Here is a 57671-nt window from a genome sequence, read left to right as displayed (position 1 = left end):
CGCGAAAAGGCCTTTTTGGTGCCGTTTGATGCATAGGCTGCATCCGTCAGTAGCCGACTCAGCAGTAGATGCAAACGCGGCGTGTGCTGACGGGAGATCTCCGTTCCCAGCGGTGTGGAAAATGCCCGGCCAATGGCGTTGAAGGACAGGTTGGCATCGTTACGCGCCAGCTTACCGCGTTCGGTATTACGCAGTTTGCGCAGCAGATGAAATGCCTGTGCGTCAGCCTTCCAGGCTTCGCTGCCCTTCACGGGCGGTGGCGGAAGGATTTTACTGCCGTCGGGATAGTCAGCGGGCGTCAGATAGCCGTTGATCCACCCCTTAATGTAGGGAGAGAAGCCGACATCGGCGTAGCCAATGTCGGAATAGTCCACCCGCCACAGGGCGGTGGGATCATCATCCGGGGCAATGGATTCCGCCCGGGCAGGCGGAAAATATCCGATTCCGGCTACCAGCAACGCTATCACGGCATATCTGATTCTTATCTGCGTCATATCTGTGTGTGCCTTTTGTGAGAGAAGGTGAGGCTTTCTTACTGCGGAACAAACAATCCCGACAGCCAGAAAATATTCAGCAAGATGCCAGTGATAATGACCGCAACAACCGGCGCGGCAATTTTCAGTATCGGGCGACCCAGGGCTTCGTTAAGGAAGTAGAGCGCGGTGGCGATACTAAAGCCGGTGTATCCCGCCATTTTGATAGCGGCAAAAATGGAACCGATCAGCAGTGCGAACTCCATCAGCATATTCATCGCATTGCGAATATTGTCTGAGGCATTGCGCACCGAAGGATAGCGTCCCAGCCATTTACCGATATAGCGCAACAGCAGGACTTCCAGCACGATAACCAGCGCACCCAGCGGGGCGGCAATCAGTGGTGACGGGGAGAGATAGCCAACCGCAAACACAAAGGTAAATCCTGCTACCGCGTACACGCCGGTAGCCAGAGCGGTGGTGGCGATAAGCGGAATAAAGCCCAGCCCGCGCATAAACTCGGCGAGTGCGGCCTGCTGACGCAGGGCCTGCGAGGTGGCTTCATCCAGCCCCGGTGCATAGGCTTTTGCCAGGGTATAAATAGACACTTCACTGCCGCCAAATATTTTCATACTGGCAACGGCCGAAATCAGCGCGCCGGTAATGGCAATCAGCGGCAGGTTTTTAATGATCCTCTGGGTGCGTTGCTCAAATATGGAGGAGGTATCGCTGGCGGATCCCCGATTCGGATCGCGTAAATCGCGCCAGATGGCAATCCCGAGCAGCATCACCATGCCCACAAATATCTCAATGGATTCCGGGTACAGCTGCGGGAAGTAACGCACCACAATGATGCGCGACATTAATACGACGAATGCGGCCAGCAGGCTCTGTTTCCAGCCAAACTGGTAGAAAAGGGCAACCAGCGGAAACAGGGCGAAGGCAGAAACAACCGGGTTACTCAGTTCACCCAGCGCGCCAATAATGTCGACGGGCAGCGAGGTCAGAGCATGATTAATGGGTTCAAGGCTGGTAAAGACCAGGATCCCCCATATGGCACCGAGGGCGAAAGCCAGCCAGATGTTAATCGCCATCACGCCAATAATGTCGGTCGGCAGAAAGAGCAGCCAGCTATTGAGCAGGCCCGTTGATAGCGTAAATGAGATACCCACCGAGGCGACAAAGCCAATGCTTAAGCCGAAGGCGATGCTGCCCGCCTCGCGTCGGTTCATATTCCCTTCAACCACCTGCGGCAATATGGGACGAATTCCATCGTGAAAGACGGCCGCTGAGCGATGGGATAAGAGCGCCGTCATCCCGGTTAGCAGAGAGACGAGGATCATTGCAATAGTGTGCTCCATGCGTTCCCCCTCAGGCCAAATGGCGAATCAGGAGTGGAATGGCGTGCTCCACATGCTCCACGGAGAGACCAAAGGCGACTCTGCCTTCCGCTACCCATTTCTCGATTTGCTCTTCCTTGGCCCGGACGCCCGGTCTGGCGATGGTGCAGCACTGATTAAAACCGATAATGGCAATCGCCAGAGAGAGCGCCGCACCGGCCCCGGTATTACAGGCGCCGATAAAATAGTCCAGTTCGCCGTTTTTGACCTTCGCCGCCGCATCCATGTCGTTCAGTATGTGTGTCTCAAACAGGCCCGGCGCCGCGTCTTCGATGGCGAGGCGGATCTGTTCACGTTGTAAACCTGCAATACCGATCTTTTTCATGGTGATGTCCTTATTATTTGAAAAAATGATGAGGGTTGTGCTGCAACATTTGAGTGATGGCGTCAGGTCCGATCCCGGCGGCGCGCATCATGGGAACAAAGGTCTTTAGCAGGTAATCAAATCCGGGTCCGCCATTGGCGTGCAGATGTGAGCGGCGGGTAATATCCATCGACAGCATCACGCGCCCGGTCAGGCTACGGCGTGCCAGCTCCGCGAGCATGGCCACGCGTTTTTCATCCGGGTAGTAGCTGTTTTTGCCGATGGTATCGAACTGCACATACGCCCCTCGTTCGATAATCCGCAGAACGGTCTCGAGGTTATCCCGCAGATCGCAATGGCCAATCACCACGCGGGTCAGGTCGACGCCGTGCTGCTGAAGCAAGTCCAGCTGCTCCAGCCCCATGGTGCTGAAGGAGGTATGGGTTGAGATGGGCCGCCCGGTTTCGTTATGGGCCAGCGCCGCTGCCGCGAAGACTTTGGCTTCAGAGGCGGTAATAACCCCTTCGCTGGAGCCAATTTCCGCAATCACGCCAGCTTTGAGCGTCGTCCCCTCGATGCCAAGGGTGATTTCATCGATCATCTCCCGCGCCAGTTCCTGCACGGAGCGCGTCGCGACATGCGGCGGGAAAAAGGCCTGCTGGTAATAGCCCGTGCAGGCGACGATGTTGATGCCCGTGTCCCGCATCAGATCCAGTAAAAATTGTGGATTTCGCCCCATATAACGATTGGTCATTTCGATGATATTGCGCACGCCCAGCTGTTTCAGGTTGAGCATTTCATCGCGGATCGCGGCGTACTGATCCAGGCGGCAATCAATATCGTCTTTGACGGCAGAGAGATCGATATGCAGATGTTCATGGGCGTAGGTATAGCCTGTCGGGTCCATCATCTGTTTTCCTTGCGATTCAGGAGGGGAAGAAAAGAGCGGCCATTTTGTGGTGCGGCCGCGCCGAAAAAGTCGCAGACGGTGGCCCCGACGTCAGACAGCGTGGGGCGAAGACCGATTTCGCCAGGCAACAGCCCGGGCTGCCAGACCAGCAGCGGGACTTTTTCACGGGTATGTTTGCTGTGACCGATGGTGGGATCGTTGCCGTGGTCGGCCATGACCACCAGGCAATCTTCCGGCTGCATCTCGGCCAGCAGCAGCGCCAGCTGTTGGTCAACCAGCTGGAGACGGTCGGCATAGCGAGCCACGTCCTCGGCATGGCCCGCGAGGTCGGTTTCCTGGATATTGGTGCAGATAAACAGGTTCTGATGGCGACCTAACTCTTCCAGTGTGATGGTCATGATCTTCTGGCTGTCGACCAGATTTTGCCAGCTGGTTCCGTGCGGATTGCTGACGATGTCCGCTACTTTTCCGATCAGCACCGTCGGGATGCCGACAGCATGAAGCCGTGCCGGGACCTGAACGCTGTCATCCACGCCATAGCCCATATGGACGACCTGGAAATCCTGCTGATAAACGCCCGAGCGTGGGGCGTTGATCCCGATATAGCGGCCTTCTTTCTCTTCGACCGCGGCAAAAATAGACTGCGTGCTGGCAAGGCGGCCGCCGAAGGCAATCACTCTGCCAACCTCAACCTGTTTACGCACCACCAGCCCGATGGCCCGGACCGTATCGAAGGAGACCTGATTCAGATTGCCGGTGATGTTATAGACCTGGCCTAAATCCGCTTCGAGGTTATCGCCGATAGCGACTGCGCCTTCGACCAGCAGCCAGGACAATCCCTCTCCCTGACGTTCGGTATGCCATCCCGCGTCCTGTAGCGCCTTTTCAACCCTGTCGATAACCTCATTAAACGGCATGCGTAAGGGGGAGCGGGGCAGGGTTCCCAAAATTTCCTGGTGCCCCATAAAGGTGTCCCCACCTTCGTGCTGTAGCGCGGCAACACCCCAGATGGCCGAAGGCGAGGGCAGCATAACGCCGGGTGCATAACCGAGCGCGTTGATCAGACCCAGCTTTTCCAGGGTGGGCAGGCGCAGCCCGGGCTGCTGTTCAAGGATATGCCCGCAGGTGTTTGCGCCTGTGTCCTGAGGCCGGACGCGGGGAACATCGGCCATTGCTCCTACGCCGAAACTGTCTATAACCAGTACCACAAATCGCGCCATTGCTATTCCTCCTGAATATTGCCAAGGCTGTCATAGCGAGCGACGATAGCCGCTTCGCCATGCTGAATACCGGTCACCAGCACGACATCGCTGCGGGTGACAAAAATTTGCGTTCTGAAGCAGAGAATGACTGCGCTACCAGGCGGATATTCCCCCTGAAGGGCCAGGTGGTAATCGATACTGGAATCATCCATTTTGCTCAGCAGCGCCTCCGTGGGGAGATCGCTACCCGGCGTAAAAATCAGCGCGTTTCTGGCATGACCGCGGCGATAGTAGCTGCCTCCGTAGCAGTAGCTCCGGCCTTTAAAGCTGTGGGAGATTTCCGTCAGCAGCAGCATGGCGATACGCTCAGGCTGATCGCCATATTGGTTCGCGGGGATAGTGCCCGTCAGGGCATGCCCCGGTTCCGTGTGGGTCACATCAAAGTCGGCCAGCAGCGGCAGGGACGTGCAGCTTGCCGCCGAAGGGGCATTGAGCTGCGCTATCTCAATACCCCGCTGCGCCAGGCTGTGGCGAGCGGTGACCAGGGTCTGCAAATTCTGCGTGGGCAGGGTTTGTGCCAGCGCGTCATTCCACAGCAGGCAGGGAAAATGGGTCAGGCCCGCCAGGCGAATGCCGGGCAGCTGGCGGAGCTGAGTGACCACCTCATCCAGCTCCGTCAGGGGAAAACCGCTCTCCTGGCCCGGATAAAGCGTATCGCCTTCGGCGTACACCTTGAGCATCACCGCTTGTACCCGACCCAGCCGTACGGCAGCGGCAGAGATTTCGCGGGCTTTTTCCTGCGAGAAGACGGTGATGATATCGGTGTTATGCGCAACGGCCGTTTCGACAAGCGAAGAGGGGATCTGCACCAGATGCCCCTGATGTGCCACATGCAGCCCGGCGCGGCGCATGACCCGGCTCTCTTTGTAATCCACCGCGACAATGCCCTGGTAACCCAGGGCCAGCAGTTTTTCCGCCAGCCAGGGGTTACGGCCGAACTGCTTGGTCATCAAATACAGGGTGATGCCGTACTGCTCTGCCACCGTGAGCAGGCGGCGACCGTTATCGAGCACCTGATCCACATCGATCACCCAGCTGTCAGGCGCGATTTTTTCCTGCTGCCAGAGGCGACGTGTTGCGCTAATCAGCGCGGGGTTTTGATGTTTTAATGCCTTGATAAACATTAGGTTGCCTCATTTCTTTTCCTTGAATTAAATATTCATTTTTATGAATATTTTGAATGCAACAAAGGGATGCAAAGACCGTCAGGTCGCTTCCTGCGCGGCCATCCAGAGCCCATACAGGTTGATTAATAAGTATCCCTCTTCATCAGGATGGAGGCTGACATCAAAGTCGTTCAGCAGGTGCCGGTGAGCCGCCTGAATCTGCTGCCAGTGGGGGGATTGTGCGGCTTCGGCCAGCAGGTCGGCGTCCAGTGGGGCAACGCGCTCGCCGCGACGGCTGCGCATCAGGGCGTTGGACATATGGGTGATCGCCATTGCGCCCTGCTCGCTGTAGACCGGAAGTTGCCATTTTTCATCGAGTTGCCTGACGACCTGTAACATACCTGCGCAAATATCCGGGTCGATGACGCCAGCATCACGGAGTAAATTCAGTCTTTCTTCCATAACGATTCCTTCCTTTGATTAATAACGGGGTTCCAGTTCACCGTGCGTCACGCGCTGTTGATGTGTCAGCAGGGCGGGTAAGTTAACGATCGTCTTCAGCAAGTGCTGCATGGTGTGATCGTCAGCGCGCGTCAGCACCACGGCCTCCGTCGCCTGCAGAAAACGCGCATCGCCGCTCAGTGGCCTGGCTTCCAGACCCAGCTGACTCAGCTCGGCCTGGGAGGCGACATTCCAGATAACGGCATCAATGCTGCCGTTTGCAATGTGATAAAGGCTGTCGTGGTAGGAGAGCTCGACGCGTTCGATATCACGCGTGCCAAAGAATGCTTCGGTCATAATTCTCTGGTCGGTCGAGCGATTATCCAGCCCCACTTTACGTACCGTTGCCGCCTGGCCTTTACGGCAAATAAGCTGATGTTCACCCACGTAGGTATGGGGACCGAGCTCAAGGACTTTACACAGGCCGCTTTGCTGCAGGTAACTCTCTGCGGCCAGCCGTGAGACGACGGCCATGTCGTAGATGCCGTTGAGCAGGCACTCCACGCGAATATCGGCCCCGCGCATATGGGCATAATAGAAGGGAAGCCCCTCAAACTGTGCCTTGAGCGCGCTTGCCAGTCCTTCATAAAGGCGGGTATAGGGCAATGGCATCGCGCAAACCACATTTCGAATATCGATATGCACCAGCAGGGCAGTATGATCCTTGCTTTCCAGGTAGCTCCCGTTGCGCCCGCAGCGTTGAAGGCGAATAGCGCCGGAAGATTCCAGCGTTTTTAACGCCGCCTGGGTGAGCCCTACTGAAAAACCGCACTCACTTGCCAGATCGCCAATGGTTTTCAGGCGGTTACCGATTTTTTCACCAATCAGATAACGCGCAAGAGCGGCGAGGGCCTGCCCCTCTTTTTTCATATAGGTACGGCTCATTGACTTCTGTTCCTGCTAATTATTCTTATGTTCATTAATTTGAAAATTTAACCTAAATACCCAGGGCAAAAAGCTAACCTCATCACAAAAAATGATTTTCAGAGGGTGTTTTTGTTTTGTCAACGGAATAGCAATGAAGATAAATTATTATTTCATTTATGTTGTTTTTTTGAGTATTGATTCAATTCCGACCAAAGTTGATGGCGTGAATAAATAACAGGATTATATTCACCTCGTCTATTCGTTAATCCGATAGAGACGCGGAGCTTTATGTTCAATAAAACTTATCATTTCTTTCTATTTAATAGAGTGGAGATTTAAAATGGAAAACAATTTTCCAGTCACGGGTGTGGATGGCAATTTCGCAGATTTTTTACGCGAACTTCTTGATTTTGAAAGTGGCCTTAGCGTCAATAATATTGAATTGTTCAGAAGTGGCTATAATAATCCCGAGGCGGTAAATTATGTCGTGACACATATCCGCGAAGCCGATGGGGTGCGCTACCCTACCTGGACGGGGGGTGTTTTGCAGTACAAGAAAATGTCTTACAAGGAGTACTTTACTGTCCTGGGGGTCGATGATATCTGGAGTGCCGATGAAGCGAACGGCGGAGCAACGAAAGAGACGCTGCTGAAAATGCAGTTCAAATCACTTAACTGGTTGAATTTTGTTGGTTATCAGGTAGGTGAGGCCGTGCTTTTTGAAGCCGGGTATTATATTCCACCGGCGGCAACGACGGCCAGTGGCGAAAAGACCTATAAATATTACGTCTGGACAGAATTAAGCTGGGCTGACGATCAGTATGAACAAGAGTATTTGATGGATGGGGCCACCACGCCGATTATTGTTACCCGGGCGAATACCTGGCTGGGGACCTTTACAGGTAAACACGGGGTGAACAGTCTTGAAGATCTCAGAACCGTAGACGGGCAAAATTTCGCTATCCGTGATGTTATGTGGCACAACGTGGATACCATCTATGGTCTGATTGATGCAAGCACTCAGTCGCTGAGCGATGTGTTTAAAAAATCCTTTCCCTGGAGCGGCGGCGGTGAAAGCGGCACGGTTGATGTCACTATGAGCGGTATTCTCGCCGCGGCCCACTTATCGGGTGCTCAGGGGACAACAAAACTTCTGCTGGATGGGACTATTACGAAGGATGAAAACGGAACGTCCAATACTTATTATATGAATTTGTTTGGTGGGGCGACCACGCTTATGGATACCCCGGCATATGACCGGATTATTGGTACAACGTATCCTGAGCGGTTAAGTTGCGGGATGAACGGCAGCGATTATGTTGATACCGGTGCTAACGGTGGGAATATTGTCGAAGTCAATATCCGCGATACCTCAAGGCTTATTGAAATGCACGGGCTGAATTTTTCCGGGCAGGCCGGAGAGAATGATACGATTGCGGTTAATGGTATCGATAATAATGCAGTTGTTACATTCGAAGCGATCGCATCGGATAATCAGTCAACGACCGTATCGGTGAAAGCCAACGGCGCTGAACGCTCGCAATGGCAGTTGTTTGGTATTTCTGAATCTGCGTTTAATACTGCCGTGGCACAGAGTAACATTGTGCAAGAGCGTCGATGGATGCTGGCGTGGAGCGGTGGTGTCACGGCTATTGATAACTTTTCCATTGTGAAAGACCGGTTCTATTCGGCGACCTCCCATAGCTTTGATAATTTATTAATGAATAAAGCGACTATCGATTCATCCGGTGGCGTGACATTAGATGTTATTGGCGCGGATGGCGGTTCTTATTTTGGCTATTTGCTAAAAGGCTATAAGGCGAGCGATTTTACGGATCGAAACTTCATTAATATCATCGGTTCTTTGTCGCAAATGCACTCAGGTTATGTCTTTGGCTGGGATAACGCGCCTCTGGGTACCCTGTTGACCTATTTTGACGTGAAGGTCGATAAGGTCTATCTCGGTACGCTGACGGGGGATCATACCTTCTCTGAGGCGACCTATAGCGCGAACGGGAACCAGACGACATTTACTTTCCCATCCGATGGTGGTGGTAACAAGAGTATCGTTTTTCCCAACAACAGTTGGGAAGAGATCAGGAATGCCGATGCGATCGTCGGTTTGAAGGGCAATATCAATGATGTCCGGGCCGCATAAGTCTTCTTTATGCTGAAAATAAAACGCCGGGGTTAACCCCCGGCGTTGTGTTATCAGGCCAGAACCAGATCACCCTGCGGATGGCAGGAGCAGGCCAGTACATAGCCCTGGGCGATCTCTTCTTCCGTGAGCGTCATGGTGCTGTCGACGCGATACTCCCCGGAAATCACCTGGGTTTTGCAGCAGCCGCAGACGCCGGCGCGACAGGCGGCGTTGACCGCGATTTTGTTGCTTTCCAGCGCTTCCAGCAGCGTCGTCCCGACCGGTGCCCGGAACTCGCGGGCGGGCTGCAGTTTAGTGAACTTCAGTCCGCCTTCAGACGGTGCTGCGACCGGGGTAAAGAACTTCTCTTTAAAGAAGTGCGTTACGCCCAGCGTTTTCACCTGCTGCTCAACCATCTCCATGTAAGGCGCCGGACCGCAGGTCATCACGGTACGCGAGGCGATATCCGGGACCGCCGCCAGGATCTCCGGCGTCAGACGACCGGCAATAAAGCCGTCGGTGGCGTTGTTTTCTGCCACCAGGGTCACCGGATACTCGCGCCACTCTTCGGCGAAAATGACATCCTCGGGTGAACGCACGTTAAAGATCACCTGCACGTCGGCCTGGGGACGGTTTTTCGCCAGCCAGCGGCGCATTGACATCACCGGCGTCACGCCGCAGCCCGCCGCCAGCAGCAGGAAGCGATCCGTCGGTTGGTTGTCGCAGGTAAAATCACCCTGCGCGTCGGAGAGCCACAGATAGTCGCCGCGTTTCACCTCGCGGGTAAGCCACTGTGAACCTTCGCCGCCCTCAATCTGACGGATGGTCAGCGTAATATATTCGCTGACCCCCGGCGTGGAAGAGAGGGTGTAGGCGCGCAGCGTCTGCGCCCCGTTACGGATGCTGACCAGCGCATACTGACCAGCCCGGTACGGGTAGTAATCGTGGCACAGCAGGGACAGCGTCCACACATCCGGCGTTTCCTGCTTAATGTGGTGAACCTGCATACGCCAGGGGCATTGCGCTGTCGGCATCGTCATCGTTTTCTCCTTATGCGCCCAGCATCTGCTGCATGTCTTGTTCAACGGTGGTGATCGGACGCAGGCCGAATTTTTCATTCAGAACCGCCAGCAGGTCCGGCGTCAGGAAGCCAGGTACCGTCGGGCCGGTGACGATATTGGTCACGCCCAGCGACAGCAGGGTCAGCAGGATCACAATGGCTTTCTGTTCAAACCAGGAGAGCACCAGCGACAGCGGCAGATCGTTAACGCCGCAGCCCAGTTTTTCTGCCAGGGTGACGGCCAGGATAATGGCGGAGTAGGCATCGTTACACTGACCGGCATCCACCAGGCGTGGCAGGCCTTCGATATCGCCGAAGTCCAGCTTGTTAAAGCGGTATTTACCGCAGGCCAGGGTCAGAATCAGGCAGTCGTTCGGTACGCTGGTGGCGAAATCGGTAAAGTAGTTACGCTCGCCGCGTGCGCCGTCGCAGCCGCCAATCAGGAAGATGTGGCGCAGTTTTTCACGGCTGACCAGATCGATCAGAGAGTCCGCAGCACCCAGCAGGGTTTCACGGCCAAAGCCAACGGTGATCAGGTGTTCGATCTCATCGTAAGGGAAGCCTGCCAGCTGTTGCGCCTGAGCAATCACCGGGGCGAAATCGTCGCCTTCAAGATGGCTAACGCCCGGCCAGCCCACGATGCTGCGGGTCCAGATACGGCTGTCGTAGGAGCCGACGGTCGGGTCGATAATGCAGTTGGAGGTCATGACGATAGGGCCAGGGAAGCGGGCGAACTCAACCTGCTGGTTCTGCCAGCCGCTGCCGTAGTTACCGACCAGATGCTTAAATTTACGCAGCTCCGGGTAACCGTGGGCCGGAAGCATCTCACCGTGGGTATAGACGTTAACGCCGGTCCCTTCGGTCTGCTGAAGCAGGTTATAGAGATCTTTCAGATCGTGGCCGGAAATCAGAATACATTTACCGGCAACGGCTTTCACATTGACCTGAGTTGGCGTCGGGTGTCCGTAGGCAGTGGTTTCGCCGGCATCCAGAATGCTCATTACTTTAAAGTTCATCTGGCCGATTTCCATTGAACACGCCAGCAGCGCGTCCATATCGGAAGGCCAGGTGCCAAGCCATGCCATGATTTTGTGGTACTGGGCATAAATTTCGTTGTCGTACTGGCCGAGAACGTGGGCATGCTCCATATAGGCCGCTGCGCCTTTCAGGCCGTACAGGCACAGCAGACGCAGGCCGAGGATATTTTCGCCAATCGTCTGCTTATCGCGGTTAGGCGTAAACTCAGCCGCCTGCTGAAGCAGAGCGGACATCTGGTCGCTGACCAGCATCAGGTCCGCCATCGGATTATCCACGCTGACGGTCGCATCCTGCAGGCGGCACTGCGCTTTCAGGGCTTCACGGTGAATGATCGCTTCGCGCGCGTAGCCAATAATGCGTTCAGAATCGAAGTTGACGTTGGTCAGCGTAGAGAAGAACGCACGTGGGGCGAAGCTGTCGGTCTGATGGTCGATAATACCGAACTCGCGGGCTTTAAGCGCCCAGGCAGACAGGCCCTGCAGCACGGCGATCAGCAGATCCTGCAAATCGGACGTTTCTGCCGTTTTACCACACATCCCCTGCGCGTAAGCGCAGCCGTCACCGGCCGGAGTACGGATTGTTTGCTCACATTGCACACAAAACATAGTCACACCTTTATTAAAGTTATATTTTAGATACATGTTTAAGAGTAAGCCGCAGACGCGAGGCTGAAAAGGGGTTTATACAACAACGTTAAGTGAATTTGATTTAGCGCAATTTTGGCGGTAGTGGACTACCGCCAGGGGAGTACCAGCAAGAGAAGTTATTGCGAATTAATCGCGTTTTTCCAGCAGGGTACGGTAAATCACGCCCCCCAGAATACCGCCAATAATCGGCATCACCCAGAACAGCCACAGCTGCTGCAGCGCCCAGCCGCCCTGGAAGATCGCTACTGCGGTGCTGCGGGCCGGGTTGACCGAGGTATTGGTGACCGGAATACTGATCAGATGAATCAGGGTCAGCGCCAGACCAATGGCGATTGGAGCAAAGCCCGCCGGAGCGTGTTTGTCCGTTGCGCCGTGGATCACCAGCAGGAAGCCGCAGGTCAGCACAATTTCAATGACGATGGCGGAGAGCATTGAGTATTGGCCCGGGGAGTGTTCGCCATAGCCGTTAGAGGCAAATCCGCTGGCCGCTGCGTCAAAGCCGCTTTTCCCGCTGGCAATAAGGTAAAGCACCGCCGCCGCAATAATACCGCCAACAACCTGCGCGATAATATATCCTGCCACTTCTTTCGTCGCAAAACGGCCACCGGCCCATAAGCCTAATGTGACCGCTGGATTAAAATGACCGCCGGAAATATGGCCCACCGCATACGCCATCGTCAGAACGGTTAAACCAAACGCTAAGGCCACGCCGGTAAAGCCGATACCCAGCTGCGGAAAAGCTGCCGCCAGGACCGCGCTGCCGCAGCCGCCAAACACCAGCCAGAATGTACCAAAGCACTCTGCCGCTAATTTTCTGAACATAATCCACCTCGAAAAATAAACCAGCCGACAACAGAATAACGCGCCGGAGAAATTTGTTATTGCAGGATGCGAATAACATAAATGTCTAACGGGCGATATTTTAGATAAGGGTATCGGTAAGTAACCAGCTGAAAATATCCACCTGGATTGACTTAGGGCAAAAATAAAGGCGATATTTTTATTCTTAAATAACCATAGTCTTTATTTTTTTGCCGTCACGTTATTGCAGAATAAAAAGAACAGCGGCTGTATTTTCAATATCTTATACCTGCATTGTGCTACCCATCTCGCTATACTCCAGGAAGGAAAAGTGAGCGACCTGGAGGAGTTATGCATCTTGAGCGCGTGGAGATCGTCGGTTTTCGTGGGATCAACCGACTGTCGCTGATGCTGGAACCGAACAACGTCCTGATTGGCGAGAACGCCTGGGGTAAATCGAGCCTGCTGGATGCCCTGACCCTGCTACTGTCGCCGGAGAAAGACCTTTATCACTTCGTGCATGATGATTTCTGGTTCCCGCCAGGCGATCTACAGAGCCGTGAACACCACCTGCATATTATTCTGACCTTCCGCGAATCCGAGCCGGGCCGTTACCGTATGCGCCGCTTCCGTCCGCTGAACGCGTGCTGGACGCCGTGCAGCGACGGCTGGCAGCGTATCTTCTACCGGCTGGAAGGGGAACTGACCGACGGCGACGGGGTGATGACCCTGCGTACCTTCCTTGACGGCGACGGCCAGCCGCTGGCGCTGGACAATATTGATGAACTTGCGCGGCATCTGGTGCGCCTGATGCCGGTCCTGCGCCTGCGCGATGCCCGCTTTATGCGCCGTATCCGCAACGGCGCGGTGCCCAACGTGCCTGATGTGGAGGTGACCGCTCGCCAGCTGGATGTGCTCTCCCGGGAGCTGGTCAGCCGACCGCAAAACCTGAGCGACGGGCAGATTCGCCAGGGGCTGTCGGCGATGGTCCAACTGCTGGAACACTATTTTGCCGAGCAGGGCACGGGGGAAACGCGTCATCGCCTGATGCGCCGCCGCTCCCATGACGAACAGCGTAGCTGGCGCTATCTGGATATCATCAACCGGATGATTGACCGTCCCGGCAGGCGGACGCACCGGGTGATCCTGCTGGGGGTTTTTGCGACCCTGCTGCGGGCGAAAGGCTCCGTGCGTCTCGATAAAGACGCACGCCCCTTGCTGCTGGTGGAAGATCCAGAAACTCGCCTGCACCCGATTATGCTCTCCGTCGCCTGGCATCTGCTGAATCTGCTGCCGCTGCAGCGGATCACCACCACCAACTCCGGCGAACTGCTGTCCCTCACGCCCGTTGGTCACGTCTGTCGACTGGTCAGGGAATCCTCCCGGGTTGCCGCCTGGCGTCTTGGGCCAGAAGGGATGAGCACCGAGGATAGCCGCCGCATTGCGTTTCATATCTGCTTTAACCGGCCCTCGTCGCTGTTTGCCCGCTGCTGGCTGCTGGTCGAGGGGGAAACCGAAACCTGGCTTATCAACGAGCTGGCCCGGCAGTGCGGACACCATTTTGCCGCGGAAGGGGTGAAAGTGATTGAGTTCGCCCAGTCCGGGCTGAAGCCGCTGGTTAAATTTGCCCGCCGGATGGGGATCGAGTGGCACGTGCTGGTGGATGGCGACGACGCCGGGAAAAAATATGCGGCGACCGTGCGTAGCCTGCTGAATGACGACAGGCAGCAGGAGCGCGAGCACCTGACGGCGCTTCCTGCCCTCGATATGGAACACTTCCTCTACCGGGAAGGGTTTGATGACGTCTATTTCCGCGTGGCGCAGCTGCCGCCGAAAGTGCCGATGAATACGCGGCGGATTATCGGCAAGGCGATCCAGCGTTCGTCCAAGCCGGATCTGGCAATCGAGGTGGCTGCGGAGGCGCGTCGTCGGGGCGTTGAGGCTATCCCGCCTCTGCTGCGGAAAATGTTTTCCCGCGTGCTCTGGCTGGCGCGGGGACGGGCGGACTGACAGGTTCAATAAAGCGGCAATAAGGCTGAATTTGCGGAACAATTCCGCTGTCTTCGGGTCTCACTTCCGCTAAAATCAGCGTTTGATAAGACGCGCTTATTGATCCGGGACTGTTATGACTCTGAAGGGAAAAGGTAAGAAGAAGTACTGGCTGCTGGCTGTACTGCTGGTGATTGCCGGTATCTGGCTATGGAACACGCTGAATAAGCCGGAGCCAAGCTACCAGACGCTGATCGTCCGTAAAGGCGATCTGCTGCAAAGCGTGCTGGCGACCGGTAAGCTCGATGCCCTGCGCAAGGTTGACGTTGGGGCGCAGGTCAGCGGGCAGCTGAAAACGCTGTCGGTCAATATTGGCGACAAGGTGAAGAAAGATCAGCTGCTGGGGGTGATTGACCCCGAGCAGGCGGAAAACCAGATCCGCGAGGTGGAAGCGACGCTGATGGAGCTTCGCGCCCAGCGCAAACAGGCCGAGGCGGAAAGAAAGCTGGCGCAGGTGACCCTGGCGCGTCAGCAACAGCTGGCGAAAACCCAGGTGGTTTCCCGTCAGGATCTGGATAAAGCGGCGACGGAGCTGACGGTGAAAGAGGCGCAGCTCGGCACCATTGATGCCCAGATTAAACGTAATGCGGCCACCCTGGACACGGCTAAAATCAATCTCGATTACACCCGCATAGTGGCCCCGATGGCCGGTGAAGTGACGCAAATCACCACCCTGCAGGGCCAGACGGTGATCGCGGCCCAGCAGGCGCCAAATATTCTGACGCTGGCGGATATGGGCACCATGCTGGTCAAAGCCCAGGTTTCCGAAGCCGATGTGATCCATTTGAAGCCGGGGCTTGAGGCCTGGTTTACCGTGCTCGGCGATCCGCAAACCCGCTATGAGGGCAAGCTGAAAGATATTCTGCCGACGCCGGAAAAGGTCAATGACGCCATTTTCTACTACGCCCGTTTTGAAGTCCCTAACCCGCAGGGCGTGCTGAGACTGGATATGACCGCGCAGGTCCATATTCAGCTCTCCGGCGTGAAGGGCGTGCTGAAGATCCCGCTGGCGGCGCTGGGCGAATCTCTCGGCGACCGCCGCTATAAGATTAAGGTGCTGCGCAATGGCGAGGTGCGCGAGCGTGAAGTCTCCATTGGCGCCCGTAACGACATCGATGTGGAAGTGCTGAAAGGGCTGGAAGAGGGTGAAGAAGTGATCACCGGCGAAAACCTGCCCGGAGCGGCGCAATGACGGCACTGCTTGAGCTAACGGATATCCGCCGCAGTTATCCGTCAGGCGACGGCGAAGTCGAGGTGCTGAAGGGCGTTTCACTCAGCATTGAGGCGGGTGAAATGGTGGCGATTGTCGGCGCATCCGGCTCCGGTAAATCGACGCTGATGAATATCCTTGGCTGCCTCGATAAACCCACCAGCGGTGTTTATCGGGTGGCGGGCACCGACGTCCGTACCCTCGACGGCGATGCCCTGGCACGTCTGCGCCGCGAACACTTCGGCTTTATCTTCCAGCGGTATCATCTGCTGTCGCATTTAAGCGCGGCCCAGAATGTGGAAGTCCCGGCGGTGTATGCCGGGGCTGAACGCAAGGCGCGTCTGGCGCGGGCGCACGATCTGCTGCGCCGTCTCGGACTGGCAGAGCGCGGCGACTATCAGCCCTCCCAGCTTTCCGGCGGTCAGCAGCAGCGGGTCAGTATCGCCCGCGCCCTGATGAACGGCGGACAGGTGATCCTGGCGGATGAGCCGACGGGAGCGCTGGACAGCCGGTCCGGCGAAGAGGTGATGGCGATCCTGCATCAGCTTCGCGACCAGGGGCATACGGTGATTATCGTCACCCACGATCCGCAGATCGCGGCTCAGGCGGAACGTATTATTGAGATCCGCGACGGGGAGCTTATCAGCAATCCGCCGCCGTCTGCGGTCCGTGCTTCGGCCCCGAAGGAGATAAGCACAGCGCCTGCCTCCGGCTGGCGGCAGTTCAGCAACGGTTTTCGCGAGGCGCTGACCATGGCCTGGCTGGCAATGGCCGCCAATAAAATGCGCACGCTGCTGACCATGCTGGGGATTATTATCGGGATCGCCTCGGTGGTCTCTATCGTGGTGGTCGGGGACGCGGCCAAACAGCTGGTGCTGGCGGATATCCGCGCCATCGGCACCAATACGATTGATATCTACCCGGGGAAAGATTTCGGCGATGACGACCCGCAGTATCAGCAGGCGCTGAAGTATGACGATCTGCTCTCTTTGCAGAAACAGCCCTGGGTGAGCTCTGCCACGCCGACCGTGTCGCAAAGTCTGCGCCTGCGCTACGGCAATATTGACGTCGCCGCCAGCGCCAGCGGGGTGAGCGGACAGTACTTTAATGTCTACGGTATGACCTTCAGCGAAGGCGTCACCTTCAACGACGAGCAGCTCAATGGCCGGGCGCAGGTGGTGGTGCTCGACAGCAATTCGAAGCGTCAGCTGTTCCCGGATAAAAAACAGGTGGTGGGCGAGGTGATCCTGGTCGGTAATATGCCGGCAACGGTGATTGGCGTTGCCGACGAGAAGCAGTCTATGTTCGGCAGCAGCAAAACCCTGCGCGTCTGGCTGCCTTATACCACCATGTCGGGGCGGATTATGGGCCAGTCGTGGCTTAACTCCATCACCGTAAGGGTGAAGGAGGGCTATGAGAGCGCCGTCGCTGAGGAGCAGCTGACTCGACTGTTGACGTTGCGCCACGGCAAGAAGGACTTTTTCACCTGGAATATGGACGGCGTCTTGAAAACGGCGGAAAAGACCACACGTACTCTTCAGATGTTCCTGACGCTGGTGGCGGTGATTTCGCTGCTGGTTGGCGGTATCGGGGTGATGAACATCATGCTGGTCTCGGTGACCGAGCGCACCCGCGAGATCGGTATTCGTATGGCGGTGGGTGCCCGCGCCAGCGATGTGCTGCAGCAGTTTTTAATTGAGGCGGTGCTGGTGTGTCTGGTAGGAGGGGCGCTTGGGGTCGGATTATCGCTGATGATTGCGTTCACCCTGCAGCTCTTTTTACCCAACTGGGAAATTGGTTTTTCGCCGCTGGCGCTGATGACGGCGTTTCTGTGCTCGTCGCTGACCGGCGTACTGTTTGGCTGGCTACCGGCGCGGAGCGCGGCAAGGCTGGATCCGGTTGAGGCGCTATCCCGGGAATAGGGCTAAAAAAATGCCCGTCATCGGGACGGGCATTTTGCGTGAGTGATGTACACTGAGAAACAGGATGCCCTATGCAACCGCTTCGGCTTCAACCTCTAACGGTACGATCACGCTGGCGTGGTTACCTTTAGGGCCCTGGTGTACGTCGAACCGGACGGCCTGCCCGGCTTTCAGCGTTCTGTAACCATCCATCTGGATGGTGGAGTAATGGGCGAAAATATCCTCGCCTCCGCCTTCCGGGCAGATAAAACCAAACCCTTTGGCGTTATTGAACCACTTAACAGTACCCATTTCCATGCTTCGACATCCTTAGTAGCTCTTATCTGATTAAGATGGAATGAACCGGTGGTGGAATTGGTGGGTGGTCAAAACCTCGCCAACTCTCGCCTGTACAATTTAGAGAAAACGGGCATTCCGTCAAGCGGTGGGCGGGGGTTCTGGGGGGACAATGGTTCAAAAATTTGAAGCAGTTAACGCTATTACACGGATTGTGAGCTGTCTCGCGTATGCCAATAATAGATGATAGTTATCGACGTTATGAGGTAGATTCAATATATGTATGGACTCAGACCTGCGGTGGGCATTAGCCCGTCGGTAACTGCAACTGATGATGATGACTGACAATGGGTAAGACCAGAGATTGGCTGGATTTCGACCAGCTGGCCGGTGATAAACTGCGCGAAGCGCTACGGCCGCCATCGATGTATAAGGTCATGTTAATGAACGATGATTACACGCCGATGGAATTTGTTATTGACGTGCTACAAAAGTTCTTTTCTTATGATGTAGAACGTGCAACGCAACTGATGCTTGCCGTTCACTATCAGGGCAAGGCGATTTGCGGCGTTTTTACCGCCGAAGTCGCTGAAACCAAAGTCGCGATGGTGAACGAGTATGCAAGGGAGAACGAGCATCCGTTGCTGTGTACGCTGGAACAAGCCTGAATAAGGCATAAAATTGAGGGGGTGCCCAATGCTCAACCAGGAACTGGAACTCAGTTTAAACATGGCTTTCGCCAGAGCGCGTGAGCACCGACATGAGTTTATGACCGTCGAGCACTTGTTACTGGCTCTGCTCAGTAACCCATCGGCCCGGGAAGCACTGGAAGCGTGCTCCGTGGATCTGGTGGCGCTGCGACAGGAACTCGAGGCATTCATCGAACAAACCACACCGGTTCTGCCCATGAGTGAAGAGGAGCGTGATACTCAACCGACGCTCAGCTTCCAGCGTGTGCTGCAGCGCGCGGTGTTTCACGTCCAGTCCTCCGGTCGCAGCGAAGTGACCGGTGCCAACGTGCTGGTCGCTATCTTTAGCGAACAGGAATCCCAGGCGGCCTATCTGCTGCGTAAGCATGAAATCAGCCGACTCGACGTGGTGAACTTCATCTCTCACGGAACGCGCAAGGATGAACCGGGTCAGTCTCCTGACGCGGGTAATCCGGCCAGCAACACCAATGAAGAGCAGGCAGGCGGGGAGGATCGTATGGAAAACTTCACCACCAACCTTAACCAGCTTGCGCGCGTGGGCGGTATCGATCCGCTGATTGGTCGTGATAAAGAGCTTGAGCGCGCCATTCAGGTGCTGTGCCGTCGGCGCAAAAACAATCCGCTGCTGGTGGGCGAATCCGGCGTGGGTAAAACCGCGATTGCGGAAGGTCTGGCCTGGCGCATCGTGCAGGGTGACGTGCCGGAAGTGATGGCCGACTGCACCATCTACTCGCTCGATATTGGCTCGCTGCTGGCCGGCACCAAGTACCGTGGCGACTTTGAGAAACGCTTTAAGGCGCTGCTCAAACAGCTGGAGCAGGACACCAACAGCATCCTGTTTATTGATGAAATCCACACCATTATCGGTGCCGGTGCGGCATCGGGTGGTCAGGTTGACGCCGCAAACCTGATTAAGCCGCTGCTTTCCAGCGGTAAAATCCGGGTAATGGGGTCGACGACCTACCAGGAATTCAGCAATATTTTTGAAAAAGATCGTGCGCTGGCGCGTCGCTTCCAGAAAATTGATATCACCGAGCCTTCCGTGGAAGAGACGGTGCAGATTATCAACGGCCTGAAGCCAAAGTATGAAGCGCATCATGACGTGCGTTACACGGCGAAAGCGGTGCGTGCGGCGGTCGAACTGGCGGTGAAATATATCAACGACCGCCATCTGCCGGATAAAGCGATCGACGTTATCGACGAAGCGGGTGCCCGTGCGCGTCTGATGCCGGTGAGCAAGCGTAAGAAAACGGTCAACGTGGCGGATATCGAATCCGTGGTGGCGCGTATTGCGCGTATCCCGGAGAAGAGCGTGTCGCAAAGCGATCGCGACACCCTGAAAAACCTCAGCGACCGCCTGAAAATGCTGGTCTTCGGTCAGGATAAAGCCATTGAGGCCTTAACCGAAGCGATCAAGATGAGCCGTGCTGGCCTTGGCAATGACCATAAACCGGTCGGGTCCTTCCTGTTTGCCGGGCCGACCGGCGTCGGGAAAACCGAAGTCACGGTCCAGCTGTCGAAGGCGCTGGGGATCGAGCTGCTGCGCTTTGATATGTCCGAGTATATGGAGCGTCACACGGTCAGTCGTCTGATCGGTGCACCTCCGGGCTACGTCGGCTTCGATCAGGGCGGTCTGCTGACCGATGCGGTAATCAAGCATCCGCACGCGGTTCTGCTGCTGGATGAAATCGAGAAGGCGCACCCGGATGTCTTTAACCTGCTGCTGCAGGTGATGGATAACGGCACCCTGACCGATAACAACGGCCGTAAAGCCGACTTCCGTAACGTGGTGCTGGTGATGACGACCAACGCCGGGGTGCGTGAAACCGAACGTAAATCCATCGGCCTGATCCACCAGGATAACAGCACCGATGCGATGGAAGAGATCAAAAAGATCTTTACGCCGGAGTTCCGCAACCGTCTGGACAACATCATCTGGTTCGATCACCTGTCAACCGAGGTCATTCATCAGGTTGTCGACAAGTTTATTGTCGAACTGCAGGTGCAGCTGGATCAGAAAGGCGTCTCGCTGGAAGTCTCTCAGGAAGCCCGCGACTGGCTGGCAGAGAAAGGCTATGACCGGGCTATGGGCGCACGTCCAATGTCGCGTGTGATTCAGGACAACCTGAAAAAACCGCTGGCCAACGAACTGCTGTTTGGCTCTCTGGTCGATGGCGGGCAGGTGACCATCGAACTGAATGCAGAGAAAAACGGCCTGGTCTACGACTTCCAGAGCGCGCAGAAGCATAAGCCGGAAGCGGCGCACTAACGCTTTATTTGCTTGTCAGCCGTAAGTGAAGGCCGGGATTTATTCCCGGCCTTCGTCTTTTCTGTTTCATCACTCCCTTCTTTCTCGCCTTCGGGCCCGAGCCAGACTTGCTATGCAAGCCGCACTTTGATGATTTTTCTGAAAAAAAAGTGTACTATCATCTTGATTTACATAAAATGATAATAATTCTCATTATAATTCTTGTTATTATTTGGATGTTAATCGATGAAATACACTTCTCGGGTTATACACAACGGATTGTCTCTTAAGCTTCCTCACGCGTGGTTTGCCATTATCTCTGCACTTCCTCTCGCGGTTAACGCTGCGGACGCCGACAGCTTTGACGATGAGGACGCTATTGAATTACAGGACAGCTACGTGCGTCCTGACTATGTTGAAATTGAGCGATTACGTGACACCAAAGAAATTATCGTCATTTCAAAAGAGGAAATTCAGCAGCGCGGAAATCGCACCATCTCCGATGTCCTTAAATCGGTACCCGGAATCAGCGTTGATACCACGGGGCAGGGTGATATTGATATTCGCGGCCAGGGTTCCGAAACCGCACAGCGCAATCTACAGGTCTTTTTAGATGGCGCTTCCATTACCACAATTTCTAATCATCCGTATTCCACTAACTACGATGTGGTCCCCGTCGAACAGATTGAACGTATCGAGATCATTCCCGGCGGCGGCAGCGTGCTCTACGGCTCAGGTACCGCAGGGGGGATCATTAATATCACCACCAATCTTCGCGGGCTGAAGGATCCTAAGAGCTCTGTTTTAGCCGAATGGAGTTCGGATGGACATCGACTGGGTGCCAATATTGGCAGCAAAATTGGGGAAAACCTGGCTTTTCTCGGCACGGCGACCAAACTGGATCGCGATCTGTATTACAACAACACCTGGCGTAATTCTGAATACTATTCGGCCGGGCTGCGCTGGGATCCGCTGCCTAATCAAAGCATTCTGATGAGAGCAAGCCATCTGACAGAAGATTCGCAGTATATCAAGACGCTGACCGCCAGTAAGATCAAGCAGTACGGCAAAGACTATGTACCGCCGGATAAGACCGTCACCGTGGGTATCGATGCCAACGGCGAACTGATCAAAGATACCATCAGCGGTTATTTAAGCGGGAGCAGAGAGCTGGATAGCTATAATGTAAGCTATCAAAATAATCTCACCGAACGCTTACAATTTATCAGCGATATTTTCTATACCGATGGTTTTTATACCAATAATGCTAACTGGGAACAGCGTGTCGACCAACAGACTCAGGGTGCCAGACTTAAGCTGGATATGGGCTACTGGAATGACAGCAATATTCTCTTTGGGTTTGATTACTCAAAGCAGGAGGCATCCATCGCGTATATCGGTAGCTATAAGCGAGATGGCAGCGGTAAATACTATGGTGTCTCCCATTACTTTAGCTATAAAAAAGATGTCAAAGCGCTGTATGCACTCAATAGCGTGAAATGGGATAAATACATCTTCACCCAGGGGCTACGGCGCGAGCAGACCCAGTGGTCTTTCGATAAAGGGGGAACGGTAACCGGTGCGGGCACCTCAAACCGCTGGAATACCGCTGCGGAACTCTCTGCGGCATATCTTTACCGCGATACGGGGCGCGTCTACGCGCGCTATGAGCGCGGCTACACCCTGCCGGATGGTCTGCAAATCAGCGATCAGCAGGTTATCAATGGTGAGAAACGCTATTTAATTACCCTTGCCGAAGATGAAATCTACGATATGTATGAGTTAGGCCTGCGTGACAAAGTGGGCTTTTCAACGGTTAATGCCACGCTCTGGATGACGAATACGGATAATCAACTTAATCGTATCTACTTACAGAGTGTGAATGACGCTTATACCATGAACCTGCTGAAAACCCGACGCTGGGGAGCCGATCTCTCTTTCCAACAGAAATTTGGCAAGTTCACTCTGGAAGAGTCTTATGCCTGGCTAAAAGGGCGCTCGGATTATAATGACCAGGGGCGTAAATTCTTAATTGAGCATGGCAAGACAACCATTGATTACACCAAAAGTGGACTTATGAAAGTTCCCGAGCACTCGTTGTCAATTAAAGGGACTTACGACTTTACCGACAGTTTGTCGGCGGATGTGAAATATAGCTATTACGGCTCTTATAACAATTTTCTGGCGGATGCGAAAAAAGAGGATGAGGGCATCGTCGAATCTCGCGATATCGTTGATATCAGCGTCAGATATTCGCCGATCAAACATATTGAACTGTATGGTGGCGTCACCAACGTCTTCAATAAAGAGTACTACGACTATGTGACCGCAGGTTTTGGCTCGCTGATTCCAGGCAACGAGCGCGCCTTCTTTGCCGGTATTAAAGCAACCTATTAATACTCATTGCGACAGAAGGAAAAGTGCGTGACGCCAACAATATCACTTAACTGGAATGCCTCCTTTACGGTGTCTGCGGCGATCCATGCGGCAATTATCGGACTGATTGCCATGCATTCGCTGGTCAGTGTCAGGCCGACGGGGGGCATAGAGAACATGACGATCGTTGAGCTGGGTGGCCCTTCGGGCGTCAGCGGTGGACTGGGTGAGGTTCAGAAGGAAGGCCGCCAGGGCAATGCCGGAAACGGCGGCGACGGGGCGAAAAAGCGGGGCACAGCACGACCGGTGGAAAAGAAAGCGCAGCCGAAGCCGGAAGTTAAGCCCAGCCCAAAAACCCTACAGCCTGCACCACCTCCAGAAAAAGAACCTGTCCGGGCTTCAGCCAGGACCGCTGACAAGCGGGGTAAAAACGATAACATCGACGCCGGTCTGGGCGGTATTGCCGGCGCCAGCGGTACGGCAAACGGCAGTGCAAAGACGGAAGGATCGGGGGTCGGTCGGAATACGGGCGATCTTTCCGGTAACGGCCAGTTTACCGCCAACGGTGACGGCACCTATACGGCACAGGGCGCAGCCGGGATCAGTTATAAAATCGTAACGGATGCCACGACCAAATATCCGCAGGAAGCGCGTTCTATTGGCTTTAACAAAATCGTAAAAGTGAAAGTGCGGTTTTTGGTTGGGCTTGACGGTGCCGTTGAGGCGGTTGAAATTCTGAACCCGGATATTCCCAATCTTGGTTTCAGAGAAGCGGCAATGACGGCGATTAAAGCGATGCGCTTTCAGCCGATCTGGTACCAGGGCAATAACATTAAGGTGTATTTCAGGAAAACCATCGTTTTTCAGCCTTAGCGATCAAGCCTGTCGATAGCGAAAGGCCGGGAAAACCCGGCCTTTTTAATATGGGGACACGCTCTAAGCGTGAAAGCGATCAGCGACTACGGAAGACAATGCGGCCTTTGCTCAGGTCGTACGGGGTCAGCTCAACAGTCACTTTGTCGCCCGTCAGAATGCGGATATAGTTTTTACGCATTTTGCCGGAGATATGCGCGGTTACCACGTGTCCGTTTTCCAGCTCTACGCGGAACATGGTATTAGGCAGCGTATCAAGAACGGTACCCTGCATTTCAATATTGTCTTCTTTGGCCATCTAATCCTCTGGGGTATCACTACCATAATTTTTGAACCGGCAAGATAATGCCCAAGTTCGTCTTGTAAGTAAAGATTTGCGCGTCTAAAACGCAGCAAAACAGCTTTGGCGCATGGCTCCGGCCGCACGATAACGTAAACGTTCAGGGAAGGGGCGAGATAAACGAAGGGCGTTACCTGATTCGACCTGTTCCTTAAGGGCGACGGGGCAATATGCCTAACCTGCTTAGCGGCGTGATTATAACACCCTGACAAAAAATGTGCCGAAAACATTCATTGTCCGGGCATAAATAAGGTTCTTGGGATCCAGCAATGGGGTGATATCCGCGTGACGCGCAGTTCATCCAGCCTTTCCAGATAGGTTCGACGCGGGATCTCAATTGCGCCTAAGGATGCAGTATGGCTGTTCAGGACCTGGCAATCGATAAGACGGCCGCCCTGCTGCATAAAGTCGGCGCAAAAGACCATTAGCGCCGTTTTCGAGGCGTTCTCTGCGCGGCTGAACATCGACTCACCGCAGAACAGAGCGCCCTGACAGACGCCGTACATGCCGCCGACCAGCTCTTCATCGCGCCATACCTCAATCGAGTGCGCATGCCCCAGCTCATACAGACGGTGATAGGCCATCGCAATATCGCGGGTGATCCAGGTTCCTTCATCGCGGTCATCCGCGCAGCCTTCCAGCACGCGTTCGAAGGCGTGGTTCAGCGTAACCCGGTAGGGCGATGAGTTATGAAAGCGCTTCATGCTGCGGCTGACGTGAAAGTGCTCCGGCCACAGTACGGCGCGTGGATCGGGCGACCACCAGAGTATCGGGTCACCGGGTGAAAACCAGGGGAAAATACCGTGCTGATAGGCCATCAGCAGGCGCGCCGGACTGAGATCGCCGCCCAGCGCCAGCAGGCCGTTGGGCTCGCGCAATGCGCCTTCCGGGGAAGGGAAGGCGATAGAGTGACGAGAAAGCTGTACCAGACGCATACGACGGCAACTCCACTATGCACTGCACCGGCAGGTTATTGTTTAAGGGCAGTCTACAGACGTTGCTTAAACTGGTAATAACGCCCCTGTCGGCTCAGCAATTCTGCGTGATTACCATGCTCAATTATTTGCCCGTTGTCCATCACTATTATTTGGTCGAAACGCGACAGTCCGCGCAGGCGATGGGTCACCATCAGCACCGTTTTGCCCCTGGTGACTTCTGCCAGTAAATCAAGGATCTGGCTTTCGGTTCCGGCATCGAGTCCTTCGGTGGGTTCATCGAGCAGCATCATTGGCGCATCGTGCAGCAGCGCACGGGCGATGGCCAGCCGTCGCAGTTCCCCGCCGGAGAGCTGGCGGCCGCCTTCGCCGAGCCAGCTGTTCAGCCCGCCGTCTTCCAGCAGCTTTTCCAGCCCGGTGCGTTCCAGCACGGCAGTCAGCGCGTCGTCTGCTGCATCGGGTGCCGCCAGCAGCAGGTTATCGCGCAGGGTCGCGCTGAACAGGTGCACGCGCTGGGAGACTACGCTGACGCTGGCGCGCAGGGCGGTCTCATTGATTGCCGTAAGAGGGCGGTCGTTAAACAGGATTTCGCCCTGCTGCGGGTCCCAGGCACGGGTCAGCAGCTGAAGCAGCGTAGATTTTCCGCAGCCGGTGCGGCCCAGGATCGCGACATGTTCCCCGGCGGCCACCGTCAGGCTAACGTCACGCAGGGCGGCCTGGGGCTGCTGAGGGTAGGCAAAGGTCACCCCGTTCAGCGTCAGAGCGACTTCACTCAACGGCCGCGCATCGCTCTGGGCAAAAGTGACTTCCGGCGTTTGACCGGTGAGCTCGGTAATACGGGCGGCGGAGGCGATCACCTGGCCGAGATGCTGGAAAGCACCGGTCACCGGGGCCATCGCTTCAAAGGCGGCCAGCGCACAGAAGACAAACAGGGCGATAAGCGCTCCCGGCTGGCTATTGCCGCCGACGCCACCGGCTGCCATCCACAGCATCACCACGACCGCGATGCCGCCGATCAGCAGCATCATCGCCTGAGAAAGGGCGGTCAGCTCTGACTGGCGACGCTGAGCGTCGTGCCAGCTGAGTTCGGTATTTTCCATCTGCTCACGATAGCGATCGCTGGCACCGGTCAGGGAGAGCTCTGCCTGGCCCTGTAGCCAGCTGGTCAGCTGCTGGCGATACTGGCCGCGCAGCTGAGTCAGGTTTTCACCCACCGGCTTACCGGCGCGGTAAAACAGCGGCGGCAGGGCGAACAGGGTCAGTAGCATAATGCCGCCCAGGGTCAGGGCCAGCGTGACATCGAGGAACGTCAGGCCGAAGGTCACCACCAGAATGACCACGAACGCGCCCACCAGCGGGGAGAGTACCCGCAGATAGAGGTGATCGAGGGTATCGACATCCGCCACCACGCGATTAAGCAGCTCGCCCTGACGAAAACGCGCCAGCCCGGCAGGAGAGAGGGGCAGCAGCTTACTAAAAGTGAACACGCGCAAATGCTGCAGCACGCGGAACGTCGCATCGTGGCTCACCAGCCGCTCGAAATAACGCCCGGCGGTGCGGGTAATGGCCGCGCCGCGCACGCCCGCAGCGGGCAGCATATAGTTAAACGTGTAGGCACCGGCGAACCCCACAACCGCCGAGGCGGAGAGGAACCAGCCGGACAGCGTCAGCAGGCCGATACTGGCCAGCAGAGTGATAATCGCCAGCACTACGCCGAGGGACAGCATCCATTTATGCCGTTTATACAGCGCCAGATAAGGTAGCAGCGTGCGCATTTAAATCTCCTCCTGACGGTGGGCCAACAGCCCGGCAAAAGTGCCTTCGGCGGCGGCGAGGGTGGCGTAATCACCCTGTTCCACGAGTTGTCCGTTATGCATGACCCAGATAGCGTCCCAGGCTTCCAGTCCTTCCAGCTGATGGGTGACCATCAGGGTGGTCTGGCGCGTGGAGGCGACGTCCAGCGCCTGCATCACCCGCCGCTCGCTGTGTGCGTCGAGGCTGGCACCGGGCTCATCCAGCAGCAGAAGCTGACACGGATTAAGCAGGGCGCGGGCGACCGCCACACGCTGGGCCTGGCCGACGGAAAGACGGTTGGCCTGCTCGCCAGTCGGGGTATCAACGCCCTGCGGAAGCAGATCGATAAATTCACTGACCCAGGCCCGGTCGAGAGCCGACTGTAGTTCCGCCTCGCTGGCGTCCGGGCGGGCCAGCAGGACGTTTTCCCGCAGGGTGGTCGCAGGCAGCTGCGGATTCTGACCGACCCAGCCGAGCAGGCGACGCCAGCTGTCCGGGTTCAGATCGCGAAGCTCAATGCCGTTAATCAGCAGGGAGCCGTCGTAGGCGAGGAAACCGGCCAGGGCGTTAAGCAGGGAGCTTTTTCCCGAGCCGCTCTGCCCGACCAGCACCACCCGCTGTCCGGCATCAAGGGTGAAATTCAGCGGACCGGCAAGCGGTTTGCCCTCCGGCGACTTCACCACCAAATCGCGCGCGGTAAGGGTAATCGGCTGTCCGGACTTAAGCTCTTTTTCTCCACGCTCCGGCCAGGCCAGCGGGGTTTCCATAAAGGTTTTCAGGCTGTCAGCCGCGCCAACGGCCTGGGCTTTGGCGTGGTAGAACGTGCCCAGATCGCGCAGCGGCAGGAAAAACTCCGGCGCCAGGATCAGGGCCAGGAAACCGGCAAATAGCGTGACGCCAGCGCCATAGTGGCCAAAATTCAACTGACCCAGGTAGGAGAAGCCAAAATAGACGGCGACGATGGCGATCGACAGGGAGGCAAAAAACTCGAGCACGCCGGAAGAGAGGAACGCCAGCTTCAGAACGTCCATGGTCCGGTGACGGAAATCCTGCGACGCCCGGCGGATATTCTCGGTTTCCGCTTCGCCGCGGCCAAACACGCGCAGGGTTTCCATGCCGCGCAGGCGGTCGAGGAAATGCCCGCTCAGACGCGCCAGCGCCTGGAAATTGCGGCGGTTGGCATCCGCAGCGCCCATTCCGACCAGCGCCATAAACAGCGGGATCAGCGGGGCAGTGCAGAGCAGGATCAGCGCGGCAACCCAGTTAATGGGGAAAATGGTGATAATAATCAGCAGTGGAATACAGGTCGCCAGGGTCATCTGCGGTAAATAACGGGCGTAGTAATCGTGCATATCGTCGATCTGCTCAAGGATCAGCGTCGCCCAGCTTCCGGCGGGTTTGCCCTGAATCCAGGCGGGACCCGCCTGCTGGAGGCGATCGAGTACCTGGCGTCGGATCGCATAGCGAATATGCTGCCCGGCATGAAAACCGACTCGTTCCCGCAGCCAGACCATCCAGGCGCGGAGGATAAATACCAGCACCAGCAACACAAAGGGCAGCAGCAGCGCCTCGCGAGGGACCTTTTCCATAATCATCAGCTGAAGAATATGGGCGAGGATCCAGGCTTGTCCGAGGATGAGCAGGCCGCTTATCAGCCCCAGCAGACGTGAGAGCGTCAGCCAGCGACGGGATATAACGCTTTGCTGTTTTAACCAGCGGGTTAACTCTTGTTGACGGGTTTTGTCCATTGCGCGCTTAGCAGGTGAGTTATCGGAATTTTTTGCACGGCAATGTTACAACGGGGAGATAAGAAAGGCGACTTATCGTCGCCTTTCTTTACCTTTGTTACTGACTTGTAAAGATTATTTACTTGCAGGCTTCTGCCAGACCGTCAAGGTAACGTTCCGCATCCAGCGCCGCCATACAGCCGGTTCCGGCGGAGGTAATGGCCTGACGATAGATATGGTCCATCACATCGCCCGCGGCGAATACGCCCGGGATGCTGGTCTGGGTGGCGTTGCCGTGGATACCGGACTGCACCTTGATATAGCCGTTTTCCAGCTCAAGCTGGCCGTCAAAGATCGCCGTATTCGGGCTGTGGCCGATGGCAACAAACAGGCCCGCAACGTCCAGAGATTCGACGTTATCCGTGTTCTGGGTGTCGCGCAGGCGCAGGCCGCTGACGCCCATCTGATCGCCGGTCACTTCTTCCAGTGTGCGATGGGTATGCAGCACGATATTGCCGGAGGCGACTTTATCCATCAGACGCTTGATCAGAATTTTTTCAGCGCGGAAGGTGTCACGGCGGTGGATCAGGTGCACTTCCGAGGCGATATTCGCCAGGTACAGCGCTTCCTCAACGGCGGTATTGCCGCCGCCGATCACCGCCACTTTCTGGTTGCGATAGAAAAAGCCGTCACAGGTCGCGCAGGCGGAAACGCCGCGACCCTTAAAGGCCTCTTCGGACGGCAGACCCAGGTAACGTGCCGATGCGCCGGTGGCGATAATCAGCGCGTCACAGGTGTATTCACCGCTGTCGCCGGTCAGGCGGAACGGACGATTCTGCAGATCGACGCTGTGGATATGGTCGAAAAGGATTTCGGTCTCGAACTTGGCCGCGTGCTCGTGCATACGCTCCATCAGCAGCGGACCGGTCAGGTCGTGCGGGTCGCCCGGCCAGTTTTCCACTTCGGTGGTGGTGGTCAGCTGACCGCCTTTTTCCATGCCGGTGATCAGCACCGGGTGCAGGTTAGCGCGAGCGGCGTAGACCGCAGCGGTGTACCCCGCAGGTCCGGAACCAAGGATTAGCAGCTTACTGTGTTTGACCGTGCCCATGCGATCCTCATTATTGTTGGCAGACGTTGGGCGGGATTGTAGGGAATTTGTGACCGTAAAAAAAGGGTGCAGCGATTTTGTTAACGATGTGTGTAATAGATAAAGGCGATGGATTGCCGGGTTTATCGCCTGTCGTCATAAATCATTCTTCTGAAAATCGCTCGATTATAAGACGATCACATGACGAACAACCGGTGCCTCTCGGGAAAATTTGGCATCTTGTACTAAAAAACGATGTTTTGCTTTGACAATCCCCTGTGCTTTTGCGAAAACATTCGAGGAAGAAAAAAGCAGTATTTCGAGTGTGGCGAATTGCCATGCCCGCAAATGCCATTTTTACCGGGCTACTGAAATGTACGCATGTCGTGGACAGACGCCATGCGTAGTGTTGGTAGCGGCCTTCTGGCAACGGTCTTCTCACCACACACCCTGTAATACGCGCTGCCGAATTCTAATTATTAAGCTGCACGTTAATCTCGGGGGTAGGCTCTGAACAGTGAAGTGCGCAGAGTCAAGACAGGAGTAGGGAAGGAATACAGAGAGACAATAATAATGGTAGATAGTAAAAAGCGCCCAGGCAAAGATCTCGACCGCATCGATCGTAACATTCTTAATGAGCTGCAAAAGGATGGGCGTATTTCCAACGTCGAGCTTTCTAAAAGAGTGGGACTTTCGCCAACGCCGTGCCTGGAACGTGTGCGTCGGCTGGAAAGACAGGGTTTTATTCAGGGCTATACCGCGCTGCTGAACCCGCATTATCTGGATGCATCACTTCTGGTATTTGTTGAGATAACTCTGAATCGTGGCGCACCGGACGTGTTTGAACAGTTCAATACCGCGGTACAAAAACTTGAAGAAATTCAGGAGTGCCACCTGGTATCGGGCGATTTCGACTACCTGTTGAAGACCCGCGTGCCGGATATGTCGGCCTATCGTAAGCTGCTGGGTGAAACCCTGCTGCGTCTTCCGGGCGTGAACGACACCCGTACCTATGTGGTAATGGAAGAAGTCAAACAGAGTAATCGTCTGGTTATTAAGACGCGCTAACACGGAACAGGTGCAAAATCGGCATAGTTTGATACACTCCTGTTAATCCATACAGCAACAGTGCCGGGGAGACCCGGCGCTGTTGTCCGTTTTAGCAAAACAGCTTGTATCGAATCCTTCAGTTTGCCGCGTCGGCTGAAAGAGAAAGCGTACAAGGCCTGGAGAGCCTGTTTTGAGCCAGGAATACACCGAAGACAAAGAAGTCACATTAAGTAAGTTAAGCAGCGGGCGCCGACTTCTCGAAGCGTTACTGCTTCTTTGCTCCCTTTTCGCTATCTGGCTGATGGCGGCACTGATCAGTTTCAATCCATCCGATCCCAGCTGGTCGCAGACCGCGTGGCATGAGCCTATCCATAATTTAGGCGGCATCCCCGGAGCCTGGCTGGCGGACACCCTGCTATTTATCTTTGGCGTGATGGCCTACACCCTGCCCGTGATTATCATCGGCGGATGCTGGTTCACATGGCGTCACCGCGCCAGCGAAGATTATATTGATTACTTTGCCGTCTCTCTGCGCCTGATTGGCGTGCTGGCGCTGATCCTCACCTCCTGCGGTCTGGCTGCGATCAACGCCGATGATATCTGGTACTTCGCCTCAGGCGGCGTGATCGGCAGCCTGCTGAGCACCACGCTTCAGCCGCTGTTACACAGCAGCGGCGGGACGCTTGCCCTCTTGTGCCTGTGGGCCGCAGGGTTGACGCTGTTTACCGGCTGGTCCTGGGTGACCATCGCCGAGAAACTGGGCAGCCTGATCCTCAATATTCTGACCTTCGCCTCTAACCGCACCCGTCGTGACGATAGCTGGGTAGACGACGAAGAGTATGAAGACGACGCCCAGGAAGAGGCCCCGCGCCGCGAATCTCGTCGCGCCCGCATTATGCGTGGTGCCCTTGCGCGCCGGAAACGCGTTTCGGAGAAGTTCACCAATCCAATGGGACGGCAGACCGATGCCGCGCTCTTCTCAGGTCAACGCATGGACGGTTCGCAGGATGACGTCCAGTATCGCGCCAACGGTCAGGATGCCGATGCCGACGATGTGCTGTTCTCCGGCCATCGCGCCACGACCGGGCAGGGCGACTGGGATGAATACGATCCGCTGTTAAGCGGTTATTCCGTGACGGAACCCGTCGCAGCCGCTGCGGCAGCAACCACTGCGACGCAGGCCTGGGCTGCACCTGTAGAGCCTGTTATGCAGACACCTCCGCCAGTCGGCGCTGAACAGGCTATGCCATTGCAGGACGTCGAATGGCAGACTCAGGAGACGGTGCAAACCCCGCCAACAACGATCGCGCCGTCGCCGGAAAGCTGGTCAGCACCGGAACCTGCGCCTGAACAGCAGATGCCATGGTCTGAAGATGAAGCCGCGTATTCAGCTCCGCCGGAAACGCAGGCCGTGCCTGAAGAACCTCAGCACCCGCTGACGCATGCCGATATCCACGAGGTCGCGCCGGTGGAAGAGGTGAAGCCGACGCGTCCGCCGCTGTACTATTTTGAAGAAGTGGAAGAAAAACGCGCCCGCGAGCGCGAATTGCTGGCCACCTGGTATCAGCCAACGCCGGAGCCAGTTCAGGAAACGCCTGTGCGTACCGCGCCCGCTGCGCCAGCGTTTCCGACCGCGGATGCCGCGCCGGCTGTGCCTGATGCCCAGAGCGTGCAGCAGGTTGTCAGCGGTGCCGCCGCGACGGCGGCTGCCGCAGGCCCGCTCTTCAGCCTGGCTGCGGGTGCAGCCCGTACTCAGGTAAAAGAAGGGATTGGTCCACAGCTGCCGCGTCCAAACCGCGTGCGGGTTCCGACCCGGCGCGAGCTGGCTTCGGCTTCCTTCGGCATTAAGCTGCCGTCTCAGCGGATGGCCGAAGAACGCGCCCGTGAAGAACTGCAGGATATCGATGATGATGCCCTGCAGCAGGATGAACTGGCCCGCCAGTTCGCCGCCACGCAGCAGCAGCGCTACGGCGAAGAGTACGAACCTGAGCCGGAAGTCTATGCGCCGCAGGATGACGATGAAGCCGCTGAGGCCGAACTGGCCCGCCAGTTTTCCGCCACGCAGCAGCAGCGTTATGCCGGTGAGCAGCCTCAGGGGGCACATGCCTGGTCGGCAGATGACTTTGCATTTTCTCCGACGAAAACCCTGGTTGACGATGGCCCGAGCGAGCCGCTGTTTACCCTGAGCCCTGAGCCGGAACCTGCGCCTGTACAGCCGCAGCAGCAGATGCATCACCAGCCATACGCTGCCCAGCAGCCGGTACAGCAGCCTTATGTACAGCCGCAGCAGCCAGCCGCCGCACCGGTTCATGCACAGCCAGCGCCACAGCCGCAGGAGAGCCTGATCCACCCGCTGCTGATGCGCAACGGGGACAGCCGTCCGCTGCAGAAGCCGACTACGCCGCTGCCGTCGCTGGATCTGCTGACCCAGCCGCCGACGGAAGTCGAGCCGGTAGATACCTTCGCGCTGGAACAGATGGCGCGCCTGGTTGAGGCGCGTCTGGCAGATTTCCGTATTAAGGCCGACGTGGTGAACTACTCGCCGGGTCCGGTCATTACCCGCTTCGAGCTGAATCTGGCACCGGGCGTGAAGGCCGCACGTATTTCGAACCTCTCCCGCGATCTGGCCCGTTCTCTGTCAACGGTGGCGGTACGCGTGGTGGAAGTGATCCCGGGTAAACCCTATGTCGGGCTGGAGCTGCCGAATAAGAAACGCCAGACCGTCTACCTGCGTGAGGTGCTGAACTGCGCTAAATTCCGCGACAACCCGTCGCCGCTGACGGTGGTACTGGGTAAAGATATCGCGGGCGATCCGGTCGTTGCCGATCTGGCCAAGATGCCGCACCTGCTGGTTGCGGGTACCACCGGTTCCGGTAAGTCGGTTGGGGTCAACGCCATGATCCTCAGCATGCTCTATAAAGCGACGCCGGATGAGGTGCGCTTTATTATGATCGACCCGAAAATGCTGGAACTGTCGGTCTACGAAGGCATCCCACATCTGCTGACCGAAGTGGTTACCGATATGAAAGACGCCGCCAACGCCCTGCGCTGGAGCGTTAATGAGATGGAACGTCGCTATAAGCTGATGTCAGCCCTTGGCGTGCGTAATCTTGCTGGCTACAACGACAAAATCGCCGAGGCGGCTCGGATGGGTCGACCAATCCCCGATCCGTACTGGAAGCCGGGCGACAGCATGGATGCGACCCATCCGGTGCTGGAGAAACTGCCGTATATCGTGGTGATGGTGGACGAGTTCGCTGACCTGATGATGACCGTCGGCAAGAAAGTAGAAGAGCTGATTGCTCGCCTGGCGCAGAAAGCGCGTGCCGCGGGTATTCACCTGGTGCTGGCGACCCAGCGTCCGTCTGTGGATGTGATTACCGGTCTGATCAAGGCCAATATTCCGACCCGTATCGCCTTTACCGTATCGAGCAAAATCGACTCCCGTACCATCCTCGATCAGGGCGGCGCGGAATCGCTGCTGGGGATGGGGGACATGCTCTACTCCGGGCCGAACTCCTCCTCTGCGCCGGTCCGTGTGCACGGTGCCTTTGTCCGGGATGAAGAAGTTCACGCGGTGGTGCAGGACTGGAAAGCCCGTGGTCGTCCGCAGTATGTGGATGGCATTACGTCCGACAGCGAAAGCGAAGGCGGAGCAGCGGGTCTCGACAGCGGTGAAGAGCTGGATCCGCTGTTCGATCAGGCCGTGAATTTCGTCACCGAAAAACGCAAGGCCTCTATCTCCGGCGTTCAGCGCCAGTTCCGTATCGGCTATAACCGTGCGGCGCGTATTATTGAGCAGATGGAAGCCCAGGGCATCGTCAGCGAGCCGGGGCATAACGGCAACCGTGAGGTGCTGGCACCGCCGCCGTTTGAGTGATCCCTGTCGATTGCAAAGATGGGTAAATAAATAAAAATTCAGTCTTTTCTCCTGCCACTGACCGGCCGTGACGCTTAGAGTCAGTGACAGGAGCGCTCCCGCGTCGGGGGTGAGGCATCGAAAGGATAAAAAATGAAAAAAATCGTTATTGCCTGCGCATTATTGACCGGCATGGTGACTACCGGCGTCCGGGCCGATGCGGCCGGAGATCTGAAAAGTCGTCTCGATAAAGTCGGCAGCTTCCACGCCAGCTTTACCCAGAAAGTGACCGACGGCAGCGGCGCAGCGGTTCAGGAAGGCCAGGGCGAACTGTGGGTGAAACGTCCTAATCTGTTTAACTGGCATATGACTCAGCCCGACGAAAGCGTGCTGGTATCCGATGGCAAAACGCTGTGGTTCTACAACCCGTTTGTCGAGCAGGTTAGCGCCAGCTGGCTGAAAGACGCGACTGGCAATACGCCGTTTATGCTGATTGCCCGCAATCAGGCCAGCGACTGGCAGCAGTATAATATCAAGCAGACCGGCGATGATTTTGTGCTGACGCCAAAAACCAGCAGCGGCAACCTGAAGCAGTTCACCATTAACGTTGGCCGTGATGGCACTATCCATCAGTTCAGCGCGGTAGAGCAGGATCAGCAGCGCAGCAGCTATCAGCTGAAGTCGCAGAGCAACGGCGCGGTTGACCCGGCGAAATTTACCTTTACGCCGCCGCAGGGTGTGACGGTGGACGATCAACGTAAGTAAGAGGCGTGCGTGAGCAATCTTTCGCTCGATTTTTCCGATAACGCGTTTCAACCTCTGGCCGCCCGTATGCGGCCAGAAAATTTAGCGCAGTATATCGGCCAGCAGCATCTGCTGGCCGCCGGTAAGCCGCTGCCCCGGGCCATTGAGGCCGGGCATCTCCATTCGATGATCCTCTGGGGACCGCCGGGCACCGGCAAAACGACTCTCGCGGAAGTGATTGCTCGCTATGCCAGCGCCGACGTAGAGCGTATCTCCGCCGTAACCTCCGGTGTGAAAGATATTCGTGAGGCCATCGAGCGGGCGAGACAGAGCCGCAATGCGGGCCGTCGCACCATCCTGTTTGTCGACGAAGTCCACCGTTTCAATAAGAGCCAGCAGGATGCCTTTCTGCCGCATATTGAAGACGGCACCATTACCTTTATCGGCGCGACCACGGAAAACCCCTCCTTTGAGCTGAACTCCGCGCTGCTATCCCGCGCCCGCGTCTATCTGCTTAAGTCGCTGACCACGCAGGATATCGAGCAGGTGCTGACCCAGGCGATGACCGACAGTGCGCGTGGCTACGGCGGCCAGGATATTGTTCTGCCGGATGAGACCCGCAAAGCGATTGCCGGGCTGGTTAACGGCGATGCGCGCCGGGCGTTAAATACCCTGGAAATGATGGCCGATATGGCCGAGGTGGATGCCTCCGGGAAGCGGGTGCTGCAAGAGTCGCTGCTGACGGAGATCGCCGGGGAGCGTAGCGCGCGCTTTGATAATAAAGGCGACCGTTTTTACGATCTGATCTCGGCCCTGCACAAGTCGGTGCGCGGTAGTGCGCCCGATGCGGCGTTGTACTGGTACGCGCGTATTATCAGCGCCGGTGGCGATCCGCTGTACGTGGCGCGTCGCTGCCTGGCGATTGCCTCTGAAGATGTCGGCAATGCCGACCCGCGCGCGATGCAGGTGGCAATCTCGGCCTGGGACTGCTTTACCCGCGTCGGGCCATCCGAAGGCGAGCGGGCCATCGCCCAGGCGATTGTCTATCTGGCCTGTGCGCCGAAAAGCAACGCCGTGTATACCGCCTTTAAGGCCGCGCTGGCCGATGCCCGCGAGCGCCCGGATTTCGATGTCCCTGAACATCTGCGCAATGCCCCGACCCGGCTGATGAAAGATCTCGGCTACGGCGAGGAGTATCGCTACGCCCACAACGAGCCGAATGCCTACGCCGCCGGAGAGGACTACTTCCCACCGGAAATGGCACAAACGCGCTACTATCACCCGACAACCCGGGGTCTTGAAGCGAAGATTGGCGAAAAGCTCGCCTGGCTCGCTGAACAGGACAATAAAAGCCCCACAAAACGCTACCGCTAGTGCGGGCGTTGGGGTAAGGTTAGAAACCGTATAGGCGACCGCAGGCTGCGGTCGTTCTCTTTTCTTTAATTCAATTCGATAAGCACAGGATAAGCATGCTCGATCCCAATCTGCTGCGTACCGAGCCAGACGCAGTCGCAGAAAAACTGGCACGCCGGGGCTTTAAGCTGGATGTAGATAAACTGCGCGCTCTTGAAGAGCGTCGTAAAGTTCTGCAGGTTAATACTGAAAATCTGCAGGCAGAGCGTAACTCGCGATCGAAATCCATTGGCCAGGCGAAGGCGCGCGGGGAAGATATCGAGCCACTTCGTCTGGAAGTTAACAAACTGGGTGAAGAGCTGGACGCGGCGAAAGCCGAGCTGGACGTGCTGCAGGATGAGATTCGCCAGATTTCGCTGGCAATCCCGAACGTTCCTGACGACAGCGTCCCGGTCGGCCGCGACGAAAACGACAACGTTGAAGTCAGCCGCTGGGGCACGCCGCGCACCTTCGATTTCGACGTACGCGATCACGTCACCCTGGGCGAAATGCACAGCGGGCTGGACTTCGCTGCTGCGGTCAAGCTGACCGGCTCGCGCTTCGTGGTGATGAAAGGGCAGATTGCCCGCATGCACCGCGCTCTGGCGCAGTTTATGCTGGATCTGCACACCGGCGAGCATGGCTATGGCGAGCACTATGTGCCTTACCTGGTCAACCATGACACGCTCTACGGTACGGGCCAGCTGCCGAAATTCGCCGGTGACCTGTTCCATACCCGTCCGCTGGAAGAAGAAGCTGACAGCAGCAACTATGCGCTGATCCCGACGGCGGAAGTGCCGCTGACCAACCTGGTCCGCGACGCGATCGTCGACGAAGACGATCTGCCGCTCAAAATGACCGCCCATACGCCGTGCTTCCGTTCTGAAGCGGGTTCCTATGGTCGCGATACTCGCGGTCTGATCCGTACTCACCAGTTCGACAAAGTTGAGATGGTGCAGGTTGTTCGCCCGGAAGATTCCATGGCGGCGCTGGAAGAGATGACCGGCCATGCAGAGAAGGTTCTGCAGCTGCTGGGTCTGCCGTACCGTAAGGTCGCGCTTTGCACCGGCGATATGGGCTTTAGCGCCTGTAAAACCTACGATCTTGAAGTGTGGATCCCGGCGCAGGACACCTATCGTGAAATCTCCTCCTGCTCGAACGTGGGTGATTTCCAGGCTCGCCGTATGCAGGCGCGCTGCCGCAGCAAATCGGACAAGAAAATCCGTCTGGTGCACACCCTGAACGGTTCCGGCCTGGCGGTCGGTCGTACGCTGGTGGCGGTGCTGGAAAACTACCAGCAGGCCGATGGTCGTATCGAAGTGCCGCAGGTGCTGCGTCCGTATATGAACGGTCTTGAGTTTATTGGCTAAAGGGCAATTTGCGCTTTTTACCTGTAGCTCCCATCAACGCCAGACCTTGCGGTCTGGCGTTGTTTTTTTAGCGCTTTTCTCCATGAAATATTTCAACTGAATTAACGCCGCCATTTTCTTTATAATTCAATAAAAACAATGGAATAGATAATAAGTTTATTCCATAACCTCATCGCTGGATAAGAAAGATCAATCGTCGTCTATGAAACCGCTTCCCGCCTGATTTTTGGTGGATTGACTTTGCATACAGCGGTGGCATGATGCGCACGAAATCTGAACTTCCTCACGGTTTATTATCCATGTCGATCTATACCCGGCCAGTGCTGCTTCTGCTCTGTGGCCTGCTTTTGTTGACCCTGGCGATCGCGGTGCTGAACACGCTGGTCCCTCTGTGGCTTGCCCATGACAACATGCCAACCTGGCAGGTTGGGGTGGTCAGCTCATCTTATTTCACCGGTAATCTGGTGGGTACACTGCTGGCCGGTCGACTGATTAAGCGCATGGGTTTTAACCGCAGCTACTATATTGCGACGCTGATTTTCGCCGTGGGCTGCGTGGGCCTTGGCGTGATGGCAGGCTTCTGGAGCTGGCTGGGCTGGCGTTTTATCGCCGGTGTGGGCTGCGCCATGATTTGGGTGGTGGTAGAAAGTGCCCTGATGTGCAGCGGCACCTCCCGCAGCCGTGGCCGCCTGCTGGCCGCCTATATGATGATTTACTACGTCGGGACCGTGCTGGGCCAGCTGGTCGTCAGTAAATTCCCGACTGAAATGGTGCAGATCCTGCCGTGGATTATTGCGCTGGTGCTGTCTGCCATTCTGCCGCTGTTGTTTACCCGCGTGCTCGCACAGCATACGGAGCATGAAGAAACCACCAATATGTGGTCAATGCTGCGCTTCCGCCAGGCTCGTCTGGGCATCAACGGCTGCATTATCTCCGGGATCGTGCTGGGATCGCTTTATGGCTTAATGCCGCTGTATCTGAATCATCAGGGCGTCAGCAATGCCGGGATCGGTTTCTGGATGGCGGTCATGGTCAGCGCAGGTATTGTGGGGCAGTGGCCGATTGGCCGACTGTCTGAGCGCTACGGACGTCTTCTGGTTCTGCGGGTGCAGGTCTTTGTGGTGATCCTCGGCTGCCTGGCGATGCTCAGTCAGGCGGCGATGGCACCGGCGCTGTTTATTCTCGGGGCGGCGGGCTTTACGCTCTATCCGGTGGCGATGGCCTGGGCCTGTGAAAAAGTGGAACAGCATCAGCTGGTGCCGATGAACCAGGCGCTGCTGCTGAGCTACACCGTGGGCAGCCTGCTTGGACCAACGTTGACGGCGATGCTGATGCAGAATTTCTCCGACAACCTGCTGTTTATCATGATTGCCGGTGTCTCTTTTGTGTATCTGCTGATGCTGCTGCGCAAAGCCGGACATCATCCGACGCCGGTGGCGCATGCCTGAACAACATCCCGCGTGTTTTAGCACGCGGGTTTCATCTTTACTCGTCTGCTATCGGCTGGAGTTTTTCAGGCACGCTGTATTGCTTTCCGTCATAGCGTAGGCGGTAGCTGGCGCTGGATTTCGTCTCTGTTGACTGGCAATTCTGAACATCTCCCCGGAAAACCGAGTCGATATGCTTTTCATTCACAATGATATCCCGGTAGCCAAAGCTTGCGGTTTCACTCAGCGACAGGGTGCGCGCAGCCTCAGAAAAATTGCCAGCACAGGATCCATCCCACTCTCCACCCGTTTCGGCGGCAACGACGCCCTTTAGCACCGGGCGCAGGCTATTGTTATCTATGACGTACAGCGAGAGCACTTTCTCGCTGAAGGGATTGACCCGCGAGCTACCGGATTTATCGATCCGTAGACCAAATGCCAGCTGGTCTGCAGCGACTTTCCAGCGTGCGGTGTCTAATGAGATGCGACTGATATACATCGCATCATCATCCATGCGGTTTGGCAGGCGTAGCCGCTGTTTTACCTGCAACGTGGCGGAATCGAGAACCAGCAGTTCAAGGTCACCGGTGGAGTAGCCTTCGGCATCCGCCTGGGTGGTCATCAGCGGGACTGCCGCGAGCGTCAGTTCGGGACGGGCGGGCCACAACTTGCACAGCACGCTCTGCGGCGTACCGGCTGCCAGGGTGACAGTCGCATCAGCGACCCGGATGCTGTCATCCGTGATGCTGGCCGCATCGGACCAGGCCTGGGTAACAATTCTTTTGCTATCGCAGGCCTGCTCAGAGGCATGCGCCCAGCCGCTTGCGAGCACGAGCAGGGCGATACAGGTGATACGCATTATTCCCTCCCTGGTTTTATTTGTTTAGTACATTACTTTGTGACCGTACTGCTCAAGGATCCCCTTCACCCGCTCCATGGTCTCTTTCTTCGGTGGGTGCACGCCATCCAGCTTGTACTCTTCACCCATCGCCACCCATTTGTGCTTACCCAGCTCGTGATAGGGCAGCAGCTCAATTTTTTCGACGTTACCCATATCGCGGGTAAACTCGCCGAGGCGATGCGCAGAATCGTCATCGTCAGACCAGCCTGGCACCACAACGTAGCGGATCCATACCTTGATGTCTTTCTTCGACAGGTAGCGGGCAAACTCCAGGGTGCGATGGTTTGAGACGCCGACCAGATGCTGGTGGATCTCATCGTTCATCTGTTTTAGATCCAGCATCACCAGATCCGTCACTTCCAGCAGTTCGTCCACCACCGGATCGTAGCGGCGTACAAAGCCGTTAGTGTCGAGGCAGGTGTGAATACCTTCGGTTCGACAGGCGCGGAACCAGTCGCGGACAAACTCGGCCTGCAGCATGGCTTCGCCGCCGGAGGCCGTGACGCCGCCGCCGGATGCATTCATAAAGTGGCGATAGGTTACGACGTCGCTCATGAGCTCGGCAACGGTGATCTCTTTGCCGCTGTGGGTATCCCAGGTATCGCGGTTGTGGCAATAGAGGCAGCGCATCAGGCAGCCCTGGAAGAAGGTAATAAAGCGGATCCCAGGACCATCAACGGTGCCACAGGATTCAAAGGAGTGGATGCGACCAATTACTGACATTGCGGTGGATTCTCCAGATATGGCCCGTCCGGGGCCTGTATTGATGCACAGCTCAATCCGGCTGTGTTAAATCTGTTTTGGCAGATATCCATAGTATAGATAACCGACAAAGCAGACTGGAGAGGGGTTAGTAAAAAGGCCCCACTGATGTGGAGCCTTTATTATACGCTGTTTACCGCGTGATTTCAGTCAAACCCGATTACATGGTCTGAGTGAAGGTACGGGTGATAACGTCCTGCTGCTGTTCTTTAGTCAGGGAGTTAAAGCGTACTGCGTAACCGGAAACACGGATGGTCAGCTGCGGATATTTCTCCGGGTTTTCCATCGCGTCGAGCAGCATTTCACGGTTCATCACGTTCACGTTGAGGTGCTGACCGCCTTCGATGGAAGACTCGTGATGGAAGTAACCGTCCATCAGGCCTGCCAGGTTGGTTTTACGCACTTCGTCGTCTTTACCCAGCGCGTTAGGAACGATAGAGAAGGTATAAGAGATACCATCTTTCGCGTAAGCAAACGGCAGTTTAGCGACGGAGGTCAGAGAGGCAACAGCACCTTTCTGGTCACGACCGTGCATCGGGTTAGCACCTGGTCCGAACGGTGCGCCAGCGCGACGGCCATCCGGGGTGTTACCGGTTTTCTTACCGTACACCACGTTAGAGGTGATGGTCAGAACAGACTGGGTCGGGATAGCGTTGCGGTAGGTAGTCAGTTTCTGAATTTTCTTCATGAAACGTTCAACCAGGTCAACAGCCATGTCATCTACGCGTGAATCGTTGTTACCGAACTGCGGGTATTCACCTTCGATTGCGAAGTCGGTAGCCAGGCCATCTTCGTCGCGAATCGGTTTCACTTTTGCGTATTTGATAGCGGACAGGGAGTCAGCCGCAACGGACAGACCTGCGATACCACATGCCATGGTGCGAACAACGTCACGGTCGTGCAGCGCCATCAGAGAGGCTTCGTAGCTGTACTTGTCGTGCATGAAGTGAATCACGTTCAGCGCGGTGACATACTGTTTTGCCAGCCAGTCCATGAAGTGATCCATACGGTCCATCACTTCGTCGAAGTTCAGAACGTCGCCTTTGATAGGATCGGTTTTCGGACCAACCTGGATTTTCAGTTTTTCATCAACGCCGCCGTTGATTGCGTACAGCATGGTTTTCGCCAGGTTTGCACGCGCACCGAAGAACTGCATTTGCTTACCAACAACCATCGGGCTTACGCAGCAGGCAATCGCGTAGTCGTCGTTGTTGAAGTCAGGACGCATCAGGTCATCATTCTCATACTGCAGAGAAGAGGTATCGATGGAGACTTTGGCAGCGAATTTTTTGAAGTTCAGCGGCAGTTTTTCAGACCACAGAATGGTGATGTTCGGTTCCGGAGACGGGCCCATGGTGTACAGGGTGTTCAGGAAACGGAAGCTGCTTTTGCTGACCAGAGTACGGCCATCAACGCCCATACCGGCGATGGATTCAGTTGCCCAGATCGGGTCACCAGAGAACAGCTCATCGTACTCAGGAGTACGCAGGAAGCGAACCATACGCAGTTTCATGACCAGGTGGTCAATCATTTCCTGTGCGTCCTGCTCGGTGATTTTACCGGCTTTCAGGTCACGTTCGATGTAGGCATCCAGGAAGGTGGATACGCGACCGAAGGACATTGCTGCGCCGTTCTGAGATTTAACCGCGGCCAGGTAGCCGAAGTAGGTCCACTGCACAGCTTCCTGAGCGTTGGTTGCCGGACCAGAGATATCGCAGCCGTATTTTGCCGCCATTTCTTTGATCTGACCCAGAGCGCGGTGCTGGTCAGCGATTTCTTCACGCAGACGGATAGTCGCTTCCAGGTTTACGCCATTTTCCATGTCGGACTGCAGGGACAGGAACTGGGCATATTTGTCTTTCAGCAGGTAGTCGATACCGTACAGTGCAACACGACGGTAGTCACCGATGATACGGCCACGGCCGTAGGCATCCGGCAGACCGGTCAGCACGCCAGATTTACGGCAGTTCAGGATGTCTTTGGTATAAACATCGAAAACGCCCTGGTTGTGGGTTTTACGGTAGTCGGTGAAGATTTTTTTCAGGGCCGGGTCCAGCTCGCGATCGTACGCTTTGCAGGAACCTTCAACCATTTTGATACCGCCGAACGGGATAATCGCACGTTTCAGCGGAGCTTCGGTCTGCAGACCCACGATTTTTTCGAGGGCTTTGTTGATGTAGCCCGCGTCGTGAGAGGTGATGGTAGAGGCAACGGAGGTATCAAAATCAACCGGCGCATGAGTGCGGTTTTCCAGTTTGATGCCTTCCATAACGCTATCCCACAGCTTGGTGGTTGCATCAGTTGCACCTGCCAGGAAGGATTCGTCACCTTCATACGGGGTGTAGTTTTTCTGGATGAAGTCACGTACGTTAACTTCGTTCTGCCAGTCACCTTTGGCAAAACCTTCCCAGGCTGCTGCTAATTTTTCGTTAAGTTCGGACATGTAACACCTACCTTCTTAAGTGGATTTTTTATTTACTGCCTGAGACTGCCATCAATGATGGTCGTCGCCACGCAGGTAAATGACCCAGTATGTCAACCCGACTAACAAACCTCCGCCGATGATGTTACCAATGGTAACCGGAATCAGGTTGTCGGTGATAAAATTCATCACTGTCAGGTGAGAGAAATTGTCCGGAGACGAACCGACTGCGGTCCAGAATTCCGGGGTGGCAAAGTTGCGGATTACGATACCCAGCGGGATCATAAACATGTTCGCAATGCTGTGCTCAAAGCCGCTGGCGACAAACATCGCAACCGGCAACACCATAATAAGCGCTTTGTCCATCAGGCTACGGCCGGAATAACTCATCCAGACGGCCAGACAAACCAACAAGTTCGCCAGGATACCGAGCGCGACGGCTTCGATAAAAGTATGGTGCATTTTATGGTCGGCGGTTTGCAGGACATTCATGCCCCAGGCTCCGTCGGCGACCCTATACTGGCCGGCAAGCCAGATAAGCAGTACGAAGAGCAGTGCGCCCACCAGGTTACCGATGTAAACATTCAACCAGTTCTTCGTCAGCTGCATCCAGCTGATGCGACCGCTCGCTTTGGCGACAACGATCAGCACGGTTGAAGTAAACAGGTCAGCCCCACAGATGATGCAGAGAATCAGCCCTAACGAGAAGCAGATCCCACCAATCAGTTTGGTCATGCCATACGGCATCGTCCCGGCCCCGGTGGTGGAGGTGATATAGAAAACAAATGCGATAGAGATAAAGACGCCCGCGGTTATCGCCAGATAAAAGGTGGTAAGCGGATGTTTTGTTGCTTTATAGACACCGGCTTCTTCGGCAACTTTGGCCATCGCAGCTGGGACTAGTAGATCGAAAGGGTTGTCAGCTTTCACACTAACTCTCTCTGTATTTATGTCGGCGAGGAGATACTAACAAAGCATTATAGAAGAGAATTTGATGCAGATCATATCTCACCTGGCTTATAGGGACACATTCCGCAGGGTTTTGACTGGTTTTGGGTGTAACTTTATGTTTTATATGATAAAAATAAATTTTAAACTTTGCACTATCAGTTGAAATATTTCTCTGTGCGTTACCGAAACCCGTTAATTATTCAGGGGTAGATGTCATATTAATTAACATTCTGGGCTAATTATTTCTTACATGACTACTCGTAATTAACGTATTAATTACATCCCCACCAAAGTCCATAAAAAATATAAGGAAAAGGGGCCCCGAAAGGCCCCTCAATATAGTCAGGTATTGTCCTGAACCGAATTTATTTCTGCCACCAGGCGGCTTTCGCACGCTGCAGCTTTTCGTACGCCTTCAGCAGGGACTGATGCGCCGGGAAGGCGTGCAGATCGCTGTCGGAGCTCTGCAGACCGTAGAACGGCTCTTCGCCGCTGATGGCCGCGCTTGCTGCGTCTACCGCATCCTGACCGTACATGCGCACAAAGGCGTGCAGGTACTGGGCAGGTTCACGTTCTGGCTCCTGGGTCAGCAGCAGCAGGGTCTGCAGGCAGCGATAGTAGTTCGCGCGCTCAGGCGTAAAGATTGACGCGTTGAACTCCATGGTCCACTCGGTCCAGATCAGCGCCTGTTCCATATCGCCACCGGCCAGCGCCAGCATGGCTTTCAGCTCGCCAATACGCAGGGTATACCAGCCGTTATCTTTACCGCTTGCAATGCCCAGCAGTTCACGGACGCGGGTGAAGTCGTCATGGCCTTCATCATCCAGCTGGGTGATAAGGTTAAGGTAGTCCTCTTTATTCCACTCGCTGCCCGGCAGCGCCAGCAGAGTTTCGCGCAGATGGCTGCCCATGCTGTTGTTCGCCAGCCACAGGTCTTCCGCTGGATAGATATCGGACATGCCCGGCACGATGATACGGCAGGCGTAGACGCTCAGGTGCTCGTAGTCGGCGATATAGACTTCCTGGTCTTCCGCTTTGAAGATAGCCATCAGGGTGGCGAACTCTTCTTCGGTGGTGCCGGAGAAGCTCCAGTCCACGAACGGATAATCTGCGTCCTGCTTGAAGGTATCCCAGGAGATCAGACCGCTGGAGTCGATAAAGTGGGTTTCCAGGTTTGCGTGCTCGGCCACTTCTTCATCGTCGAAGGTCGGCGGAGTGAACACGTCCAGATCTTTCAGGCCGCGGCCCTGCAGCAGTTCGGTGACGGTACGCTCCAGCGCGACGCCAAAGTCCGGGTGTGCGCCGAAGGAGGCGAAACAGGTGCCGTTGGCCGGGTTAAACAGGACCACGCAGATCACCGGGTACTTGCCGCCCAGGGAGCCGTCGTAGGCAAAGATCGGGAAACCTTCTGCTTCCAGCTTCTCAATCGAAGCCACCACGCCCGGATAGCGGGCCAGCACGTCAGCCGGGATTTCCGGCAGGCTGATGCTTTCGGCGATGATGCGGTTTTTAATGTGACGTTCAAAGACTTCAGACAGACCCTGCACGCGGGCTTCGTTGCGGGTATTACCGGCGGACATACCGTTAGAGACGTACAGGTTGCCGACGATATTCATCGGAATATAGACGGTCTGCTCATCGGACTGGCGGGTAAACGGCAGGGCGCAGATCCCGCGCGCGTCGTTACCGGACTGCAGATCGACCAGCATACCGGCGGTCAGGGCATCATCCGGATCGTAGAAAGCGCGCAGACGCGCGTCGAGAAGGCCTTCCGGCACGTCATCATCTTCGGTCAGCGGGAACCACTTCTCGTTCGGGTAGTGAACGAACGGGCCGTTAGCGATGGTGTCGCCCAGCCAGAAGTCAGCGAAGAAATAGTTAGTGGACAGACGTTCGAAATATTCACCCAGCGCCGAGGCCAGCGCGGCTTTTTTGGTGGCGCCTTTACCGTTGGTAAAGCACAGGGCGCACTCTTTATCGCGGATGTGTACGGACCAGACGTTAGGCACCGGATTCAGCCAGGAGGCCTCTTCGATGTTGAAACCGAGGTCGGTCAGTTTCTGCTGGAAGCGGGCGATGGAGTCTTCCAGTGCGGCATCTTTGCCGGGAATAAATGTTTGCGTCATGGTGTTCACTTTTATCGTACGGAAAGCGCGCAATGATACGGGTTTTAGGTGACTGACGCTATCTTCCTGCCCGGCCCGACGAAAATAAAACCGCTGGCTATGCTTAGGGGAGGAAAGTGACCGCTAAGGTATGAAAAATGAAAGCCTTTGATCTGCATCGCATGGCCCTGGACAAGGTCCCGCTGGAGTTTTTGGGGGAAGTCGCATTACGCAGTTTTTACACCTTTGTTTTAGTCTTTCTTTTTCTCAAAATTACCGGTCGACGCGGCGTGCGGCAGATGTCGCTGTTCGAGGTGCTGATAATCCTGACGCTCGGATCGGCCGCCGGGGACGTGGCCTTTTATGACGATGTGCCCATGCTGCCGGTGCTGGTGGTGTTTATCACTCTGGCCGCGCTGTATCGACTGATCATGTGGCTGATGTCCCACAGCGAAAAGCTGGAGGACCTGCTTGAAGGCAAGCCGGTGGTCATCGTCAATCAGGGCGAGCTGGCGTGGAACAAAATGCGCGAGGCGAGCCTCACCGAGTTTGAATTCTTTATGGAGCTGCGCCTGAGCGGCGTTGAGCAACTGGGGCAGGTCCGGCTGTCGATTATGGAAACCAACGGCCAGATCAGCGTTTACTTCTATCCCGATGAAGAGGTGAAATCGGGTCTTTGTATTCTTCCCGGCGAGTGCTACCCCCGCTTTACCACCGTGCCCGAAGCGGGTGAGTATGCCTGCGTGCGCTGTAGCCATATTCTCAGTATGCAGGCCGGTGAGCATCAATTATGTCCGCGCTGTGCAAATCCAGAATGGTCGAAGGCCAGCCGGGCGATTCGCGTCACATAACAGGGTTTTTATCGGGTCTGTTCTCGCCGGACAAAACATTCTGCTATGTGATTGCGCGCACAACTTACCTCCGGCATCTATTACCCGTTGCGGCGCGTGGCGCTGAATGATAAAACCGATGGTCACAGGAATAACTTATTTGCTTTTAGCGTGGTGAGGGGAAATGACTCAGGTCTTTAATTTTAGTTCTGGCCCGGCAGTATTACCGGCGGATGTGCTTAAACAGGCGCAGCAGGAACTCTGTGACTGGCAAGGTCTTGGCACATCGGTAATGGAAATTAGCCACCGTGGCAAAGAGTTTATCCAGGTGGCGGAAGAGGCTGAGGCTGACTTCCGTGAACTGCTGAACATCCCCTCTAACTATAAGGTTCTGTTCTGTCACGGCGGCGGTCGCGGCCAGTTTGCCGGCGTACCGCTGAATCTGCTGGGTGACAAAACCGCCGCGGATTATGTCGATGCGGGCTACTGGGCGGCCAGCGCGGTAAAAGAAGCGAAAAAATACTGCGCACCGAACGTGATTGACGCGAAAACGACTGTTGACGGCCTGCGTGCGGTAAAACCGATGCGCGACTGGCAGCTGAGCGATAACGCCGCTTATCTGCACTACTGTCCGAACGAAACCATCGACGGTATTGCTATCGACGAAACGCCGGACTTCGGTGACGACGTCATCGTCACCGCTGACTTCTCCTCGACGATTTTATCCAGCCCTCTCGACGTGAGCCGCTTCGGTGTGATTTACGCCGGTGCGCAGAAAAATATCGGCCCGGCAGGTCTGACCCTGGTGATCGTGCGCGAAGACCTGTTAGGTAAAGCACACCCGTCCTGTCCGTCGATCCTCGACTATAGCGTGCTCAACGATAACGACTCGATGTTTAACACGCCGCCGACCTTTGCCTGGTATCTCTCTGGCCTGGTCTTTAAATGGCTGAAAGCACAGGGTGGCGTTGCCGTTATGGATCGCATCAACCAGCAGAAAGCCGACCTGCTGTACGGCGTTATCGATCGCAGCGATTTCTATCGTAACGACGTGGCGAAGGCCAACCGTTCCCGTATGAACGTGCCGTTCCAGCTGGCGGACAGCGCGCTGGACAAAGTCTTCCTTGAGGAGTCTTTCGCCGCCGGTCTGCACGCCCTGAAAGGCCACCGTGTGGTCGGCGGGATGCGCGCCTCCATCTATAACGCGATGCCGCTGGCGGGCGTACAGGCGCTGACCGACTTTATGGTCGACTTCGAACGCCGCCACGGTTAAACCCGCTGTTTTTTACTGTACCCCCGCCGCTGGACGCCGGGGGTTTTATTCTGTTTGTAGAGAGTGAAGTTTCATGGAATCCCTGACGTTACAACCCATCGCACGGGTAGATGGCACCATCAATCTGCCAGGCTCAAAGAGTGTCTCAAACCGTGCCCTGCTGCTTGCCGCATTTGCCCGTGGCACCACCGTCCTGACCAACCTGCTGGACAGCGACGACGTGCGCCATATGCTCAATGCGCTTAGCGCGTTAGGCGTGCACTACACCCTGTCTGCCGATCGCACCCGCTGCGAAGTGACCGGCGTCGGCGGCCCGCTGCAGTCCAGCGAGAAACTGGAACTGTTCCTCGGTAACGCCGGTACGGCGATGCGCCCGCTGGCGGCGGCGCTGTGCTTAGGTGCGGGCGATCTGGTCCTGACCGGGGAGCCGCGAATGAAAGAGCGTCCGATTGGGCATCTGGTGGATGCACTGCGTCAGGGTGGGGCAAAGATTGAGTATCTGGAGCAGGAAAACTATCCTCCTCTGCGCCTGTGCGGTGGTTTCACCGGCGGCGACGTGAGCGTTGACGGCAGCGTCTCCAGCCAGTTCTTAACCGCGCTGCTGATGACCGCCCCCGTTGCGCCGCAGGACACGGTCATTACCATTAAAGGCGATCTGGTCTCTAAGCCCTATATCGACATCACGCTGCATCTGATGAAAACCTTTGGCGTTGAGGTTGAAAATCAGCAGTACCAGCGCTTCGTGGTACGTGGCGGCCAGCAGTATCAGTCGCCGGGCGAGTATCTGGTGGAAGGCGATGCGTCGTCTGCCTCCTATTTCCTCGCGGCCGGGGCGATCAAAGGCGGCACCGTGAAGGTGACCGGTATCGGTCGCAACAGCGTGCAGGGCGATATTCGCTTTGCTGACGTGCTGGAAAAAATGGGTGCGACGGTGGTCTGGGGTGACGACTATATCGCCTGTACCCGTGGTGAGCTAAACGCCATCGATATGGATATGAACCATATCCCCGATGCAGCGATGACCATCGCCACCGCGGCGCTGTTTGCCAAAGGGACCACTACGCTGCGCAATATTTACAACTGGCGCGTTAAAGAGACCGATCGTCTGTTCGCAATGGCGACCGAGCTGCGTAAAGTCGGTGCCACCGTGGAAGAGGGCGAAGATTTTATTCGCATCACGCCGCCTGCTGCACTGCAGTTTGCTGAAATCGGGACGTACAACGATCACCGTATGGCGATGTGTTTCTCGCTGGTGGCGCTGTCGGATACGCCGGTCACTATCCTTGACCCGAAATGCACCGCCAAAACTTTCCCCGATTATTTCGAACAGCTGGCGCGTATTAGCCAGCCTGCCTGATCGTTCGCCCCGCGCCGTATCACATTATGGCGCGGGGCGCACCTGTCATTGTTTGGTGACTTATTCATCGTCTGATAGTGTTACGCTTAGTGCGGGATTGTCCCGACTATTCAACTGATTAACACATGGATGATTGATGAAAAATAAAAAAATGCTTTTAGCCTGCCTGGTGGCGGCAACTTTGGTCTCTGGCTGTAAAAATATGGGCGGTATTAGCCCGGACGCACTGGCAAAATCGGGGATGTCTGCCTACAAAGCGGCGACGCTGAGCGATGCTGATGTGAAAGCGCTGTCTGACGACGCCTGCGTTGAGATGGATAAGCAAAACACCATCGCACCGGCCTCCAGCACCTACGCAAAACGTCTGGCCAAAATCTCCAGCGCGCTGGGAAGCTCCATCGACGGCACGCCGGTTAACTACAAGGTCTATCAGACAAAAGACGTTAACGCCTGGGCGATGGCTAACGGCTGCATCCGCGTTTACAGCGGCCTGATGGATATGATGACCGACAACGAAGTCGAAGCGGTTCTCGGCCATGAAATGGGCCACGTTGCGCTGGGTCATACCCGCAAAGCGATGCAGACGGCTTATGCGACGCTGGCCGCACGCGACGCCATTTCCGCAAGCAGCGCGGTTGGTGCTCAGCTCTCTGATTCCCAGCTGGGCGACCTGGCAGAGGGGATGATCAACTCAGCCTTCTCCCGTAGCCAGGAGTCCGATGCGGATGATTTCTCCTATGACCTGCTGAAAAAACGTAAAATCAGCACCAAAGGCCTGGTGACCAGCTTCGAGAAGCTGGCCAAACTGGATGCCGGCTCTGAGTCTTCAATGTTTGACTCGCATCCGCCGTCAGCAGAGCGTGCTCAGCACATCCGCGATCGTATTGCCAGCGATAAGAAATAATCTTCCTTGCTTAACGGGCTGATGTAAATCAGCCCGCCTTCCCGCGTAATTCTTCTACACTCAGCTGCAATAACGGCGTTATTCGCAAGCAATATTAACGGTCAGACGCATTGACGCGTATAATGCGCGGCGTTTACGTAACCTGCCTTGCTTGAAGGAGAATAAGATGGCGGCAATAGCCCCGGTAATCACCATTGATGGGCCAAGCGGTGCTGGTAAAGGCACTCTGTGCAAGGCGATGGCGGAAGCATTGCAGTGGCATCTGCTGGACTCGGGTGCGATCTATCGCGTGCTTGCGCTTGCCGCGCTGCACCACCATGTGGACGTCACGTCGGAAGAGATCCTGGTGCCGCTGGCGGTACATCTGGACGTACGCTTTGTCTCGACGGACGGCAGGCTGGAAGTGATCCTCGAAGGTGAAGATGTCAGCGGTGAGATCCGCACCCAGGAAGTGGCGAATGCCGCTTCGCAGGTGGCGGCATTCCCCCGCGTACGTGAAGCCCTGCTGCGCCGTCAGCGCGCTTTCCGTGAAGCGCCGGGCCTGATCGCCGACGGCCGCGATATGGGTACCGTGGTGTTCCCCGACGCGCCGGTTAAAATTTTCCTTGATGCCTCACCGGAAGAACGTGCGCAGCGTCGCATGCTGCAGTTGCAGGAGAAGGGCTTTAGTGTTAACTTTGAACGCCTTTTGGCCGAAATAAAGGAACGCGACGATCGCGACCGTAATCGGCCCGTGGCGCCACTGGTGCCCGCAGCTGATGCTTTAGTGCTGGATTCAACCCGCTTAAGCATTGAGCAAGTGATTGAAAAAGCGCTATACTATGCGCGCCAAAAATTGGCACTCGCTGAATAAGCGACAGAATGCAGTACCCCGCTGCAAAGGATTGTCAGCGGTATGTGAAACAACCCCATCCGGCATGGAGCCAGGTGGACGTTAAATATGAAACCTGAAGATTAAACATGACTGAATCTTTTGCTCAACTATTTGAAGAATCCTTAAAAACCATCGAAACCCGTCCGGGTTCCATCGTTCGTGGTGTTGTTGTTGCTATCGACAAAGATATCGTACTGGTTGACGCCGGTCTGAAATCTGAGTCCGCCATTCCGGCTGAGCAGTTCAAAAACGCCCAGGGCGAACTGGAAATCCAGGTTGGTGACGAAGTTGACGTTGCTCTCGATGCAGTAGAAGACGGCTTCGGTGAAACCCTGCTGTCCCGTGAAAAAGCTAAACGTCATGAAGCTTGGATCACGCTGGAAAAAGCTTACGAAGAAGCTGAAACTGTCGTCGGTGTTATCAACGGCAAAGTTAAAGGTGGCTTCACTGTTGAGCTGAACGGTATTCGCGCGTTCCTGCCGGGTTCCCTGGTAGACGTTCGTCCGGTTCGCGACACGCTGCACCTGGAAGGCAAAGAGCTTGAATTCAAAGTCATCAAGCTGGACCAGAAGCGTAACAACGTTGTTGTTTCCCGTCGTGCCGTTATCGAATCCGAAAACAGCGCAGAACGCGATCAGCTGCTGGAAAACCTGCAGGAAGGCATGGAAGTTAAAGGTATCGTTAAGAACCTCACTGACTACGGTGCATTCGTTGATCTGGGCGGCGTTGACGGCCTGCTGCACATCACTGACATGGCCTGGAAACGCGTTAAGCATCCGAGCGAAATCGTGAACGTGGGCGACGAAATCACTGTTAAAGTGCTGAAGTTCGACCGCGAGCGTACCCGTGTATCCCTGGGCCTGAAACAGCTGGGCGAGGATCCGTGGGTTGCTATCGCTAAGCGTTACCCGGAAGGCACCCGCCTGACTGGCCGCGTGACCAACCTGACCGACTACGGCTGCTTCGTTGAAATCGAAGAAGGCGTTGAAGGCCTGGTGCACGTTTCCGAAATGGACTGGACCAACAAAAACATCCACCCGTCCAAAGTTGTTAACGTTGGCGACGTAGTGGAAGTGATGGTTCTGGATATCGACGAAGAACGTCGTCGTATCTCCCTGGGCCTGAAACAGTGCAAAAACAACCCGTGGCAGCAGTTCGCGGAAACCCACAACAAGGGTGACCGTGTTGACGGTAAAATCAAGTCTATCACTGACTTCGGTATCTTCATCGGCCTGGACGGCGGCATCGACGGCCTGGTTCACCTGTCTGACATCTCCTGGAACGTTGCAGGCGAAGAAGCAGTTCGTGAATACAAAAAAGGCGACGAAATCGCAGCGGTTGTTCTGCAGGTTGACGCAGAGCGCGAGCGTATCTCTCTGGGCGTTAAACAGCTCGCAGAAGATCCGTTCAACAACTGGGTTGCTGTGAACAAGAAAGGCGCTATCGTAAACGGTAAAGTAACTGCAGTTGACGCGAAAGGCGCAACCGTAGAACTGGCCGACGGCGTTGAAGGTTACCTGCGTGCTTCTGAAGCATCCCGTGACCGCGTTGAAGACGCAACTCTGGTTCTGAACGTAGGCGACGACGTTGAAGCTAAATTCACCGGTGTTGACCGTAAGAACCGCGCAATTAGCCTGTCTGTTCGTGCTAAAGACGAAGCTGATGAGAAAGATGCAATCGCTACTGTTAACAACAAACAGGAAGAAGGCAACTTCTCTAACGCGATGGCTGAAGCGTTCAAAGCAGCTAAAGGCGAGTAAGTTACTCCCTGACTTTCGGGCCGTAGCGGGTCGCTTTGCTACCCTTGCAGCCTGAAGGTTGAAGAGTTACTTGACAGATTGCAGGATTCGTCCTGTAATCAAGCACAAAGGGCGGCTTTTTGCCGCCCTTGTTTGATGCTGTTAGCTAAAATTCCTGATCAGGAAACCGGAGGAAACATGACCAAGTCAGAGTTAATCGAAAGACTTGCAAGCCAGCAATCTCATATCCCGGCGAAAGCGGTGGAAGATGCGGTAAAAGAGATGCTTGAGCATATGGCCTCTACACTCGCACAGGGCGAGCGTATTGAAATCCGCGGTTTCGGCAGCTTCTCCTTGCACTATCGTGCTCCGCGCACCGGGCGTAACCCGAAAACCGGCGATAAAGTGGATCTGGAAGGTAAATACGTTCCGCACTTCAAGCCAGGTAAAGAACTGCGCGATCGCGCCAATATTTACGGTTGAGTTCTGTTGCGGGCAGCCGCCCACAAGATCTGGACCTTATGGAAAAAGCACCCGACCGGGTGCTTTTTTCTTTTCTGCTCTGCTCGCACTTCTCCCCGGCGATGCTGCAACGACAACGAAAGTCTGCACTGCGTTACGCAGACTGAACAAGCTCCCGCCGACAGGGCGCAGCCGACGCGCGATACTCCCGTTAACAGGAGGAATCGATGCCGCTGCCGCGACTCTGTATCTGCATTATTACCGGCATACTGCCGCTATTCTGGCTACCGACGCTGCCCGCGTACTCGACCACTGTTGTGGTGCTGGGCTGCGGTTTTGTCCTTGCAGCAACGCCGCTATCCGTTCTGCGCTACGTCGGGTTAACGACCGTTTTCTTCGGCTGGGGGCTACTGGCCGCGCAGGAAGTGGTGCAGCCTGCCGAAACCCTTGCGGGCCGCGACCGTCAGGTTGAGGTCACCCTCGCCACCACTGACGGCGTCGGTAAACACGAAGGCTTTATCATCAGGCACGACGGCAGGCGTCTGTTTCCGGCACCCGGCGTGAAGCTCTACAGCGATGCGCTGCCAGAACCAGTCTGTGGTGGCCAGCGCTGGGCGATGACTCTGCGCCTGCGTCCGGTGCATAGCCAGCTTAATGAAGGCGGGTTCGATGGCCAGCGCTATGCCCTGTCGCAGAATAAACCTGTCACGGGTCGTGTTCTCAAGGCCCGTTTGATTGACGGTCGCTGTAGTCCGCGTGCCCGTTATCTCGACTCGCTGAGCACCACGCTTGAGGACTACCCCTGGAAGTCGGTGATTCTGGCGCTGGGTATGGGGGAACGGGTGGCGCTGTCGGCAGAGGTAAAATGGCTGATGCGCCAGACCGGGATTGCCCATCTGATGGCCATTTCCGGCCTGCATATCGGGCTTGCCGGATCGCTGGGGTGGCTGCTGGCACGTGCAGTACAGTTCTTTTTACCCTGTCGCTGGGTCCGCTGGTTTATTCCGCCGCTGGTTGGCCTGGCCGGTGCGATCCTGTATGCCACATTAAGCGGTTTACAGCCCCCGGCGCTGCGGACCATTGTCGGGATGAGCCTCTGGATGCTGCTGCGCCTGAGCGGGGTACAGTGGAGGGCCTGGCAGGTATGGCTGTGCTGTATCGCCGGGATCCTGGTGGTCGATCCGCTGGCGATACTGTCCGATAGCCTGTGGCTGTCGGCACTGGCTGTGGCTGCGCTGATTTTCTGGTTTCAGTGGCTGCCGTTTTCCCGCGTGAGGGCGGCATGGGGACTTAACGCGCTGAAAGGGCTGGTGCATATTCAACTGGGCATGACGCTGCTCCTGTTGCCGATGCAGGTGGCTCTGTTTCACGGTATCAGCCTGACATCGATGCTGGCAAATCTGCTGGCGGTGCCGCTGGTCACTTTTGTGGTGGTGCCCATTATCCTGGCTGGCATGATATTGCATCTGTCCGGTCCGGCCGGGCTGGAGCAACTGGCCTGGTATCTGGCGGATCGCCTGCTGGCGCTGATGTTTTATCTGCTGACGCTGTTGCCTGACGGCTGGCATAGCCTCGACGGGCGCTGGCTGTGGGCGACGCTGCTGCCCTGGCTTTCGGTGATCGCCTGGCGACTCCGGCTATGGCAGGCTTGCCCCGCCGTTTGCCTGGCGCTGCCCGTGCTGCTGACGTTTCCGCTCTGGCAAAAAAGCCGGGACGATAGCTGGTCGGTACATATGCTGGACGTGGGGCACGGTCTGGCGCTGGCGATTGTGCGACACGGACGCGCTATTCTCTACGATACCGGTCCGGCATGGCCCGGTGGCGATGCGGGTCAGCAGGCCATCGATCCCTGGCTGCGCTGGCACAATATCAGGCTGGACGGCATGATCATTAGCCATAGCCATCTCGATCATCGCGGTGGGTTGCGTAGCTTACAGGCCGCCTGGCCCACCGCCTGGGTACGTAGCCCGCTGGGCTGGGAAGGGCACCAGCCCTGTCAGCGCGGCGACCGCTGGCAGTGGCAGGGCCTGACCTTTAGCGTTCACTGGCCGCTGCCCGGCAATAGAGATGAGGGCAATAACGGTTCCTGCGTGGTCAAGGTGGACGACGGGCGGCATAGCATCCTGTTAACCGGCGATATTGAAGCCCCGGCAGAGGCAAAAATGCTGTCCCGCTACTGGACGCATCTGGCGGCTACACTTATTCAGGTTCCGCATCACGGTAGCCGGACATCATCGACGGTGACGCTGCTACGGCGGGTAAAGGGCAGCGTGGCGCTGGCATCAACGTCCCGTTTTAACGCCTGGCGACTGCCGTCGAAAAGCGTCGTTGAACGCTACCAACAGCAGGGCTATCAGTGGCTGGATACGCCACATGAAGGGCAGGTGACGGTGGTTTTTTCTGCCGGAACCTGGAAAATACACAGTTTGAGAAGGGATATTTTACCCCGTTGGTATCATCAGCGGTTTGGCGCGAGAGGGGATAACGGGTAGAATATGCGGCTATTTCAACAGATGCTGGTTTTCTGAATGCATAACGATAAAGATCTCTCCACGTGGCAAACGTTCCGCCGACTCTGGCCCACTATTGCGCCGTTTAAAACCGGGCTTGCCGTGGCCGCAGTGGCGTTAGTACTGAACGCAGCCAGCGACGCCTTTATGCTGTCGCTGCTCAAACCGTTACTGGATGAGGGTTTTGGTAAGGCAGATCGCTCCGTGCTGCTGTGGATGCCGCTGGTGGTGATTGGGCTGATGATCGTGCGCGGTATTACCAGCTATATCTCCAGCTACTGTCTCTCCTGGGTCTCCGGCAAAGTGGTGATGACCATACGTCGTCGACTGTTTGGCCATATGATGGGAATGCCGGTCTCCTTTTTCGATAAGCAGTCTACCGGCACGCTGCTATCCCGAATCACCTATGATTCCGAGCAGGTGGCGTCATCGTCTTCCAGCGCACTGATTACCGTCGTTCGTGAAGGGGCGTCGATTATCGCGCTCTTTGCGATGATGTTTTACTACAGCTGGCAGCTGTCGCTGATTCTGATCGTGCTCGCGCCGATTGTCTCTATTGCTATCCGCGTGGTGTCTAAGCGTTTCCGTTCCATCAGTAAGAACATGCAGAACACCATGGGGCAGGTGACCACCAGCGCAGAACAGATGCTGAAGGGCCACAAAGAGGTGCTGATCTTTGGTGG

At 56.0% G+C, this 57671-nt stretch carries 45 protein-coding genes (2 of these 45 cut by a window edge); 23 read left to right on the top strand and 22 right to left on the bottom strand.

Going from position 1 to position 57671, the window contains the following annotated elements:
- The 8 genes from EDF81_RS08900 to yhfZ form a co-directional block, all read right to left on the bottom strand.
- On the bottom strand, positions 1 to 494 hold the 5' portion of the coding sequence (locus tag EDF81_RS08900) for a phosphatase PAP2 family protein (RefSeq protein ID WP_123347796.1). Its footprint begins 358 nt before the window's first position; the window shows 494 of its 852 coding nt (coding positions 1–494); the start codon lies at positions 492 to 494; its stop codon lies off the left edge, out of view.
- Positions 495 to 532: 38 nt separating this feature from the next.
- On the bottom strand, positions 533 to 1834 hold the full coding sequence (locus EDF81_RS08895; RefSeq protein WP_123347795.1) for a YhfT family protein: 1302 nt from the start codon (positions 1832 to 1834) through the stop codon (positions 533 to 535).
- Between the two features lie 10 nt (positions 1835 to 1844).
- Positions 1845 to 2198, bottom strand: a complete 354-nt coding sequence (locus EDF81_RS08890) for a DUF2620 domain-containing protein (RefSeq protein ID WP_123347794.1) — start codon at positions 2196 to 2198, stop codon at positions 1845 to 1847.
- Positions 2199 to 2211: 13 nt separating this feature from the next.
- Positions 2212 to 3087, bottom strand: a complete 876-nt coding sequence (locus EDF81_RS08885) for a phosphotriesterase-related protein (protein WP_123347793.1) — start codon at positions 3085 to 3087, stop codon at positions 2212 to 2214.
- Positions 3084 to 4307 (bottom strand): phosphopentomutase, encoded by a 1224-nt coding sequence (locus EDF81_RS08880; RefSeq protein ID WP_123347792.1) that lies wholly within the window; start codon positions 4305 to 4307, stop codon positions 3084 to 3086. The genes EDF81_RS08885 and EDF81_RS08880 overlap by 4 nt, the downstream gene beginning before the upstream one ends.
- A gap of 2 nt (positions 4308 to 4309) precedes the next feature.
- Entirely contained in the window at positions 4310 to 5473 is a 1164-nt protein-coding gene (locus EDF81_RS08875) for a YhfX family PLP-dependent enzyme (protein WP_123347791.1), read from the bottom strand.
- Positions 5474 to 5554: 81 nt separating this feature from the next.
- On the bottom strand, positions 5555 to 5917 hold the full coding sequence (locus tag EDF81_RS08870) for a PRD domain-containing protein (protein WP_123347790.1): 363 nt from the start codon (positions 5915 to 5917) through the stop codon (positions 5555 to 5557).
- Positions 5918 to 5935: 18 nt separating this feature from the next.
- Positions 5936 to 6841, bottom strand: coding sequence for a GntR family transcriptional regulator YhfZ (gene yhfZ, locus EDF81_RS08865; protein WP_123347789.1), 906 nt, complete (start codon positions 6839 to 6841; stop codon positions 5936 to 5938).
- Between the two features lie 322 nt (positions 6842 to 7163).
- On the opposite strand from yhfZ, the gene EDF81_RS08860 reads away from it, so the two are divergent.
- Positions 7164 to 8981 (top strand): hypothetical protein, encoded by a 1818-nt coding sequence (locus tag EDF81_RS08860; RefSeq protein ID WP_123347788.1) that lies wholly within the window; start codon positions 7164 to 7166, stop codon positions 8979 to 8981.
- Between the two features lie 53 nt (positions 8982 to 9034).
- On the opposite strand, the gene hcr is transcribed toward EDF81_RS08860, so the two are convergent.
- From hcr to aqpZ, 3 genes are all read right to left on the bottom strand, one after another.
- Complete coding sequence (hcr, locus tag EDF81_RS08855; protein ID WP_123347787.1) at positions 9035 to 10003, bottom strand: NADH oxidoreductase; 969 nt, start codon at positions 10001 to 10003, stop codon at positions 9035 to 9037.
- Positions 10004 to 10013: 10 nt separating this feature from the next.
- Positions 10014 to 11666 (bottom strand): hydroxylamine reductase, encoded by a 1653-nt coding sequence (gene hcp, locus EDF81_RS08850; protein ID WP_123347786.1) that lies wholly within the window; start codon positions 11664 to 11666, stop codon positions 10014 to 10016.
- A gap of 168 nt (positions 11667 to 11834) precedes the next feature.
- Entirely contained in the window at positions 11835 to 12530 is a 696-nt protein-coding gene (gene aqpZ, locus EDF81_RS08845; RefSeq protein WP_123347785.1) for an aquaporin Z, read from the bottom strand.
- A 330-nt stretch (positions 12531 to 12860) separates the two neighbouring features.
- Here aqpZ and EDF81_RS08840 point away from each other — a divergent pair, with 330 nt between their 5' ends.
- The 3 genes from EDF81_RS08840 to macB all read left to right on the top strand — a co-directional run bounded on the left by EDF81_RS08840 (position 12861) and on the right by macB (position 17690).
- The gene (locus EDF81_RS08840; protein WP_123347784.1) at positions 12861 to 14519 is read left to right on the top strand and encodes an ATP-dependent endonuclease; all 1659 of its coding nucleotides are present in this window, start codon (positions 12861 to 12863) and stop codon (positions 14517 to 14519) included.
- A gap of 115 nt (positions 14520 to 14634) precedes the next feature.
- Positions 14635 to 15750, top strand: coding sequence for a macrolide transporter subunit MacA (gene macA / locus EDF81_RS08835; protein ID WP_123347783.1), 1116 nt, complete (start codon positions 14635 to 14637; stop codon positions 15748 to 15750).
- Entirely contained in the window at positions 15747 to 17690 is a 1944-nt protein-coding gene (gene macB / locus EDF81_RS08830) for a macrolide ABC transporter ATP-binding protein/permease MacB (protein ID WP_123347782.1), read from the top strand. Before macA ends, macB begins: the two co-directional genes overlap by 4 nt.
- 69 nt (positions 17691 to 17759) lie before the next feature.
- On the opposite strand, the gene cspD is transcribed toward macB, so the two are convergent.
- A complete protein-coding gene (gene cspD / locus EDF81_RS08825; RefSeq protein WP_123347781.1) occupies positions 17760 to 17987 on the bottom strand; it encodes a cold shock-like protein CspD in 228 nt (75 codons plus the stop codon).
- A gap of 326 nt (positions 17988 to 18313) precedes the next feature.
- Between cspD and clpS the strand changes: the two genes are divergently transcribed.
- The 4 genes from clpS to EDF81_RS08805 all read left to right on the top strand — a co-directional run bounded on the left by clpS (position 18314) and on the right by EDF81_RS08805 (position 24173).
- Positions 18314 to 18634, top strand: a complete 321-nt coding sequence (clpS, locus tag EDF81_RS08820) for an ATP-dependent Clp protease adapter ClpS (protein WP_123347780.1) — start codon at positions 18314 to 18316, stop codon at positions 18632 to 18634.
- Positions 18635 to 18662: 28 nt separating this feature from the next.
- The gene (clpA, locus tag EDF81_RS08815) at positions 18663 to 20945 is read left to right on the top strand and encodes an ATP-dependent Clp protease ATP-binding subunit ClpA (RefSeq protein WP_123347779.1); all 2283 of its coding nucleotides are present in this window, start codon (positions 18663 to 18665) and stop codon (positions 20943 to 20945) included.
- A gap of 225 nt (positions 20946 to 21170) precedes the next feature.
- Positions 21171 to 23321, top strand: coding sequence for a TonB-dependent receptor (locus tag EDF81_RS08810; RefSeq protein ID WP_123347778.1), 2151 nt, complete (start codon positions 21171 to 21173; stop codon positions 23319 to 23321).
- A 27-nt stretch (positions 23322 to 23348) separates the two neighbouring features.
- A complete protein-coding gene (locus EDF81_RS08805) occupies positions 23349 to 24173 on the top strand; it encodes a TonB family protein (RefSeq protein WP_123347777.1) in 825 nt (274 codons plus the stop codon).
- A 79-nt stretch (positions 24174 to 24252) separates the two neighbouring features.
- On the opposite strand, the gene infA is transcribed toward EDF81_RS08805, so the two are convergent.
- The 5 genes from infA to trxB form a co-directional block, all read right to left on the bottom strand.
- Complete coding sequence (gene infA, locus EDF81_RS08800) at positions 24253 to 24471, bottom strand: translation initiation factor IF-1 (RefSeq protein WP_002211347.1); 219 nt, start codon at positions 24469 to 24471, stop codon at positions 24253 to 24255.
- A 272-nt stretch (positions 24472 to 24743) separates the two neighbouring features.
- On the bottom strand, positions 24744 to 25448 hold the full coding sequence (gene aat, locus EDF81_RS08795) for a leucyl/phenylalanyl-tRNA--protein transferase (protein WP_123347776.1): 705 nt from the start codon (positions 25446 to 25448) through the stop codon (positions 24744 to 24746).
- 53 nt (positions 25449 to 25501) lie between these two features.
- Positions 25502 to 27223, bottom strand: a complete 1722-nt coding sequence (locus EDF81_RS08790; protein ID WP_123347775.1) for a heme ABC transporter ATP-binding protein/permease CydC — start codon at positions 27221 to 27223, stop codon at positions 25502 to 25504.
- Positions 27224 to 28990, bottom strand: coding sequence for a heme ABC transporter permease/ATP-binding protein CydD (locus tag EDF81_RS08785; RefSeq protein ID WP_123347774.1), 1767 nt, complete (start codon positions 28988 to 28990; stop codon positions 27224 to 27226).
- Between the two features lie 118 nt (positions 28991 to 29108).
- Positions 29109 to 30077, bottom strand: a complete 969-nt coding sequence (gene trxB / locus EDF81_RS08780; protein WP_123347773.1) for a thioredoxin-disulfide reductase — start codon at positions 30075 to 30077, stop codon at positions 29109 to 29111.
- Positions 30078 to 30629: 552 nt separating this feature from the next.
- Between trxB and lrp the strand changes: the two genes are divergently transcribed.
- The 6 genes from lrp to EDF81_RS08750 all read left to right on the top strand — a co-directional run bounded on the left by lrp (position 30630) and on the right by EDF81_RS08750 (position 39919).
- On the top strand, positions 30630 to 31124 hold the full coding sequence (gene lrp, locus EDF81_RS08775) for a leucine-responsive transcriptional regulator Lrp (protein WP_000228473.1): 495 nt from the start codon (positions 30630 to 30632) through the stop codon (positions 31122 to 31124).
- Positions 31125 to 31296: 172 nt separating this feature from the next.
- Complete coding sequence (locus EDF81_RS08770) at positions 31297 to 34986, top strand: DNA translocase FtsK 4TM domain-containing protein (protein WP_123347772.1); 3690 nt, start codon at positions 31297 to 31299, stop codon at positions 34984 to 34986.
- Between the two features lie 132 nt (positions 34987 to 35118).
- On the top strand, positions 35119 to 35730 hold the full coding sequence (gene lolA / locus EDF81_RS08765) for an outer membrane lipoprotein chaperone LolA (RefSeq protein WP_123347771.1): 612 nt from the start codon (positions 35119 to 35121) through the stop codon (positions 35728 to 35730).
- A 9-nt stretch (positions 35731 to 35739) separates the two neighbouring features.
- On the top strand, positions 35740 to 37083 hold the full coding sequence (locus tag EDF81_RS08760) for a replication-associated recombination protein A (RefSeq protein ID WP_123347770.1): 1344 nt from the start codon (positions 35740 to 35742) through the stop codon (positions 37081 to 37083).
- Positions 37084 to 37178: 95 nt separating this feature from the next.
- Positions 37179 to 38471: a serine--tRNA ligase gene (serS, locus tag EDF81_RS08755; protein ID WP_123347769.1), complete on the top strand. Its 1293-nt coding sequence runs from the start codon at positions 37179 to 37181 to the stop codon at positions 38469 to 38471.
- A gap of 299 nt (positions 38472 to 38770) precedes the next feature.
- Positions 38771 to 39919, top strand: coding sequence for an MFS transporter (locus EDF81_RS08750; protein WP_123347768.1), 1149 nt, complete (start codon positions 38771 to 38773; stop codon positions 39917 to 39919).
- 37 nt (positions 39920 to 39956) lie between these two features.
- Here EDF81_RS08750 and EDF81_RS08745 read toward each other — a convergent pair whose 3' ends face one another.
- The 5 genes from EDF81_RS08745 to ycaO all read right to left on the bottom strand — a co-directional run bounded on the left by EDF81_RS08745 (position 39957) and on the right by ycaO (position 47060).
- On the bottom strand, positions 39957 to 40757 hold the full coding sequence (locus EDF81_RS08745; RefSeq protein WP_123347767.1) for a hypothetical protein: 801 nt from the start codon (positions 40755 to 40757) through the stop codon (positions 39957 to 39959).
- A gap of 24 nt (positions 40758 to 40781) precedes the next feature.
- A complete protein-coding gene (gene pflA / locus EDF81_RS08740; protein ID WP_123347766.1) occupies positions 40782 to 41522 on the bottom strand; it encodes a pyruvate formate lyase 1-activating protein in 741 nt (246 codons plus the stop codon).
- Between the two features lie 199 nt (positions 41523 to 41721).
- Positions 41722 to 44004 carry a formate C-acetyltransferase gene (pflB, locus tag EDF81_RS08735; protein WP_123347765.1) on the bottom strand — a complete coding sequence of 761 codons (2283 nt, stop codon included), beginning with the start codon at positions 44002 to 44004 and terminating at the stop codon, positions 41722 to 41724.
- A gap of 51 nt (positions 44005 to 44055) precedes the next feature.
- Positions 44056 to 44913, bottom strand: coding sequence for a formate transporter FocA (gene focA / locus EDF81_RS08730; RefSeq protein WP_123347764.1), 858 nt, complete (start codon positions 44911 to 44913; stop codon positions 44056 to 44058).
- Positions 44914 to 45299: 386 nt separating this feature from the next.
- Complete coding sequence (gene ycaO, locus EDF81_RS08725) at positions 45300 to 47060, bottom strand: 30S ribosomal protein S12 methylthiotransferase accessory factor YcaO (protein ID WP_123349013.1); 1761 nt, start codon at positions 47058 to 47060, stop codon at positions 45300 to 45302.
- Between the two features lie 137 nt (positions 47061 to 47197).
- Here ycaO and EDF81_RS08720 point away from each other — a divergent pair, with 137 nt between their 5' ends.
- The 9 genes from EDF81_RS08720 to msbA form a co-directional block, all read left to right on the top strand.
- The gene (locus EDF81_RS08720; protein ID WP_123347763.1) at positions 47198 to 47890 is read left to right on the top strand and encodes a DUF421 domain-containing protein; all 693 of its coding nucleotides are present in this window, start codon (positions 47198 to 47200) and stop codon (positions 47888 to 47890) included.
- Positions 47891 to 48053: 163 nt separating this feature from the next.
- Positions 48054 to 49142, top strand: a complete 1089-nt coding sequence (gene serC / locus EDF81_RS08715; protein ID WP_123347762.1) for a 3-phosphoserine/phosphohydroxythreonine transaminase — start codon at positions 48054 to 48056, stop codon at positions 49140 to 49142.
- A 73-nt stretch (positions 49143 to 49215) separates the two neighbouring features.
- Positions 49216 to 50499 (top strand): 3-phosphoshikimate 1-carboxyvinyltransferase, encoded by a 1284-nt coding sequence (aroA, locus tag EDF81_RS08710; RefSeq protein ID WP_123347761.1) that lies wholly within the window; start codon positions 49216 to 49218, stop codon positions 50497 to 50499.
- A 136-nt stretch (positions 50500 to 50635) separates the two neighbouring features.
- Positions 50636 to 51403, top strand: coding sequence for a M48 family metallopeptidase (locus tag EDF81_RS08705; protein ID WP_123347760.1), 768 nt, complete (start codon positions 50636 to 50638; stop codon positions 51401 to 51403).
- 166 nt (positions 51404 to 51569) lie between these two features.
- Complete coding sequence (cmk, locus tag EDF81_RS08700) at positions 51570 to 52256, top strand: (d)CMP kinase (protein WP_123347759.1); 687 nt, start codon at positions 51570 to 51572, stop codon at positions 52254 to 52256.
- Positions 52257 to 52363: 107 nt separating this feature from the next.
- The gene (gene rpsA, locus EDF81_RS08695; RefSeq protein ID WP_123347758.1) at positions 52364 to 54037 is read left to right on the top strand and encodes a 30S ribosomal protein S1; all 1674 of its coding nucleotides are present in this window, start codon (positions 52364 to 52366) and stop codon (positions 54035 to 54037) included.
- Between the two features lie 177 nt (positions 54038 to 54214).
- Complete coding sequence (ihfB, locus tag EDF81_RS08690) at positions 54215 to 54499, top strand: integration host factor subunit beta (protein ID WP_031520200.1); 285 nt, start codon at positions 54215 to 54217, stop codon at positions 54497 to 54499.
- 206 nt (positions 54500 to 54705) lie between these two features.
- A complete protein-coding gene (locus EDF81_RS08685; RefSeq protein ID WP_123347757.1) occupies positions 54706 to 56970 on the top strand; it encodes a ComEC family protein in 2265 nt (754 codons plus the stop codon).
- A 36-nt stretch (positions 56971 to 57006) separates the two neighbouring features.
- Positions 57007 to 57671, top strand: the start of a protein-coding gene (gene msbA, locus EDF81_RS08680; protein WP_123347756.1) for a lipid A ABC transporter ATP-binding protein/permease MsbA. Its footprint extends 1084 nt past the window's final position; only the first 665 of its 1749 coding nucleotides appear in the window; the start codon lies at positions 57007 to 57009; the stop codon falls past the right edge of the window.

It is taken from the genome of Enterobacter sp. BIGb0383 (assembly GCF_003751845.1).
Taxonomy (GTDB): Bacteria; Pseudomonadota; Gammaproteobacteria; order Enterobacterales; family Enterobacteriaceae; genus BIGb0383.
The sequence above is the reverse complement of the archived record's forward strand: the minus strand, read 5'-3'. Positions and strand labels throughout refer to the sequence as shown.

Bases quoted from the DNA above. Each gene is read 5' to 3' on its own strand.
- EDF81_RS08895 (WP_123347795.1), bottom strand. From the start codon at position 1,834: ATGGAGCACACTATTGCAATGATCCTCGTCTCTCTGCTAACCGGGATG.
- EDF81_RS08890 (WP_123347794.1), bottom strand. From the start codon at position 2,198: ATGAAAAAGATCGGTATTGCAGGTTTACAACGTGAACAGATCCGCCTC.
- EDF81_RS08885 (WP_123347793.1), bottom strand. From the start codon at position 3,087: ATGATGGACCCGACAGGCTATACCTACGCCCATGAACATCTGCATATC.
- EDF81_RS08880 (WP_123347792.1), bottom strand. From the start codon at position 4,307: ATGGCGCGATTTGTGGTACTGGTTATAGACAGTTTCGGCGTAGGAGCA.
- EDF81_RS08875 (WP_123347791.1), bottom strand. From the start codon at position 5,473: ATGTTTATCAAGGCATTAAAACATCAAAACCCCGCGCTGATTAGCGCA.
- EDF81_RS08870 (WP_123347790.1), bottom strand. From the start codon at position 5,917: ATGGAAGAAAGACTGAATTTACTCCGTGATGCTGGCGTCATCGACCCG.
- yhfZ (WP_123347789.1), bottom strand. From the start codon at position 6,841: ATGAGCCGTACCTATATGAAAAAAGAGGGGCAGGCCCTCGCCGCTCTT.
- EDF81_RS08860 (WP_123347788.1), top strand. From the start codon at position 7,164: ATGGAAAACAATTTTCCAGTCACGGGTGTGGATGGCAATTTCGCAGAT.
- hcr (WP_123347787.1), bottom strand. From the start codon at position 10,003: ATGACGATGCCGACAGCGCAATGCCCCTGGCGTATGCAGGTTCACCAC.
- hcp (WP_123347786.1), bottom strand. From the start codon at position 11,666: ATGTTTTGTGTGCAATGTGAGCAAACAATCCGTACTCCGGCCGGTGAC.
- aqpZ (WP_123347785.1), bottom strand. From the start codon at position 12,530: ATGTTCAGAAAATTAGCGGCAGAGTGCTTTGGTACATTCTGGCTGGTG.
- EDF81_RS08840 (WP_123347784.1), top strand. From the start codon at position 12,861: ATGCATCTTGAGCGCGTGGAGATCGTCGGTTTTCGTGGGATCAACCGA.
- macA (WP_123347783.1), top strand. From the start codon at position 14,635: ATGACTCTGAAGGGAAAAGGTAAGAAGAAGTACTGGCTGCTGGCTGTA.
- macB (WP_123347782.1), top strand. From the start codon at position 15,747: ATGACGGCACTGCTTGAGCTAACGGATATCCGCCGCAGTTATCCGTCA.
- cspD (WP_123347781.1), bottom strand. From the start codon at position 17,987: ATGGAAATGGGTACTGTTAAGTGGTTCAATAACGCCAAAGGGTTTGGT.
- clpS (WP_123347780.1), top strand. From the start codon at position 18,314: ATGGGTAAGACCAGAGATTGGCTGGATTTCGACCAGCTGGCCGGTGAT.
- clpA (WP_123347779.1), top strand. From the start codon at position 18,663: ATGCTCAACCAGGAACTGGAACTCAGTTTAAACATGGCTTTCGCCAGA.
- EDF81_RS08810 (WP_123347778.1), top strand. From the start codon at position 21,171: ATGAAATACACTTCTCGGGTTATACACAACGGATTGTCTCTTAAGCTT.
- infA (WP_002211347.1), bottom strand. From the start codon at position 24,471: ATGGCCAAAGAAGACAATATTGAAATGCAGGGTACCGTTCTTGATACG.
- aat (WP_123347776.1), bottom strand. From the start codon at position 25,448: ATGCGTCTGGTACAGCTTTCTCGTCACTCTATCGCCTTCCCTTCCCCG.
- EDF81_RS08790 (WP_123347775.1), bottom strand. From the start codon at position 27,223: ATGCGCACGCTGCTACCTTATCTGGCGCTGTATAAACGGCATAAATGG.
- EDF81_RS08785 (WP_123347774.1), bottom strand. From the start codon at position 28,990: ATGGACAAAACCCGTCAACAAGAGTTAACCCGCTGGTTAAAACAGCAA.
- trxB (WP_123347773.1), bottom strand. From the start codon at position 30,077: ATGGGCACGGTCAAACACAGTAAGCTGCTAATCCTTGGTTCCGGACCT.
- lrp (WP_000228473.1), top strand. From the start codon at position 30,630: ATGGTAGATAGTAAAAAGCGCCCAGGCAAAGATCTCGACCGCATCGAT.
- lolA (WP_123347771.1), top strand. From the start codon at position 35,119: ATGAAAAAAATCGTTATTGCCTGCGCATTATTGACCGGCATGGTGACT.
- serS (WP_123347769.1), top strand. From the start codon at position 37,179: ATGCTCGATCCCAATCTGCTGCGTACCGAGCCAGACGCAGTCGCAGAA.
- EDF81_RS08750 (WP_123347768.1), top strand. From the start codon at position 38,771: ATGTCGATCTATACCCGGCCAGTGCTGCTTCTGCTCTGTGGCCTGCTT.
- EDF81_RS08745 (WP_123347767.1), bottom strand. From the start codon at position 40,757: ATGCGTATCACCTGTATCGCCCTGCTCGTGCTCGCAAGCGGCTGGGCG.
- pflA (WP_123347766.1), bottom strand. From the start codon at position 41,522: ATGTCAGTAATTGGTCGCATCCACTCCTTTGAATCCTGTGGCACCGTT.
- pflB (WP_123347765.1), bottom strand. From the start codon at position 44,004: ATGTCCGAACTTAACGAAAAATTAGCAGCAGCCTGGGAAGGTTTTGCC.
- ycaO (WP_123349013.1), bottom strand. From the start codon at position 47,060: ATGACGCAAACATTTATTCCCGGCAAAGATGCCGCACTGGAAGACTCC.
- EDF81_RS08720 (WP_123347763.1), top strand. From the start codon at position 47,198: ATGAAAGCCTTTGATCTGCATCGCATGGCCCTGGACAAGGTCCCGCTG.
- serC (WP_123347762.1), top strand. From the start codon at position 48,054: ATGACTCAGGTCTTTAATTTTAGTTCTGGCCCGGCAGTATTACCGGCG.
- aroA (WP_123347761.1), top strand. From the start codon at position 49,216: ATGGAATCCCTGACGTTACAACCCATCGCACGGGTAGATGGCACCATC.
- EDF81_RS08705 (WP_123347760.1), top strand. From the start codon at position 50,636: ATGAAAAATAAAAAAATGCTTTTAGCCTGCCTGGTGGCGGCAACTTTG.
- cmk (WP_123347759.1), top strand. From the start codon at position 51,570: ATGGCGGCAATAGCCCCGGTAATCACCATTGATGGGCCAAGCGGTGCT.
- rpsA (WP_123347758.1), top strand. From the start codon at position 52,364: ATGACTGAATCTTTTGCTCAACTATTTGAAGAATCCTTAAAAACCATC.
- ihfB (WP_031520200.1), top strand. From the start codon at position 54,215: ATGACCAAGTCAGAGTTAATCGAAAGACTTGCAAGCCAGCAATCTCAT.
- EDF81_RS08685 (WP_123347757.1), top strand. From the start codon at position 54,706: ATGCCGCTGCCGCGACTCTGTATCTGCATTATTACCGGCATACTGCCG.